The organism is Janthinobacterium sp. UMAB-56 (genome assembly GCF_900095265.1).
Taxonomy (GTDB): domain Bacteria; phylum Pseudomonadota; class Gammaproteobacteria; order Burkholderiales; family Burkholderiaceae_D; genus Janthinobacterium.
Genome location: NZ_LT607651.1, coordinates 1 through 56,662 on the forward strand (window position 1 = coordinate 1; position 56,662 = coordinate 56,662).

Consider the following 56,662-nt stretch of genomic DNA (forward strand, 5'->3'; position numbering starts at 1 on the left):
CAACCTCAAATCATGCTGGTAGGGACAGCCCTCGTAAAGACGGCCCTGCTTTGACGCTTACGGTAACCCGGCCGTGTTCCCGCAATCGCCCGTGACGGTGACAGGCTTCAAGCCCGAGATCGACGCCACCGAGTGGTTATCGGTCAAGGTCACGCACACCCTGGGCGGCAACGGCTTTACCACGCGGGTGGAATTTGAAACCAAGACGGAAGCGGTCGAGGCAGAGCGCGAAAACGAGAAAGACCCGGACGAAGGCATCACGGGCGTGGTGGCCAAGTGGAAGGACGTGGCGGCGAAGAAGAAAAAGGCGGGGCAGGAACAGGCTGGCGCCGCTGGCACGCTCAAGACGCTGGAGCATACCTACAAGAGCAAGCAGGCCGCGAAGCGGGCGGCGCTGCATGCGTGGAAGCATATTGAGGAAGTGCGGGACATCATCCAAGAGAATAGCGAGGAACTCTAGGAGCCATATCTCAAGCGTGCCTCGCACAAAATTCTTTGCATCAGGAGCGTCTTCATGAGCATGCATTTCTGGCAGCGATGCGCATGTCCTGTATAAGAGCTTGGGCTAGCGTCTTACCGCTTGTTGGTTCAATCCACATGAGCGCGTGCAACGGATGCTGAATCGGTGTGCTCCGATAGAGCGGCTGCAACGCAATAACCTCCCCGAGAGTCTGGGCGTTCATGTGCGCCGCTGCATTGCGTATCAATCGTAAATGGTCGATATTCGGAACCGTACCAAACGCTGCTAGTAGGCTCGGTGCGTTGGCTGGATTGACCGCACCGATGATCTCCAACAGCTTGTCCACGTCACCCCACGTGGGCTCCTTACGCAAGATCGAGTTAGTGCCAGGCATGGTTGGGGCGATACCAGCTTTTTGCTTCCAGGCAATATGTGAAACATGCGGTTCGGACGCATGGACGCTTGGGAATACTGCTCCGCCTGCGCCAATACAACCTAGCGACGATTCAATAACGATGCGGCGGCAAAAGCGGCACCATACCTGCCACCAGTCCGATACCCACCCTTCCAATTCGTATAGCTCAACCCCTTTCGAAGGAGGGGTCTGTGCTCGAGCTAGAAAGTCTGAATGGTGCGTTTCGAGAGCGTTTAGACGCCTGACAAACCGAGCTTCAAGCCAGTGCAATTGCATTAGCGTGCCTTGCGTAACGCTTTGCAGATGCTAGTAACGCGGATCATTCTCTGCTTGACCCGGTTTGAGCCTCCCATAGATGCATCTACATAATCACGGTACTTTCCGTCGACATCCTTGGTCTCATGCGCGGATGCTAGCTCCAAGAGGGCATTGACCGCCGCGCGCTTATTCCTGACGAAATCTCCGGTCGGTTCGAGTTTGCTCACCTCTGCAAATCCCGGTATCCCCCATTTGTTATGGGCTAGCGCTGTGATTAGCGACAAGAAAGCGTAGGACTTGGTCATATGTGTGCCCTGAATCGCCGAGAGCTCTTGCTGTATAAAAGCCATAATTTCGTCTATTCTCCCGGCCCATTCGTCCGCTTGGTCAAACTCTTCGTCATATTTTTCGTACAGGTCCCTAAGCTGCTTGTTGCTAGTGCTTATAACGCCTTCTTCAAAAGCCAGAACAATCTCAGAAACAAATTCGGCGTCCTCCATACGAACAATCGAGCGACTGGACAACACTTTCCATTCCGAAAGTAGCGGCCCCCAGTCTTCTACTAGGCGATTGACCCAATCTTTGAACAACCCGTAGAACTCACTATGTCGCTTCTCTGCATCATTAAGTGGCAGCGTGTACGCATTCATTCGCCGAAACATTTGCAGAATGTCAGATTTTTGCGCATTGCGAATTACGTCAACGGAAACCGTGTATGTAAGGAATTGTTCTTGTTCATCTTCCGCTAGCTGATCAAAACGCTTTCCCGCAAACTTGTGCGAGTTGCTACTCAAGGCGAATTTCCCGTCCTTGTAGTCAACGATAGTAAGCATTCGCTGCTGGCCGTCGACAATTTCTCGCTGAGGTCGCATCGTCGCTTTGTTCAACTTCTCTTGAAAGTAGACCTTCGGAAACGGGAATCCCGTCAGTATCGTATCGATGAAATAACTTCGAGCGGCGGGTGGCCAGAGCCGTGGGGCCCGTTGATACTCTTCATTGACAGTCAGGTCCTTTCGACGATACAGGTCGATGAGCTCAGCTATTGAGTGCTTGGATTCTTCGATTTTCATAGCATTTTTTTGGATGGTTAACTAACGATTATGGCACGATGGGAGTTAGCAAGAAATATTTCACCAATACGATAGCTGCATGCAGTTAATTCGAAAATCAGCTTATCTCGCATGAAAAACATTGACATCGAACGCGAAGCTATAAAAAGACAAGAGGATCGTAGCTAGCTCCAGTTTCCGATCACCCATGTTGGCGGGCCATCAGAAGCAGTACTGGCACACTCGCATTTGATGCCTCGTGCCGTCTCGATAACGATACCGACCGTGTAAGCTTTCCCATCGTAATAACAAGAATTTCTAATGAACTTGTGGGCAACGACAGACATCATTTCACATTTGTATTGTGTCCAGAAACAAGCAAAGAGCAATGGGGCGAGAGCCGCAACTTTCCATGTGCCTGCACTTTTTAGCAACGAGAACCTTCCCTTACGCCACGCTTTACGTCGGTGATTTTTTTTTGCGACCAACGTTAATCGTTTGGGGTGCCGTAATATCGCCATGAATTTGCTGGCCAACTTTGCCGTGGAAAACCATTTGCGTATTGCGTTCGACTGATCTGGATGCAGGACTGGCTGTAGGCTCAATACTTCCCTCAATTACACCAAGAACCCTCGCTTTCGCACGAATATCCAGTTTGCGATAGCCAGTCAACAATTCATGCTCGTCCGCAGGTAACGCAGAGAGAGCATGTTCTCCTGTTAGCAAATACAACACATCTACCCCAGCCGCAGCAACGGCCGCCAAATAGTCAGAATCTGGCGTGCGGGAGCCATTTTCATAGTTGAACTGGGCACCCTTTTTTACTCCACCAAGGGCCGCAAACTCATCCTGATTGAGGCCAAGACGTTTTCGTTCTTCCTTGAGACGATCAAAAAAATACTTCATTTGAGTACAAATACCTTTCCAAATCACTCAAATGAGTGATATATTTACGCCATTCCGTAGCGATTACAGATCATAACATTATGAATAATTTGTCAAAAGTCGGACGTACGGCGAAGGGCGTCACTTCTCGACCACTCGGCGTCCGCCTGACACCTGATGAGGTAGACGAGGTTGAGGGCTACGCAAAGGAACTTGAACGTTCCCGTGCCTGGTTTCTTCGCTTCCTGATCCTGCGCGGCCTCGCTGACTACAAGCGCGAACTCGCATCCAAATCCACCCACTAAGGACAACGTCATGTACCCCGATGCAAAACGTATCCGCAGCCACCGCGTCATGCTGCGCCTGGACGATTACGAGCACCAGCTCGTTTCCTCGATCGCCAACTACCAGGGCGAAGAGCTTGCGGTACTGGTGCGCCAGATCGTGATGCGTGAAGCCTTGGCCGTGATCGCCTTGGATGACGCCACTATCGACAGCGTACAGCGTCGCAGCGTTTAAACCGAGTCACTTTTGAGCAACTCTAAAGTTACAGAAAATGCCAGACCATCAAATTAACCTCAATGACGAAGAGCGCGCGGTGCTGGAACTCGTGCGCCAACGCCAGGGGCTGGCAAGTATCGATCAGGCGGCTGAATGGCTCGTCAAATCGCGCTTACGCAAGCAGTCGAAAAACATGACAGGTCGCGGTCGCGCCCTATATCAAGTGGAAAGAAAGCTGAAATGAGAGTCATCGGCCTGCCCTGCCCGCATTGCGAATACACCGTCCGCGCCGTCAAAAGCCGCACGATGTCCGCCATGTTCAAGGAAATCACCTACATGTGCCAAAACCCCGAATGCGGGCACTCCTTCGTGGCAGGCCTGGAAGTGCTACGCACCCTCTCGCTATCCGCCATGCCCAAGGCCGATATCCGCATCCCGATGTCCCAGCATGCGCGTACTGCGGCCACCAGCCAGCTGGCCCTGGACCTGACTGCGGGGTGCTGATGATTATCCCGATCCTCGCACCGCCGTAGCCCGGCCGCTGTAACTCCCCTCTTTTGCTGTGCCCTGCAGCGCTCCCTTTGGAGCGTGCAGGATTCGTTCAACCAAAAATAAGGAAACCGATGGAAACCACGCTGTACGCCACCAGTCATGCCGACAACTCCCCGGCGCCGGACGCCGCCCGCCCGGCCCTGCAAAAATGCGTCGTGCCGGTGGCCCCGACCTGCTTCCTGCTGCATGCCAGCGCTGGCGCCGACATCGGGACGCTGTCCGCGTATATCCGCGAGATTGCCAAGACCTACCACGCCTACGGCGCGGCCAACATCACCTTCATCGTCAGCGACCTGCATGCGCTGCAACTTGGCGGCTTCTTCTTGCCGGACAACCAGCGCGCCATGGTCGGCGAGCTGCCCATTGTGCTGTGCTACATGTTCGCCAGCGAGGCAGGCGTCGTCTACTCCAGCAACAACTCGTTGCGCACGCTGACCTACTGGGCCAAGTATTTTGCCAAGGAATGGGCGCGCTGATGCTGCGCCTGGCCAAAACCTGCGGCATCTGGCTGCTGTCGCTCCTGATCGTCATTACCCCTGACGTGCTGCGGGCCATCGGCGCCATCAAGGACTGAACCATGCCGGCGTCCCTTATCGACAATCACCTGTCCTTCCAGCCTGCCGCCGAGATTCTGGCCGCGCGCGACAAGGATATGCCGACGCCACCTGGCGCCGGGCATGCGCTGGCCGCCATCGCCGAGGCCAAGGCCCAGCTACGCAGCATCAAGCCGCGCAACCTGGCGCCCTTCATGGCCCAGGCCTGGGGATTGTCGCCACGCGGCGCGCGGCGCTCCGTGCTAATCGCCGCCGGCATGGACGCCGACCGCTGGGAATCGCCCATCCACTCCTTTACCGAGGAAGAGCGCATCGAGTTGCGCGCCGCCACCTCTGCCGCTATCCGTGTGTACGAAAGACTGTTGAATGCAATCTAAACAAATCCTGCTGCCTGCCCCGCAGCGTCACGAAGCCTTTTTGCGCTCCGCCCAGTTCGCGCCCGAGCTGGCCCGCATTCCCTACAAATGGCGCAACCGCGTCATCACGGCTGCCATGGCAAAAATGGCCTGGTCGTCCTGGTACAAAGTCTATGAGTCCGTCGCCACCAGCTTTGTGCGCGAATTTGCCGAACAGTACGTGCCGGCCGGCGTCGACCTGTCGCAAAGTGACGCCGACATCGTGGCCACCGCCGAGCGCGCTGCCTCTGGCGTCACCAGAATGCTGTGGATGGCCATATCTGAAACGCATGCCCTGCAGATCATGGAAGACGAATGCGCCTCATATGGCATCGAGCTGCCCGAGTTCGACACACTGGCCGACACCATCGCCCGCCTGGTGGACGCCCGCTGGTGGCGCCGCCAGTTGCGCAAGCGCGTCAAGCGCGCCTTTGAAGCGGGCAATATCCGCCTGGGCTACGTGAACTATCGCGGCGAACCCTACGCCAGCAACGATGCTGTGCTGTCGCGCCTGGCGCAAAACCGCCGCAACGCGGCAGCGCTGGCCGCCACCCTGGTGCAGAACGAGAACGGCCAGCAATTCAGCATCGCCGAGCTGGCCGAGAAAACGACCGCGAATAAAGCCATCCGGCGCGGCGAGTTGATGTTGCGCATCAACGGCTTTGAGCAGATCGCCCGCGAGTGCGGCGACCAGGGAATTTTCATCACCTGGACGTGTCCATCGCGCTTTCACGCCATGCAGCACAGCGGCAAGCCAAACGACAAGTTCGACGGCTCCACGCCGCGCGAGGCGAATGCCTACCTGGGCAAGATGACGTCGCTGTGCCGCTCCGCACTGGCGCGCCGTGGCATCGGCCTGTACGGCTTTCGCATCGCCGAACCGCATCACGATGGCTGCCCGCATTGGCATCTGCTGCTGTTCGTGCGCCCGACCGCGAAATACAAGACGGTCCACCTGCAGGACGTGGCCGGCCGCGCCATCCGCATCATGAAGCGCTACGCCTGGCGCGTGGACCGTGGCGAGCCGGGTGCCTTCGCGCGCCGCCTGGACGTCAAGCGCATCGACTGGGCCAAGGGCAGCGCCGCCGGCTATATCGCCAAGTACGTGGCCAAGAACATCGATGGCGTGGCCGAGCACAAGACCAAAGAAGGCTATCTCGTCACGGCCGATACCGAAGGCGATGTCGAGCTGACGCCATCGGCGCGCGTCGAGTCCTGGGCCGCGTGCTGGGGCATCCGCCAATTCCAGCAATGGGGCGGCGCACCCGTCACCGTGTGGCGCGAACTGCGCCGCATCGAGGAAAGCATGCTCAACGAAGCGCCGGCCGCCATGCGCCGCGCCTGGGACGCTGTGCAAAAGATCGACGGCGAAAAGCGCGCCTGCTGGGCCGAATACCTGCGCGCCCAGGGCGGCGCCCTGGTGCCGCGCAAGGAACTGGTCGTCACGCTGGCCAAGGACGAAAAGACCGTCATCGGCCGCTACGGCGAAACGCTGCGCACCACGCCCTACGGCGTGCGCTGCAGCGATCTGATAGGTGTGGTCTTCAAGTCCGTACGCCATACGTGGACGCCCGTACAGGCCACAGGCGGGCGCGGGGTGGCTGTTGGGGTTGCCGTTCCTCGGACTCGTGTAAATAACTGTACGCACCCCGACCGCCCTGCCCCGGCCACCCCGCCGGCGGCGCCAGCACCAAACCTGCCTGACGAGGCAAAAACAGCGGTGCTTGCCGCCTGGGCGGCCGCCAACGCCTGCCCCTATCCCCGGCTGATCGTCCCCGACAACCCACCCCATGAAGGAAATGGCACATGAGCACCTATGCCGTGATCGTTCGCACGCAAACCGAACGCTTTGAATACGCCGCGATTGCCGCTTCCAGCGGCGACGCGATCCAGGCCGCCATCGACCACTTCGGCGTATGCGGCGTTACCGCCAAACTGAAAGGAGCACCGCAATGCTGAACACCCTGACCAATTCGCCGCGGCAAATCGCCCTGGGCGACCGCGTGACATTCGATACCGACGAAGGCTACCAGGCCGGCACCGTCAACGACCTGCGCCGCGACGTGGGCAATGGAGAGCTGCATGCGTGGGTAGAGCTGGACCACCAGTGGCCGGGCATGTTCCGGGCCGTGCCGCTGGGCGCGCTGGTATCGGTCACGCCAGCTCAAACTGAACGCCAGCATCTGGCCTCCCAGACCCGCCCCGCGTCAGTGCAGATCATCAAAGGAAGCGCATGCGGCAAAAACAGCATGTCGCGCCAGTTCCACGAATGCAGCACCTGTGCGACTGCGTGAGGGCAATACGATGAATACCTACAGCACAAGATTTCTCGCAGCCTGCCCCAACAATGGCGAATACATCGTATATGACCTGGCAATCGATTCCACGGCTGTCATCATGGTCGAGCACATCGTTACCGCTACCAGAATGATCCGGGCCGGCTATCACGAAGTTATCGCCGACGCACTGCACAAACAGTTCGGCGGTCGCCAAGTCTTGATGGCCCATCACCACGGCGTGGATATCAAGACCGTTCGGGGTGGTGCATGACGCAGCACTACCATGGCACGCCCATCACGCCGCGCAAGGTTCTGGGTCAGCTCAGGGGGCGTTCGTTCTGCATATCATTCGCTCGACCGGATGACGTGGAGTGGTGCCACGAAAATGGGCAAAGCAACATGCTCGACAATTCGGCATTTTCCATCTGGACGGAAAACATGAAGCGCAAGGCCCGTGGAGAAGCGATTGTCGAGATGGACGGTGCTTTCTGGCAGGGGTTCTACGCCTGGGCCGAACGATGGCTGACCTACAAAACCACCTGGGCAGTTATCCCGGACGCGATCATGGGCGATGTAAGCGCTAACGACGCCCTCATTGCGCAGTGGCCGCATGGTCAGCGCGGTGCACCGGTTTGGCACATGCATGAGCCATTGGACCGCCTCAAGCGCTTGTGTGACGAGTGGGAGCGTGTCTGCATCGGATCGTCAGCACAGTTTCGTGTGGTCGGCGCCGCGAACTGGCATCACCGCATGACGGAAGCGATGAACGCGATATGTCAAACCGGCCGTGTGCCGAACTGGCTCCACATGCTGCGCGGAATGAATGCCGCACGTTGGGGCTACCCATTTGCCAGCGTTGACAGCACCGATATTGCCCGCAACCACAACCGGAAAAACAATCCGCGCGAGATGGCCGAGATATGGGATGGCATTCAATGTTCGCCATTCTGGGATCGCAAGTACGTGCAGGCTGACCTGCTGTGTGCCGCATAAGACGATTAAAGCGAAAGAGAAAAATGAACCAATACCAAGAATTCTGCCGACTGCGCGACTACCGCCAGCACGGCGCCGAAGTGCCGCAACACACCGAAGCCGAAGCATTCGCGTCGGCGATAGCTGGATATGCGGATCAGCGATACATGGCCTTGGCCGCGCGGCATGAGTCAGTACTCGATGGCGCAATTCTGATGGCCGAGGAATTTGCCGAAGCGCGCACCCCGAACGAGGGTGGCCATGCATTTCGGAACTATGCCGAGATCCTGCGCGGATTGAAAAATGAACACGCCCTATTCGCCAGCGTCACAAAAGAACAACACCCTGTCACAACATTGCCAAAAAACAACACCACTATCGCTGCCAGCACGGCGGCCAGGAGCATTCAATGAACATGAACGAAACGGAATTCGTCGCCAAACTGGCTGTGGCCATCGATAAACTGCAGCGCCCTGCCATTCCGCTGGCGATTGACCTGTGGGACATCGCCACCATCGCGTACTACTTGAAGCGCGAACCGGGAACCGTGCGGGAACGCATGGCGTGCCTGCCAAGCTTCCCGAAAGCCATCCGGCTGCCAACGTCGAAGGGGCATGCGCAGCCCCTGTATAATGCAAAGGACGTGATCGCCTGGGCCGAATCGTACCGAGAAAAGAATTAATTTCGTTTACGCCAAAATTACGCCAACGCCCCGGAAAGCCGCATTATTCAACAGGTTGAGTTTCCGGCTCCGGGCACTCAGAACAACAATTGCATCGTAGTACAAAACCCGCTTTTCTCTATTTTCATAGGGGAAAGCGGGTTTTTTTTCGTCTGTAGAAATCGTAAAAGCGGCATAGGATATTGGAATACTGCCCCATTTACCAAAATAGCAGCTCTGGTCAACGATGGCATGATTTGGCGACATCGCCTCATGGTCAAGGGTGTTCGGGTATCCGGCACCTTTCAGGCCACATCTTACACCGGCAGAATCTGGATCCCGTGCGTCTTGACGTTCGGCACGTGCATGAACAGATTGCCCCTTGCTGTCGGGCATCGCCTGGCGCAACTTGTCCACGTTTGCGTTTTGGCGAGGGCTTCCGTCATGTGAGTCGCTCTTGTGGGACTTGCGGCGAAACAGGGTGGCCGCCTCGTTGAGCCAAGCCGAGTGCATCAGGCGGAGGACGCCGGGGATGTCGATCACTCGAAAACTGCTCCTGAATTGAGATGGCTGCGGCGCAGGATCCACTCGATGCGGGGATGCGCAGCAGATCTGTACCGTCATCTCGATCATTTCCCGCGCCAGGACTCGCCTGCCCCACTGACGCTTTTACAACAGAGCCCATCCCCCCGCTCCCTACTCCACGACTGCCTACTGATATAATACTTACAATCAAGTAATAGTGAGAAATTTGCGCCTCTAGGCTCCCGCAACCGACTGTGTACCGCTAGCCCAGCCCATGAGCTCCCTTTTCGACCACGAGATCGTCAAACAGCTGCACAGCGGTGGCCGCTCACGGGTGTACCGCGCCAGGGCCGCCGATGGCACGGCGTTGATCGTCAAGATGCCGAATCAGCAGCTCCCTTCATTTCAGCAACTGGCACAATTCAAGCGCGAGTATGCGATCGCGCGCCGCTGCCGCCATCCTGGCGTGGCGCATCCGCTGGCACTGCAGCTGCACGGCGGACACTGGACGATGATTCAGGAAGATACCGGCGGCGTGGCCCTCGACCAGGTCTTGCGCACGCAGGTGGCGATGCGCAGGATGCCGTCTCAGCCCGCCTTGGCGCTGGACGATTTTTTCGACATTGCGCTGCAGTTGTGCGCGGCGCTGGAGGAAGTCCATCGTCAGGGTGTGATCCACAAGGACATCAATCCCTCCAATCTGGTGTGGAATGACGACCTGCGGCTGCTGCAGCTGATCGATTTCGGCATCGCCTGTGAGCTGCCCTACGAAAGCCACGGCATCGTCAATCTCCAGGCACTCGAAGGCACGCTGCGCTACATGGCGCCGGAGCAGACCGGGCGCATGAACCGGCGGGTCGATTGGCGCGCCGATTTCTATGCGCTCGGCGCCACCTTGTACGAATTGCTGGCCGGCCAGGCGCCGTTCGATGCTGGCGACGAGATGGAACTCGTGCATTGCCACATTGCGCGCAGTCCGGACTGGTCACACCCGGCGCTGGCAAGCTTGCCCGGGCAGCTGCTGCCCATCCTCCAGCGCCTGCTCGAGAAAAATGCCGATCAACGCTATCAGAGCCTGCAAGGCTTGCGCAGCGACCTTGAAGCATGCCGCGCGAAAAAGCCGGCGCAGGCGCTCAAGCTGTCCGACCACAACGGCCGCTTCCTTGTGCCACAAACACTGCACGGGCGCGAGGATGCCGTCGCCGTGCTGCTGGCGGCATTTGAACGCAGTGCTGCGGGCAGATGCGAGATGCTGCTGGTGGCCGGCCATTCAGGCATCGGCAAGTCGGCGGTCGTCAACGAGGTGCAAAAACCCATCATCGCCCGGCGTGGCTGCTTCCTGTCCGGAAAATTTGACCAGCTCCAGCGCGACGTGCCGTATGCCTCGCTGATCCAGGCCTTCCAGGGGCTGGTGCGCCAGTTGCTGGGCCAGCCCGAAGAGACACTGCGCCAGTGGTCCGCAAAACTGCACGCGGCCCTGGGCAGCGGCGTGGGCGCGATCGTCGAGCTGATTCCCCAACTGGCCTTGATTGTCGGCCCCACCGACGCAATGCCCGCGTCGGCGCCGGAACAGGCCCAGTTGCGCCTGGACCGGCTGTTCCCCCGCTTCGTCGAAGTATTCGCCTGTGCCGGGCATCCGCTGGTGCTGTTCCTCGACGACCTGCAATGGGCCGATGCGGCCACGCTGCGCATGATCGAGCTTCTCATGGTCTCCTGCGACAATAGCTGCATGCTGTTCATCGGGGCGTACCGCGATAACGAAGTGAGCGCCGCGCATCCGCTCATCGCGCTGCGCGACAAGCTGCTCGCCCGTGAGGTACGCCTGTCGACGCTGTTACTGAGCGCGCTGACGGAGCCGCAGGTTGCGCAAATGGTCTCGGCCACCGTGCGCGTGGCGGTCCCAGACTGCGCAGCACTGACCAGCATTTGCTACCGCAAGACGGCCGGAAATCCCTTTTTCCTCAACCAGTTCCTCGCCTCGCTCAATGAGACGGGCCAGCTGCGCTACCGGCCCGCCGACGATTGCTGGGACTGGGACTTGCCGGCCATAGAACAGGCCAAATATACCGACAACGTGGTCGAGGTGCTGCTGGAAAAAATCCGTCGCCTGCCCACAGTCACGCAGCACCTGCTGCAACTGGCCGCCTCCAGCGGCAACCGCTTCACGCTCGACACGCTTACCCTGGCAGTGGAGCGCGTGCCCCGGCAAACGCAGCAAGACCTGTGGCCGGCGCTCAAGGCAGGACTGATACAGCCGCTCGACGAACGCTATAAATACGTCAATGGCGACACCGCTGCGGGTAGCAGCGGCGTCAGTTACCGCTTTCTGCACGACCGGGTGCAGCAGGCAGCCTACCTGGTCGCCGATGCCGCTATGCGCGCGGCCAACCATCTTCTCATCGGCCGCTTGCTGCTGCGGCATACGGCGCTGCAACGCCAGGACGAGACACTGTTTGACATCGTCGAGCAGCTCAACGCCGGCCGCGCGCTGATTGCCGATGCGGGCGAGCGCGTGCATCTGGCGACGCTCAATCTCCAGGCCGGCGTCAAGGCACGGCGTTCCGCCGCATTCCAGTCTACCCTGGAGCACATGAGAATTGGTCTCGACCTGCTGCCGGCACAGGCGTGGATCCTCCACGCCGACCTCTGGCTCGAGCTGCAGCTCGGTGCCGCCGAAGCGGCCTACCTGTGCGGCCAATTCGAGGCTGCCGAGGCGATCTACCCAATGGTGCGCGCCCGCTCTCTGAGCCCGCTGCAGCAGGTGCGCTGCATTGCCATCCAGGCGCACCAGTATCAATTGCAGGGCCGCCTGCTCGACGCCATCGCCGTGCAACGCGACGGCCTGGCGCAGCTGGACATCGACATTCCGCATGAAGTGGCGCACATGAAGGCGCGCTTCGACGATATTCTCACCGACATCGGGCGGCAGCCTGGCGCGCATGCGCCCGCAACGTTGCTGGCGGCGGACGACATGTGCGAACCGGACGCGGTGGCCGCGATGCAGATGATGCAGGGCCTGTGGATGGCCAGCTACTACGCCGGCCAGCAGGATCTCAGCGCGCTGATGGTGGTGTCGATGACGCGCCTGTCCATGCAGCGGGGGAACAGCGATTTCAGCGCTGTCGCTTATGTCGGTTACGCGATGATGCTGGCGTTGTACAGCGGCGATGTTGCGCGCGGCTACGACTTCGGCGCGATGGCGATGGCGCTGGCAAGGCGGCGTGCCAATCTGCAGACGCGCACGCTCACGGGCCTGATGTTCGGCGCGCTCAGCAACCACTGGACGCAGCCGCTGCGCAGCTCCGACGCCCTGTACGAAGAAGCCTTTGGCTGGGCGCTGGAAATCGCCGACTTCGTGCAGGTCGGTGTGGTGGCAGCTGTACGCGCCACCGACCGGATCATTCTCGGCGACTACCTGCCGCACCTGCTGCACGATATCGAGCACGACCTGGCGCTGATGCGCGCCAACGGCCAGCAGGCGATGGCCGATTGCTGTATCGCCGCCGCGATCCAGCCAATCAAGTGCCTGATGGGCCTCCTGCCCCGTCATGATAGCTACGACGATGCCGCCTTCAGCGAGGCTCACTTCCTCGCACAGTATGGCGACTCGCAGCTGTACCGCGCCTACTATTTACAAGGAAAGATCCGCAACGCCTACCTGTTCGATGGCGTCGACGCCGAGCTGCTGGCCGGCCAGCTGGGCATCGTCACCCAGATCATGCGCGGTCAGGCCAAGGTTGCCGAGTGCAGCTTCTACGCCGCGCTGATACTGATCCGTGCCTTGCGGCGCACTCCCGCGCGCCCCGATGCGGGCGAAGTGCTGACCATGATCGGCACGCTGCAGGCGAGTCTCACCGCGTGGGCCAGGCAAGGCTCGGACAATAGCGCTGCCAAACATCTGCTGCTGATGGCCGAAATGGCACGCTACCGCGACGACCTGCAGCTGGCCACGCGCCTTTACCAGCAGGCGATCGACGCCGCCGGCATGGCAGGCTACGTCAACATGCAAGCGCTGGGCAATGAATTGTGCGGTGAGTACTGGTGCGAGCAGGGACAGTCGCGCGTGGCCGCCGTGTTTATCCGGGACGCCGTCGCGCATTACGGCCAGTGGGGCGCGGAGGGCAAGGTGGCGCAGCTGCGGGAGCGCCACGCTGCGCTGCTGTCAAGGATGGATGGCCGCAGCACACAGCGGCATTCCGTCTCCCACACGCACGGCAGTTCCGCGCTCGACCTGGTGTCGCTGCTGAAGGCGGCACAAATCCTGTCGAACGAAGTCGGCCTGCGCAACGTGCTGACACGCCTCATTTCCATCGTCTGCGAAAACGCTGGCGGACAGGTAGCGCGTCTGCTGCTGCTATCGGAAGGCTGCTATCGGCTGGAGGCCGATATCGATGGCGATGGCATCACGGTCCTGCAAGCGCGCCAGCTCGATCTGAACGCCGCCAGCGACCCTCAATTCCCGCTGTCGCTACTGCGCTACGTCATCCGCACTGGCGCCGAGGTGATCGAAGACTGCATCACGGACGTCTCGCGCTTTGCCAACGACCCCTATGTGCAGTTGCAGCGGCCGCGTGCCGTCATGTGCCTGCCGATCCGGCACGGCGGCCAGATCGACGGCATCCTGTACTTCGAGAACCGGCTCGCCGAAGCCTCGTTCACGGAAGAACGCGTCGCGTTCCTGCGCATGCTCGGCGCACAGGCGATGATCTCGATCTCCAGCGCCAGGCTGCATGACAGCCTCGAACGACACGTTGCCGAGCGCACCGAGCAACTGGAAGACGCCAACCGCAAGCTGGCGACCCTGTCCATCACCGACGGCCTGACGGGCCTTGCGAACCGGCGCCATTTTGACGATGTGCTGCGCACCGAATGCGCGCGTGCCACGCGCGTCGGCCGGCCTCTTGCCGTCATCATGCTCGATGTCGACTACTTCAAGCGCTACAACGACCGTCACGGCCATCAGGCCGGCGACGCATGCCTGATCCGTGTCGCGCATGCGCTGGCGGCCAGCATGCGGCGCGCGGGCGACCTGACGGCGCGCTATGGCGGCGAAGAGTTTTCGATGGTCCTGCCAAACACCGGCGCAGACGAAGCGCACCAGATCGGCGAAGCGCTGCGGCGCGCCATCGAAGAAATGGGCATAGCCCACGCAAGCGCGGAAGCGCAACAGGTGACGATCAGCGTCGGCATCGCAGTCCAGTCGGCACCGGGCGCCGCCGATCCGGACGCCCTGCTGCGCCTGGCCGATGCCGCGCTGTACCACGCCAAGGATGCGGGGCGCAATTGCGTGGTCCTCAAGGTGCTGCCGCCTGGCTGAGCAGCAGGCGGCGCGCGCCAATTCTCATGGCGCGAGCCGATACCTCACTCGCTGCCATGACTATTCTCACGCGCCTGTTCCCGCGCGTCTTCCCTTGATGAAAGCCCGTTGAAGAACAGGTTGAGCAGCACGGCGACGATGGCGGCCAGCAGGATGCCGCTGTGCAGCAATGGCGACAGGGCCTTGGGCATGTGCTGCGCGTATTGCTCGGCCACCAGCGGCAGCATGCCGAAGCCGATCGACAGGGCCACGATGAACAGGTTGTTGCGATTGCTCTTGTAGTCGACGCCGGCCAGGATGCGGATGCCTGTGGCGGCGACCATTCCGAACATCACCAGCCCGGCCCCGCCCAGCACGAACGCCGGCACCGCTTCGGCCGTCTGCGCGATCTTAGGAATCACCCCCATGACCAGCAGGATGAGGCCGGCCGCCACACAGACCCAGCGGCTGCGCACGCCCGTCACGCCCACCAGGCCCACGTTTTGCGAAAACGAGGTGTACGGGAAGGTATTGAAGATGCCGCCGATCAGGGTGCCCAGGCCATCGACGCGCAAGCCGCGGCTGATATCGGCCTGCGTGATGCGCTTGTCCGTCATCTCTCCCAGCGCCAGAAACATGCCCAGCGATTCGATCATGACGACGATCATCACCAGGCTCATGGTGACGATGGCGACCACGTCAAAGGTCGGCATGCCGAACTGGAACGGCGTGACGATGGCAAAGGCCTTGGCGCTTGCCACCTTGGCGAAATCGGCCTTGCCCAGCGCAAACGACAGGGCCGTGCCGGCGATGATGCCGATCAACACGGCGATATTCGACAGGAAACCGCGGCCATACTTGGCCACCAACAAGATGACGGCCAGCACGAAGAAAGCGATGCCCATATTATCCAGCGCGCCATAGCCGGGGTTGGCAATCGGGGGCACGGGACCGGCCGGCGCAGGCAAGCCAGCCGCCGTGGCGGCAGCGGCCATCTTGAGGAAGGCGGGATCGGCAATTTGCGCCATGCCAGGCGGCCCGCCCATGGCCCAGTTCACGCCAACACGCATCAGCGACACGCCGATCACGGCGATGATGCTGCCGGTGACGACGGGCGGGAACAGCGCCAGCAGCCGGCTGATAAAGGGAGCGATCAAGATGGAGACGACGCCGGCGCCGATCACGGCACCAAAGATACCGCTGATGCCCAGGGCCGGGTTGTTCGCCATGGCCAGCATGGGACTGACGGCGGCAAAGGTCACGCCCATCATCACGGGCAGGCGAATGCCAAAGTACTTGCCTATTCCCAGGGACTGGATCAGGGTCACGAGGCCGCAGCAGAACAAATCGGCACTGATCAGCGCCGCCACTTGCTCGGGCGGCAACTTGAGGGCGCGGCCAACGATCAGCGGCACGGCGATGGCCCCCGCATACATGACCAGCACGTGCTGCAAGCCCAAGGTGAACAGCTTGCCGGCCGGGAGGATTTCATCCACGGGCGATGGCGCGGCAGGCGCGTTGCCGGAAGCGCTGCGGTGGATGGATTTCAAGCGGGGAGTGGCCATTTACGCTCCATTTCCTGGGTTACCGCGGCCCGGATGGGCGCAGGTGTAAGGGAAAAGCAAGAGAGAAACGGGACAGCAGGAACACACTAGCGGTGGATGATGCATGCGAAGCTCCTTGGAATCGGGAAATACCCAAGACTAGCCATGCATGCATCGTGCCAGGTAGATTGTATACAGAAATTGTGCCGAAAATCACCAAATATCGGCCAATTTGACGGCAAATGCACCGTTTTCTCGCATGCAGCCCCGCGCATGCACCAGAAGGCGGCAAGCTGCGGCAGCGCTGGCAGGCCGCTGAGACTGGTCACGGCCGCTCAATCGCACCGCTCAAAACCTGGCGGCTTGCGATGCTCACCGCTTCGGCTGCCCCATACTGCGTACAGCTGCACTTCACGGGCCAATGGGGACGCCTAGACTTCCTTCCGCCCGCTCACGTTTTGCTAAGCATTGCTAACCTTTGTTAGTCGCGTTTACCCGCCGGAGCAGGCATCGAGCAGCGATTCCAGCTGACGTACATGGGCGGCCCGCAATTGCTCGCGCGCCAGCAAGGCTTGCACTTGCTCGAAGATGCCGTGGGATGGCACTGCCGGCAAGGCAGGCGCGACGGGGCGCGCCGCTATGCACGGCGCACTCACCGGCCAAGCTTGCACAGTCGATGCTGGCCCCCCTGCCGCACAGCCGCTCAATAAACTCGTCAGCAATAAACTGGCGAGGCTGCGTGTATGCCTTCCAGCACCTTCGCGTGGCGACCTCATCGCATCTCACTGGCGATCAGCGCCTCGGCGGCACCACAGGCATCACCTGCAGGCTGCAGCGCCAGGATGCGCGCCGCAGCCGCTTGCGCGTCTGCCTGCCCGGCCTGCGCCGTGGCCAGCGCCTGCCGGGCCCGTGCCGAGCGACGTACGCCCTCTTCCCGCAGTGTATTCAGGGCCTGGTTCTGGCGCCGCAACACGCCTTGCACCTCCAGCACTTGCGCCGCGCATGCGGCACGGCCCGCTTCGCGCCCCCAGCGCTGGGCGCAAAACACGGCTGCCCCCAGCAACAGCAGCATGGCCAGGATGCTCAACGGCGGCTTCATGCCAGCACCTTGCGCGCCGCCTGGTACAAGGCCACGCGCTCGGCCAGGCCATTCACGCCGCCGTTGATGCGGCGCGTCACCCGTTCCTGGTCGCCCGCATCGGCCAGACGGTTCAAGCCGCGCGATCGCCAGAACCAGCCGGCCGAGCGGCAAGCGGCAGTGGTTTGCTCCAGCAGTTGCGGCGCCGCCAGCAAGTCCAGGCCCAGCGCTACGCCGCACGCCGCATAATTGGCGCGCCCCGTCACCTGCAGCAAGCCGCGCCCCTTGAAGCGCACGCCATCGCCGGCGATCACATTGCCCAGGTCCGCCCGTCCTTCATAGGCCGCGCCGCTGGCCAACTCGCGTACATAGCGCAACTGTCCAGATTCGTGGCCCACCTGCGCCAGGAATGACGCCTGGCGCAGCGGCGTATCAATACCGAACTCGGCCATCGCCGCATTCAGTGGCACCAGGAACAGCGTAGCGCGGCGACCGGCCAACGGCATGATTTGCATCAATTGCGCGCCTGTCACAGCCTGCCCCGCACATCCTTGACAGCAGCGGCCGCATCTGCAGCCAATTCGCCGATATCCTTGCCGCGCCGATTGTCGAACCAGCGCACCCAAGCGCCCAGCACCCACCAGGCAGGCAAGCCGGCCGCCACCATCAGCGGTGCGGCGATGAACAAAAAACCCGTGGCCGGATCGCCGCCATACAAGCCCGCCACGGTCTTCGCGCTGTCGAACAAGCTGGGCCACCACGACAGCACGGCGGCAACCAACAAGGGACCGAGAAAGGTGGAAATGATGATACTGGAACAAAAACGAATAAATGCCTCCTTGGTGGACTGGGGCCACATGAACATGAAGCCCAGCGACGTGGCGGCCGCGCCAGCCAGCACGGGCACGCCAAACAGTTTGATCAATGCGCCGCCGGCGGCGGTGGTTTCGAGGGCCATGGTTGCCTTTCAGAGGGTGGAAATGAAAAAACCCGCCGAAGCGGGTTGGGATGTTGCAAGCACAATCTTTATGCCACCTTCACGATTACACGGGCGCGTCCGTCGTCCTCGATGGCGATGACCTTGCCAATAGCGCGCATGTATCGCTGAAGCGTCATGTCCTCCTCATTGATGGCAATGCCCGCAATGCCTTCACCATCCTGTACCGGTACGATGAGCTGGCCGGGAACCGCCCCCTGGATATTGCATGGCACCTGCCCGGCGAAAGCGATGCGGTCGACCGTCTGGCGCAGCGCTTCGAGTGCTGCATCGAAGGCAAGCCCGGGAGCCTGCCGAACCGCCCACTCTTCATCGGTATCGCCTGCAAGCGGCACCTCGCGGTATACGGCAGCCTTGGCAGGAATCTCTGGCGTGAGCAGGGTCAGGCCGTCGTAGACGGCTTCGACAGCAGCTTGCGCCTCGCTGACCAGTTGCGATTCAACTCGGTCAAAAGTACGCGTTACGGATGCCGGACGCGGGCCAAGTTGTTGCGACCACTTGTCGCCGCCCACCATGCACGGATCGGTGGATTTCACGGCAAACGAAATGGCATCAGCCCAGCGATCGGTAAGCTTGCCATCTGCGCCGATGCCGATCAACTGGCCTGGCGCGATGACGGTACACTCAGATGCCTTGAACATGTATTCGGCATAGTCGGCGCCACTGGCATTGATCGTGCCGGCGGCATTGATGCTGCGGCCTGTGGTCTGAGAACCCACATACAACACAGCGGTACTCCCCGCCCATGATGTGGTGCCAGCACCCGCCAGTACCGCCAGGGTGGCCGTGGCAGCCTCGCCCGTGCGGCCCACATACAAAATCTCGCCAGCAGGCACCGTATCTTTATAAATGGTATGAATATCGCGCGCGCCAGCAGCTACCGCGACGGGGCCGCAACGCATATTGCCGGGCCACGCGACCTGGCCCGTGCCTGTGACGCCAAGCAGCGGCGCGGAGAAATTTCCGCTGGTTTCGTCATAGGCACGCAGATTCATCTTGTAGCCTTGATAGTAAAGGCTATCAGTACCGGCCGAAGTAGACCAGAGGAAGCGGCCTGGGAACGCTGCGCCAGCAACACCGCCGACCCCAAGCGCTCCCACCTCATAATAGGTGCTAGCCAACAACGGCTTACCACCGTTCGGCACCGATAGGCTACTTTGCTGTCCGCCGCGTATACCTGCATGAATGATTTTCGGACCATTCAGCGTCGAATCAGTCTGTAATTCGACGGCACCGGGTCGCAGGGTCATGCGCGGTGCACCGCCAACGCTCAGCGCATACACCGCGATAGCCTCCCAGGAATCCTTGGGTGGTTCCGTGCCAAGAAATTCCAATTCCTGCTGCATCCACATATTTGAATCGACGTAGCAGGACAGTGTTGAAAATTGCACCGCACCCACATAAATAACACCATCGCTGCCTATCCTTACCCCCTGGATATCGGAATGCCTGCCATCACCGGTGCTATACCAGGAGCCACGAATCTTGCCGTCGTTATCACAACGCAGCAAAATCACCGTTTCGATGCCATTGGAGGAACCTTCGTAGGATGAGTAAGAGGTGGCGCCGGAAATACGGATAGTGGCTTCGCCACCCAATGCAGCCACATTAAACTTGGCAATACGCCACCAGCCATTGCTTAGACCAACATTCTGCTGCTGGCCAGGGCCACGCACCGCCATGGTAATGAAGCTCGGCGTCGTGATCGGTCCTGACATGGTGCCGCCAGTTAAAGGCAGCGCATTGTACGGCCCCGCCGCGAATGCCCGATCCATTTCATTTAATTTCTCGTTGACGTTGGGCATACCGTCATAAAATTTATCAGCCATTCAGATTCCTTCAATTTGTAGTGGTGCAGAGTAAGTGTCAAAGTACGGTGTAGCTACCGCGTCGATATTGCTGGCCTTGCCATACAACATATAGTCCTGCTCCAGCAGCGGGTCCGGATTTTCTGGAAATAAGCTGAACAGCATCGCCTTGCCCTTGCCGTTCTCGCGCAGGATGCGCATGAAGCGCGCGCGGTCCATCGATGTCAGGTGCGTCAGATTGATGCTCAGCTTGTCGCTGCTCGTGCCCAGCGCGGTTTTCAGATTGCCTGCGCCCGTTCGGTAATTTTCACTGCTATCCTGCGTCTGCAACTGGGCGCCGTACTCGGCGTTATATTGCGGTGACCAGTAGTTGCCCACCACCAGACGCGAGATTTCCAGGTAGCCTTCCGGGCTTTGTGGCGCAGACACGTTGATCACTATCTGGCGCACGCGTACAGGAGCGAACCATGTCACGCCGTCGGAGCCGCCGCCGCGCGGCCAAGTGTTCACACCGCCCCACTGATAGGCGTTCCAGCCGAGCGGCAGCACACCCCATGGATAGGATCCATGCACAGCAGCCGGACACGGGAAGATGCTGCCTGTGTCGAACACCGGCACGGTGTCGCCCGGCTGGGAATAACCGCGCACGCGCATGCGCGCACTACTGGTCATGTTGGTGGAGATCAGCGCCACGCAGGCGATGGGCTCCTGTGTCGGCCAGGTGGCGGTGATCATCTGTGCAGTGCCGTTGGCACGTAACACGGCATTCTTGCTGTCGCGCTGCAGGTTGGCCGGGCCCAGTTCGCCGGTTTGGCTTAATGCAGTCAACACCGCTCGGTCAGCGGCATTGTCGTGGATGATGCGAAGATTTCTCATGGCAGCATTGCCCCTTCCAGGATGAGGTAAGTGGTTGGTAAAATAAACCCAGTGATAACGCCGATAGGCTCGGTGGCGGTGTATCCCCGGCGCTGCCTTGACACCATCACCTCGACTATCTCGGTACTGGTGGACGAAATAAAAAACCCGCCGAAGCGGGTTTGGGGTGGACGACTGATTTGCTACACGGCCTTGACCATCACATAAGCCCTGCCGTCGGGTTCGATCGAGATCACGCGACCGACGGCATCTAGGTATTGCGAATGCGTGAGGTCTACCTTACGGACGGGAATACCCTTGATGCCGGCACCGTCCTGCACCGGCACGATGTAGTCGCCCGGCTGGGCGCCCAGCACGTTCACCGGTACACGGCCGGCGATGGCGATACGGTCGACCTTCTGGCGCTCGGTTTCCAGCGCCGCGTCGAAGGCGGCCATGGAGTCGGCGTCCTGCTGCTCGGCGGCGTTGTGGGCGGCCAGCGCGGCGGTGTAAGCGGCCTGCTTTTCCGCCCATTCTTCATCGGTGTCGCCGGGTTCGGTTACTACGTCCTCATATTCCGGTGAGTTGGTGCCGGGCACTGGCTGCTGCGTGACGACATCAGCGCGGCGCAGGGGTTGAATCGGTGCCGCTCCTGCCTGGGGCGATGGGCGCGGACCTACGTCGCTGGCCCAGGAATCGCCGCCGACAAACGAGGGCGCTGTCGATTTTATCGAGAACATGACGGCATCGGCCCACATGTCGGTGACTTTATTGTCGACGGTGATACCGACTATTTGCCCACGGGCGACGATGCCGCAGAGTGGGTTTTTGAAAATGTATTCAGCATAATCGTTACCGCCTGTATTTACAGTACCTGCAAAGTTACCACTACGGTTTGTTGGAGCATGCAGGCCAACATAAAGAACTGATTGGGCCTGCGCCCAACCTCCTGCGCCGTTAGATGCTCTTATTCCAACGCAAGGCTGACTTTGCCCTTCCTTGCCTATGTAAATTATTTCGGGGTTTACAGTGGGCGAAGCAGGGCACGATATATTGTGGATCAGTTGAGATGGATTACTACTGCCTGCTTTAAGTAAAGGCATGGATACAATACCATTTCCTCTAACATTCAACAAATCACCTGACCACGCGCTTGAACCAGCATCGTACGCTCTTATTGCCATGGCGTACCCTTGTTTATTTAGTGAGCCACTGCCAGATGAGGCAAGAAACCCGAAACACCCTGGATGAGCAAGACTATCTATTCCACCAACACCGAGTCTTAATATCTCCTTCCCTCCTCCCGGAGGCAGCTCATTTTGTAAAGCCCCTGCCGCCAGAAACGAGGTTGCAATAGTTCCATCACCAACTCCAACGATTTTGTTGAATAGTGTACCGACAGTGGGGTAAGGAAAATTACGCCATCGTGGGGCAATGTGGATTGGGTTTCCTGGCTGTGTTGCTGAATCGAAAACTATGGTTCCAACTGGCGCTGCGGTGGTTTCAACTGGCACTGAATACGTTTTTGTATTCATTCCCGTTAAATCAAATGAAATGGTTGCATACACATTGGCGTCAAAGAAAGCATACACATCATGATTTCCGTTGGCGCGCCGCACAACCATAATCCGAGATTGCGACAGTATGAAGCCTTCAATGTGCCAGTCTACAAAGAATGCGCCTCGCACGCCCATGAATATAGTAAATGGCGTAGACGAAGCGGCCAACCAGTTGCCATTGAAAACACCGCGGATAAGAAGATTTGCATGTGCGCCTTCATTTTCTGCGCCAATCGTAGCGATAAGGAGCCATCTTGTATTTGGTGAGTTTTGTGCCAGATAGCTGTAGCCATACTTGGCAGTGGGGCCAGAACAAAGCCTTGCGCTAGTTTGAATAGGCAGGCTCGGATCAATCCACGCCGGATCCATGTATCCATTCGGCCCACCAAGTGGCGACATCCCAACCTTGGGCGCATACGACGCCACCACCGCACCGCGCCCGGCCAGCTCATTCAAGCGCTGGATTGTGTCCTTCTGACCATAGTAAAAAAAATCACCCATTACAGTTCCTCGATTTCAATGTTGGTGGCATATGCCTGGAAAGATGGCGCGGTGATGGCGGCAAGATTGGCCAGACGGCCATACACCTGATGCGCCTGCTCCAGCTCGACATCGTCGCTATCCGGATACAAGCTGACAAAAAGCGGGCGCGACAGGCCGTTGCCGCGCACGATGCGCCACAGTTCTGCACGATCAAGCGGCGTCATGTGATCGAGCGCCAGAGACAGCTTGCGGTACATCACGCCCCGCTCCACCTTCTGTTCGCCGGCGCAATTGCGGTACTGGCTGCTGGTATCGACTGGCGCAATACCAGCGCCATACGACGCGTTCTGCTCGGGACTCCAGTAAGGACCAGCCACCAGGCGCGCGGCCTCGATGTAGCCAGCATGATTGTCGGGGTCGGCCAGGTCGATCACCAGCTTCCTGATGCTGCGCATCTGGAACCAGCAGCGGGCGTACGTACCGCCGCCATAACTGTAGGCATTCAAGCCCAGCGGCAATGCGCCCCAGTCCCACATGCCCAGCCGCGCATACTCGCACGCTGGCATGACGCCTGTATCGAATGCAGGCGCAGTGTGGCCAGGCTCGATGTAGCCGCGCACTCGGATGGTTGCCCCTGGGGTCAGGTTGCAAAACGGCAAGGCAACGCCACCGACAATTTCCGGTGCCGGCCACGTTGCCGTGATGGTCTGCAGCGTACCAATTGAACGCAGCAACAGGGACTTTCCCTCGCGCTGGAGATTGGAAGGTACCAGTGCACCAGCCTGGGTCGATGCCGTCAACACCGAGCGGTCGGCGGCGTTGTCATAGATGATGCGAAGATTTTTCATTAGATTTTCACCAGCTTCCAAGTGATTTCAGTTGGACTGATATAGCCGTTCCCACTGACTGGGGTCCAGGTAAATCGAATGTATATCCGATTATCGAGAGGCAAGAGGGAGGCGCCATCATTGAGGCCATCACCAACAACAATAGACGCTTCGCCATAGCCATTGCAGCCACCGCGCCAGCTTTGGCCACCTGAAATCGTAGCATTGGCCAAAAAAGTGTCAGACGGGACGGTATGCCATGTAGACTCGAATGTGTGCCCGGTATCGATGTAAACAGTAAATGGACGATATTCGTTACCAGTCCATCCCACTACCCCTGGCGAAATATGCTCCACTCCATTCTTCACAAGATTCGGTGGCGACAAAATTCCGCGGGCAAAAGTACCTTTACCATCGGCGGTAATCCGTACAGCTCCCGCGCCAGCATAGATAAACGGCATGCTCCCGGTAGCGTTAAAATCAATGAACGTCGTATTGGTCTCGTTTTGACCACGCCCGGCAATAATGGCCTTCGCCGTCAATGTCCCGGAAAAAGTTCCCTTTGCCCCCATCAGTTCACCACGAAAAGTTCCGCTATTCGCATAAAAATTCCCATTCCGGTCCAAAAGCCACCCCGTATCCCAGCCATTCCAGTTGCTGCTGTAAATGTCGCCACCGATCTGGGCGTTTAAGATGGCGGCGTTGGCGATGTAAGTCGGCGAATTGGACGGCGTGATCTGGCCATAAAGATTATCTCCAAACCTCGCTCCTGGGCCATCAGCCCAAGCCGATGGCACCGTCTGCGCAACAAGCGCCACGCCGAAGTACCACGACGAGGTAAAAAGGTAGGCATCGACGGCACCCTTGCCAACAAGCACGCCGCGTACAGACGCGTAAGCGGCCCCTGCCGGCGCCACAGCAAATACGACGGATCTTGGCCACACGCTCAAGGGGCCTGTAGTCGACACGTCGTCCACAGCGTTCCCACCCATCTCCGTTATATACGTGTCTGCGGCGTCGTAAAAGGCAACATTCGCCGCGCCCTTGCAGCGGTGGGTAGTCATGTAGATGCTGAACTCGTAGCGCACGCCGGAAATCACCGGAAATTTTCGGAATGCGCCAGTCTGCCTCGGGGTCATAATAGCCACGGCGTCTACTGGAACGGTCCCAGGACAGCGCATGTATACGCCACCGGCGCCGGTCGGCCGGTAGAGCTCAGGACTTTCAATGACAGCGGTTAGCGCCGGGGCGAAGGAATACTCCAAGCCGAAGCCCCCGACAGTGCCAGGGTATGGGCCGGAATTGCTGATCAGATTGCCCGCGCCTATCCCTGCATTCATATAGTTGGACGTCAATGGCGTACCAGCGCTGAGAATAATCTTGCCAGTTGAATCCTTGATGCTCAGGCCGCGCGCATCAATCTTTTCTGCTGTAACGGAGTCTGCAGCCAGTGCTTGGGTGGCCACCGACCCATCCACCAGCAAATTCCCGTTCAACACCGTGCCAAGCGCCAGCCATACACCGCTCTCAAAAAACTTCGTCACCGCATGCGTCGCGTCATACAAGGTCACCACGTCGCGGTTGAGCGGTGCGCCATAACCGGCACGGCCCAGCTCATATACGGCCGAAGCATCCGACCAGGCCGAGTAGCCAGGCGCCGTCACCGTCACCGTGCCGCGCTGGCCAGTGGCGCCATCGGCAGCCAGGCGCGCAGCCGCAGCCCACTCTCCCGGCTGGATATCGTCGGTCGCCGCGCGCGAAGCGGCCGTGGCGCCCGATGTGAACAGATAGGCGCCGCCTGCAGTCGGCACCTGGACCGACCAGCCATTGTTCAGGCCAGTCAGCGCACCGCTGGCAAACGTGAAGGTGCAGGCGGCCGAAGGCAGCGCCGGTGCTATATTGGTCGCGCCACGCTGGTAGATGCGCACGGGCGCCACGTTCAAGCCGTCGGTGCCGTCCTTGGCCAATTGCACCGCCGCCGACCACTCATTGGCGGCGATATTGTCCGTGGCATTGCGCGAGCTGGCCGACGCCACGCGCACATACAGCGGCGCCGTGCCAGCCGGGATATTTTTCGACCAGCCATTGGCCAGGTCATTGCCGGCAGGTGTCGTGATGGCCGCCGTGGCGAAGGTGTAGATCACGTCGCCGGGCGAGTCCGCAGGTGCCGCAGCCGCACGCTTGTAGGCGAAGGCCTGGCCCGTGTTCAATCCAGCCAGGCCCGTCTCGCCGGCAACGCCGTCGAAGACCTTGCTGACCATGTAATTGGCGAGGTAATCGACGCCAAATTCACGGATGCGTGCCTGCACCAGCGCCGTATCGGTCGTCATGCTGGCAAAATCGACCGTGGCCACGTTGCCGTTGACCCGCAACGCCGTGCCGGCGGATACGGAAAAGACGATATCGCCCACCACATTGACCGGCTTGGCGGTAATGGCTATCGAGCCGGGTGCTCCCTCGCCGGCGCTATTGACGCGAAAGACGGGCGTGCTGGCGGCCATCAGGATCGCCTTGCCATCGGCCGTCGTGCTGAAGCGCTCCGCTGTCGCCTGCAGCAGCGTATCGCGTTCCCCCACTATGGCGCTCATGCCAGCACTCCCACCGTCACTCGGCCAGTCAGCCAGAAACGCGATAACATCACCACCACGCCCGCCACGCCGTCCTGCAAACCAAAGCGTTCAGCGCGCAGGGTTACCGGCTGTCCCAGTTCCAGCATCATCATCTCGGGTTCTCCATCAAATTCATAAATGGTGCGCGGCACCTTGCTCAAGGCCAGGCGCCGCTGCGCTTCCGCGCGGGCATCGGCGCGCGTCTTCAGGCACGTATCGATCTGCACCGGGTCATCGCTCAGCCGATAGCGCGCGCGCACCGCCTCGTCCACTACGGTCTCCGTCAGCCATTCCGTGGCGTACAAATCCGCGTGCGCGGGCGGAATGCTGGTCGTCAAGGCCGCCTGCAGCGTCCAGTTCCGGTCGAAGCCGATCTTCACGGCAGCCGTCACGGGCAGGCGCTGCGCTGGACGCAGCGAGCGCTCGCGCATCTGTTCCGGACCGACCGCCACCGGCACGCCGGCGGCCGGCAGTGCGATCTGCACCAGGCGCAACTGGCCGGTGCGCGACATGATCGCCTGGGCGCCCACGCTGGCCGCCAGTTGCTGGATGGCCTGCGCCTGGTTCGTGCGGTCCGCAACATACAGCCCCACCGGCTGCGGATGGGACGTGTCGAAGGCGGCCAGGTTGTCCAGGTCCAGGTCCGCCAGGGTAAAACGGTCAGCCGCCTTGCCGTAGGCGGTGGCAATGCGCTGTACCAGCGGGGCGATGCGCGGCGCATAACCGCCACCCTGGTCGCCCTGCACGCTGGCCGTGATCGTGGTGGAAAACGGATCGGTGGTCAGGTTGAAGCGGCCCGCCTGGTCATTCAAGGCCACGGCAACAGGCTTGCCGTTGGTGCGCACCTCGAACGTCGATTCGACCGCGCCGAGAAAACCGTATTCCAGGGTGGCGGGATTGGTCAGCAAGGGCGTCACGTTGTGGCACTCGCCAAACGGTATCGGCAGAATGGCGTCCTTGTTCGGCGTCGTGCCACCAAGCTTGGCTTCGGAGATCGGCGTATTCAGGCGCTGCAGCTTGTCGCGCAGTACCAGGTTGACCGACTCGCGCCCCGCACTGGCCACGTCGGCGATGATGCCGTCGAAGACCAGCCGGAAGTCGGCACGCGGCCAGGAAGGATCGCCGGCCCAGGCCTTGATCGGCCGGTTCATCCAGACATCATTCAGCCAGCCATCGAGCGCGCCATCGGCGTTATCGAGTTCGATATCGCCGCCCGACAGCCCCGCCTCGCCGGACAGGCTGACCTGTTCCGTGAAAGCCAGGCCGCCCTTGGCCAGCGGCTGGTACGCGGTATTCGCCGGCACCTCAACCGGCCCGGTGACGTAGGGTCGCGAAGCGATATACCGCGTCACCTCGCTGCCAGCCACATTCACTTGCGCCTCGATCAGCACCATGCGGATGGCCGACGAGCTTTGCAGCCATTCCTGAAATTGCGCATCGGTCATGCGTATTCTCCTTTCACTGCATTGGCCCAGGCGGATGCCCTGGACGATTTGTCCACGCCATCGACCACCGTCCTGGCGGCGTTGGCGTTCGATTCAAAGGTAGCCTGGATGGTGGCGCCCGTTTGCGCCCGCTGGTCGGCACGCAAGCCTTCCAGTTCCACGCGCATGGCCTGGTTGTCTTCGCGCAGGCCGCGGATTTCGGCCACCAGTACGTCGGAGCCGACATTCGCCGCCGACGAGTAGCGCACGGGATCGAAGACGGCCGCTGCAACAGGGGAAGTCATCGCAGCCAGTGCTGCGACCACGGGAGGATTACTGAGTTGCACACCCAGATCCGCCGCACCGCCCATCACCGCCCGCAGGCCGGCAATGGCTTGCACCACCGTCAGCACGCTGTCGTTAATCGTGATCAAGCCCGATACTTGGGCATTGAGTGCGTCCAGGCTGGCCTGCTGCATGTCAACCTGCGCGGCCGCCCATTTCAACGCTTCCTTGTTCGCCTCCACCACGCGGGCATAGTCCGCCGCATAACGGGCATCGGAAGCGTTGACCACTTGCGATGCCGTCAAAAACGCCTGTTCGGCGGCAGACAGCCCTGATTGCGCCGTCGCGTCGCCCGCATTCGCGGCCGCCAGCGTCTTCTCGAACTGGGTGCGCGCCTCCGCATATTTCTGCTCCGGCGTCAGCGTCGACTGTGCACCCAGCGCCATGCTGGAGTTCAGGCCGTTCAAGGTCGTCACCCACGATTTCGACTTCTCCAGCGCCGATTTGGCCGACGCCGATTCCGTCTCGTAGGCTTTGGCCAGCGCATCCTTCGCGCTGGTCACCGCCTTGACTGCCTGGATCTGGTCGAACAGTCCGCGATTAGCGTCGGCAATGCCGGCGCGCTGGCTTGCCAGCAGCTCGGCCGAGCTCTTTGTCAGCTCGTTCAGTTGCTGCTGCAGATCCTTGCGTTCGCTGGCGATTTCACTGGCCGTCTTGCTCACTTCGGCCAGCTCGCCCGTGGCGGCGGCCAGGTCGGCGGCATAATCGGCAGCTGTCTTGAACGGCTCGGCAAGGGCCAACAGGGACGCGTACAGCTCGGCAGCCCCATCCCGGCCCGTTGCCACACCATCGGCGGCCGCCAGCACGGCAGCCTTGAAGCCATCCATGGTCGTCACTCCAGCCAGGCCCAGTTTTCCCATGGCATCATTGACCGACTTGGTAATCGGTGCCAGGCGTTCCGCCTCGGTGAGGAAGTTTTCCACGAAAAAACCCGTGCCACTGGTCAGCTTGTCGATGCCGCCAGCCGCTTCGATCAGATGTTCGCTCAACTTCACCGCGCCCAAGCCTGTCGTATTGAACGACTTGCCCAGCACCGCCAGCACATCCGTCACTTGCATGTAGTTATTCGCAACGCGCGCCAAGGTTTCCAGATATCCCTCGCCGACTTTCTGGTACTGTTCCAAGCCGCCCACGCCAAACTTGGCCATGTCATCGCCCAGCTTGGAGAATGCAGCTTCCAGCGCCTTCTGGATTTCGTCGCCTTTCAGGTCTTTCAGCGAGATCTTGCCCAGGTCGACCACGAAGGACTTCAGCCGCGCGTTGAAGGCGTCACCGCCCATTCCCAGCATGCCAGCGGCCGCCTTCACGGTGTCGGACAGGCCGAGAATGACTTTACTGAATTGGTCGTTCGCTTCGCGGTCAAGGCCACTCAAGGCCGTACGTTTCTTGTCACTGGAAAACCAGCCGCCCGACGTCTTGGTATCCGTGTACTGACTGGCCGATACGCCGCCCGTCTGAATGCTGTCCAACGAAGCCTTGTTCAGTATCAGACCTGTGTCGATCGTCGTCGTTTTACCGCCGAAGATGGAACCAAGGATGCCACCCGTGATTTTCCCGACCAGCCCCCCCGTCAGCTTATCGAGCGCCAGGCCAATGACGCCACCCGTGATTGCAACGGCAAGAGTAGAAGAACCAAATGCAGCCGCGCTACCCTTGCTATCGGCTGCCATTGCGCCGGTCACGCCGGAATTACGCACCAACAATCCGCCCAAGCCACCAATGCCCGCCACCACCTGGCGCAGCGAATAGGCCATCGATGCCGAATACGCCAGCCCCAGTCCGGAGTTCTTCTCCATGATTTCCAGTGACTTCGCGATCGAATTACTCTTTGCGCTGGAATCTCCCAAAACCGTACCCGTGCCGGTGGCCGCCTGCCGGTCCTTGGCAGTGGTATCGGCACCACCGCCGCCGGAAACGGCAACGCCGATTGCCAGCAGCATGCCTGCCACCATCGCGAATGCACCGATATTAGCGGGGAACGGCGCAGCCAGGGCCGATGCCAGCGCCGATACGCCATAAGCGCTGGACTTCGCCGTTTCTGCGGCAGTTACCGGTCCGACCGATGCCGCCGCGCCAGCGACTTCCGCCGTCGTCGCGGCAGTTTTTGCCGTCGTCACCAGGGTGATACTTGTCAACTTTTCAAGTAGCGACTTGGCATTCATGGCCAATTCATAGGCGCGAAAGCCCTTTTCCACCTTTTCCATGATTTCATATCCGGCCGACTTCTCTTTGAAAAAGCCCTTCGCGGCAGTCGCCATGTCGTGATACTGCTTGACCGTGGCCTTTTTTTTGTTTTCCTGCGCCTTTTCTTGTCCTTTTTCCGATGGATCGTCCTTCAGTTCCTTGGCAAAGTTGAAGTCGATATCCTCTTGCGCCTTGCCGAAACCGACCATGGCAACAGTCATTTTCCCGATGACTCCGCCAACATTGCCAAAGGCTTTCTCCAGTTTTGTCGCCAGTTCACCGGCAAATTCACCTGCCTCCTTCCACTCCGCCTCGCTATATTTGCGCGTGGGTGCCGCCGGCGCCGCCTTTGCCTTGGCATCAGCCGCCTCTTTGCCGGCGTTGTCGAGTTTGTCCTGGCGCTGCTCTTCAAACGCAAAAGCGCCATATTTGGCGCCTGCGCCGGCTGTGGCAGCGCTACCTGCGGCTCGGAAATCCACCAGCCGGGTATAGGCATTGCCCAGGCCATTGACCACCTTGATGGCATCGGCCAGCGACTTCGCCTCGCCGGCATTCCATGTCCCCAGGGCCTTCGAGGCGGCGGTAACATCGCGTGCCTGCTCGGCCTGAGCGCGCAGCAACAGCGCCGACGCTTCCGCCTCAGTATTGGCTGACCTCAAGCCCTCGGCCGCAGCCAGGCTGGCTTCGCTGATTGCTTTCAGTACTTGCACCGTATCCGTTGCCTTCGTCGAATCGATGACAAGTTTTAATTCCGTTATCTCTGGCATGGTTGGCCCATAAAAAAGGCCGCGCATGGCGGCCGGGTTGGAAAATGCGGGTCAGCCCGCCGCATGCTGGTGCGACAGGAACAGCGCGTCGAGCTGGTCCAGCAGCTGGTGCTCGAACGGCTCGATGGCGATGGCGTGGCGCGCTTGCCAGGCGAGGATTTCCGTGCTGGCGATGGGGTTGACGGCCATGCCGTTCTGCCGCTTGCGGTTCAATTGCGCGAACCACTCCCACACGTGGGCCAGCTCGAACGGCATGGGGGGGGCCGCCTCTTCTGGCGGCGCGCGGTACAGGGGATGGCGCCGGGCCGCATCGATATGCTCGCCCTTGGCATGACCATCGGCCGCGCGCGCGCCGCGCTCGAACTGGTGCCCGGCGTAGCGCAGCAGGCTGGCCGTCAGAGTTTCAAAAAATTCGACTCGTTTTCCAGCGCCGTGGTGACCTTTTCCTGCCAGGTCGGGTATTTTTCAAAGGCCGCTTCCAGCAGCGCCGGATCGAGCGGCACGGGTGCACCGTTGCTGGTGAAGCCATACCAACCCATGACCACGGCCAGCGCCAGGCGCTTCTGGTTACCGTCGATGGCTTGCACCAGCAATTCGGCGCCTTCATCGGTGGAAGCGTCGATGGCCGTCTTGCGGCGAGCCGATTTCTTGTAGCCTTCTGCGCGCACGGCGTTGTTGGCCAAGCGATACTGCTCGCTGTTCTTGCCGACGATGGTCAAACCGGCTACCGCTTCGCCGTCCGCGTCGAAGATGACGGGCACGTCGAACGTGACGGGAGCGGCCACCGCGTTGATGTTGCCGATGTCGAAACCTGCCTGGATTTTTTGTGCGTTGTTCATGTGTGCTGCTTTCTGGATGAGTTCAAATGGGGTAAAAGGTAAAAAGGCCGCCATCACGGCGGCCCCAGTGCAAATGTCAGCCGCTTACAGCGCGCTGTCCTGGATGCTCAAGGTTGTCGCCTCGTGCTGGGCGTCGGTGCCCTTGTAACGCAGGACGTCGAAGGCGCAGGTGACGATCTTGTTTTTCTCGCCGTCGTCGATCTTGGCCGACGTGATCTTGATGCGGCCCATGGCCAGCGCCAGCACGTCGGCGGTCGGCGCCGTGCCCGACGCCATGGCGTAAGCCAGCGGGATTTCCGTCTCGGACTTGAAGTAGTCAAGATAGGTGGCGTCCTGCAGCAGCACCGTGAACTGGCCCGAGCCCATCACCTTGCCGCGCGAGGCTGCCGTGGCGTACTTCGAGCCGATCACCGGATCGACCTTGACCTGGCCGTCCAGCGAGACCGACATGCCGGTGCAGATCTGCGAAGGGATGCCGTTCACCGACAGCATGGCCGTGGCGCCCGAAAACTTGCCGGAGCCAGGCGCGGACAGCGGCGCGGGGAAGTACGGCACGGCGGTGGTCGGGCCTTCCGCCTTGCCCATCAGGGTGAAGTCCAGGCTGGTGATGCCGTTCGGCTGCACGGCAATATCCATCTTGCTGACCAGTTGGTCGACGAAGCTGCGGTGCATGCCAATCTTCGGGTCCTGCACTTCGGCCGTGAACCAGTCGGTGGTATGTCCCGTCAACGGGGTAAAACTGCGCTTGCCCACTGCCGCCACGCCGACCGAGTCGCCGGCCGCCTTGACGATCATGGCCGAACCATCCATGAACTGGCCATTCAGATTGGTCGCCGTCACCGAGGTGACGAAAAAGTTCTTCGCGTTGTTGGCGGCGGCCGGTGCCGTCATGCCGGTGATGCGCACCACGCTGCCGGCGCGGAAGCCTTCACTCAGCCAGGAGCCGGCGCTGCGCGTCAGGCCGGAGGCTGCCGCCGCGATGGTGGTTTGCGCAGCAGCCACGCCGCCCGCCGTGAAGTCGCGGCGCAGCAGCGCAGCCATCAGCGGCGCATACGTGCCGCACGCCGCTTCGGCCTTGATGGCTCCCGTGGTGCGGAAGTTGCCCAGGCGGGTATCGCCCTGCTGCTGGCTGGCGTCGATTTCGGCGCTCGCGTATTTGTCCGCTTCCGTGTCGAAGGTGGCCGTGACGCGGGGATAAATCTGGCCGCCGCCGGCGGCGGCCTTGCTGCCTTCCGCGCTTTGTTTGCTGATAACGATCAAGCTGTCGATGCCGTTTGCTGTCGATGCCATAGTTGTAAAACCTTTCGTGGGATAAAAAAAGACCGCCAGAGGCGGTCTTGGGGAAGAAACTGCGAATAATCAGGAACACAAATGAAAAACCCGCGCGCGGTGAGGCGGCGGGCTGGCGTCCGGATGGCTCGGGGCCATGCCGGACGAAAGATGGGCGAAGGGGCCATGTGGGCCGTTCGCTGCGCTGATTTCTCCTATCGGTGTCGCGCCTTGAGCGCGTCTATTACGAGTGGAGAAGCATGTGGTGTACTGCGGTGTGACGTGTGTTGCCGGTGTTGCTGTTGCTGCGTGATCGATACTCTATTCTAGGGGCGTTTTTTTCAGCATCGGGCATATTGCAAAAAAAAATTTAGTGACCGAGGCGGCGCATGGCACGTGCGCCGTGCGAATGGAAAATGCCTTCCAGTTCACTGACCATGTCCTTGATGCGTTCGAGCTCGAAGCCGCCCGAGCAGCTGATGGCCGCTTCGCCGGCGCCACGACAAGCCTGGCAGACGACAGGCGCACCGGCCTGCATGGCAGCGACGACGCCCGTGCCGTGGCAGACCTTGCATTTGCTGTCGAGCCAATGCGCGAGCGACGCTTCAGCCACGCGGCGGTACAAGGTATTGGCGGCCTGCGCATCCCAGGCCGTCTGCGTCTTGACCCAGCGACGCGCACGGCCCTTTTGCGTCACGGCCGCCGTCCAGGCGCGCAGCAGCTGCGCCAGATTGCCCGCATTGCCTTCGAACAGGCGGGTGACGGTGCCGTCCGCATACTTGACGCGACACAGCAAGGCGCCCATGTCGCCGGCCAGCGCGGCTGCCGCAATGACATCCAGATCGTGGTGGACGGCATCGTCGCGCAGGTTCTGCGATGACAGCGATGCGATGAATTTTTCTGCAAACCCCATGATTTCTCCTCGTTGAAACTAATCTTTATTCTGTACCGGGCCAAACAGGGCCGCCACCAGCGGATCGCGGCTGGCCGTGCCGCGTGGCCAGCTGGCCGTGCGGCGCACCTGGGGCGGCAGTTCGGCCCAGCCATCGACATCGTCATCCTGTTCGCCCAGCGCGTACAGGGCGGGCCGCTGCCGTCCTGGCTCCGTGCAATGGCGCTGCGCCAGGTGGATCTGTCCCATACCGCACATGTGGCGCAGATAGCGGCTCATGGTGCCCGCATCGAGTCCCAGCAAGGCGGACAATTGCGCCGCGCTGGCCTGGCCCTGCTCGCGTACGTACTGCGCGATGCGGGCGATATGCAGCTGCGATTTCTTGCTGCGCCCCTGTAACTGGCGTCCCTGCCTTGGCACCGCCCTGCTTTCAACCAACTGACTGCTGTTCAACATCTGCCTGACCTCCCGTGGTGTCGCCAACCGCCAAACGCTGTAGTACGTTTGCGACAGGCAACGAGTGGACTTTATCAATCGCTAATGTTAAAGTCAAGCATTTGGTAATTTATCAAACGATAAATTTCAGGTTTAATGTGGAGATGAATATGTATCAATACAGACGCGACCGCCTGCTGGCCCTGATCCGCGAGCATTACGACAACACGCGCAAGAAAATTTCCGACGTCAGCGGCTGGAGCGAGGCACGCATCTCGCAAATCCTCTCGCCCACCTACCGCGAGGGACGCGCCTTCAGCGAGAAAATCGCGCGCAAGCTGGAAGCGGACCTGCAGCTCGACAGCATGTACTTCGACCAGGGCGCGGCGCCAGACCAGGCGACGCTGGCAGCCCGTGCGCTGGGCGAAGTGCAGCCAGTGGTGGTGGTCGATGGCGAGGATGAACGTTTCTACCCGATCCGCAAGGTGAAACTGCGCCTGTCGGCAGGCATCACGGGCTTTGCCATCGAACCGGAAACGCACGATGGCAGCACCATCAGCGTGCCGCGTAGCTGGGTCGATCGCAATGGCTTCCACCCTGAAAAACTGGTGGCTATCAAGGTCAAGGGCGAGAGCATGGAGCCGGCCCTATACGAGGACGACGTGGTGATCATCAATACGGCCGACAACCGGCCGGCCGACGGCATTGTGTTTGCCATCAATTACGAAGGCGAACCGGTGGTCAAGCGCATGGCGCGCGATATCGGCGAATGGTGGCTGACGTCGGACAACCCGGACCAGCGCAAATACCATCGCAAGTTATGCCGTGGCAATGAATGCCTGATCGTGGGCAGGGTCGTGCGCAAGGAAAGCGACCGCATTTGAAGGCGAAGTTTACCGATTGATAAACTTGCCCCACCTCATGGTGCTTACGCCAGTGCTGCCTGGATCTGCTGCAGCGCGGCCGGGTCGTCCATCGACGTCAGGTCGCCCGGGCTGCGTCCTTCGCAAATGGCCTGGATCGAACGGCGCAACAGTTTGCCCGAACGCGTCTTCGGCAGCTGTGTCACGAACAGCACGCGCGCGGGCCGCGCCACGGCGCCCAACTGGCGGTCGACCACGGCCATCACTTCGCGTTCCAGCAGTGCTTTAGCGTCAACGCTGTCGAACCCCTGAGGGTTCTTCAGGATCACGAAAGCCATCGCCACCTGGCCTTTGAGCTTGTCTTCCACACCCACCACGGCCACTTCCGACACGTTGGGATGGCTGGTGATGCTTTCCTCGATTTCGCGCGTGCCCAGGCGGTGGCCGGCCACGTTGATCACATCGTCCGTGCGGCCCAGAATGAAGTAATAGCCGTCCGCATCGCGCAGGCCCCAATCGAAGGTGGAATACACTTGCCGGCCGCTGAAGGTGGACCAATAGGTGTCGACAAAGCGCTCGTCGTCGCCGTACACGGTCTGCATGCAGCCCGGCGGCAGCGGGCCTTCCAGCACCAGCACGCCCTTCTCGTTGGCGCCGCATTCTTCGCCGGTCGCCTCATTGAGCAGCTTGACCTGGTAGCCGTACATGGCCAGGCCCGGGCTGCCCAGGCGCGTCGGCGTATCGGCCAAGCCTTTTGCCACCGACAAGATCGGCCAACCCGTCTCCGTCTGCCAGTAGTTGTCGATGATGTCCACTTTGAGTTCATCGGCGATCCATTGCGAAGTGGTTTCATCGAGCGGCTCGCCCGCCAGATACAGCGCCTTCAGGGAAGACAGGTCGTGCTTGCGCATCAGTTCCACCGGGTGCTTGCGTAGCACGCGGATCGCCGTTGGCGCCGAAAACATGCGCGTGACCTTGTATTTTTCAACGATGCTCCACCAGATGCCCGCATCGGGACAAATCGGCAAGCCCTCGTACAGGATGGTGGCCATGCCGGCGATCAGCGGGCCATACACGATGTAGGAATGGCCCACCACCCAGCCGATATCCGAGGTGGCGAAAAAGGTTTCGCCGGGCTTGCCGCAGAAGTTGTACTGCATCGACGACGCCAGCGCCACCGCGTAACCGCCCACGTCGCGCTGCACGCCTTTCGGTTTGCCCGTCGTGCCTGAGGTGTACAGCACATACGACGGCTCGTTCGATTCGAGCCAGGTGACGGGCACCTGGGCATCCAGGTGCTGCTCGCGCAGGGTCGCGTAATCGACGTCGCGGCCGGGCGTCAATGCCATCGGCACGAGATGGCGATCGACCAGCAGCACCTGCTGCGGCTTGTGCGCGGCAATGCAAATGGCTTCATCGAGCAGCGGCTTGTAGGCAATCGCCTTGCCATTGCGCGACCCGGCATCGGCGGAGAACACCAGTTTGGGCTGCGCATCGTCGATACGGCTGGCCAGACTGTTGGCGGCAAAGCCGCCGAACACCACCGAATGCACGGCGCCGATGCGCGCGCAAGCGAGCATGGCGAACGCCGCTTCGGCGATCATCGGCATGTAGATCAATACGCGATCTCCCTTGACGACGCCCAGTGATAGCAGAATGGCGGCGCAGCGTTCCACTTCGCGCTGCAGCTCGCGAAAGCTGTAGGTGCGCTCGGTGTTGGTTTCGGTGGAAATGGCGATCAGCGCGGCCGCATCGCCCTGGCTGCCGACCCAGCGGTCAACGGCGTTGTGGCACAAATTGGTGGTGCCGCCGACGAACCATTTGGCGAACGGCGGTCGGGAGTAATCGAGCACTTGCGAGAACGGGGTGTGCCACTCGATCTTGTCCGCTTCTGCGCGCCAAAAAGCGTCAGGCGTGTCGATCGAGCGTTGATGAAATGCTGCGAAATTCATGTCTCCTCCGGTATGCGAGCAATCTGTATCGGGCCTGGGCGAACTGCCCTGGCTACCACTTTATGTGTGCCACCTGCGTGCCATCTGCCTACCGTCTGCCTGCGTATTTCTTCCTAAAACGCGTCGCCGGGAATGCGTACGGCGCCTTCCATCAGCACGCGCGCGCTGCGGCTCATGATGGCCTTGGTGACGCTCCATGCGCCATCGGCCAGCACTGCTTCCGCACCCACCATCAGGGTGCCGGACGGGTGACCGAAGCGCACCGACGTACGGGGACCGCCGCCGGCCGCCAGATTGACCAGAGTGCCCGGAATGGCTGCTGCCGTACCGATGGCGACAGCCGCCGTGCCCATCATGGCGTGGTGCAGCTTGCCCATGGACATGGCGCGCACCAGCAAGTCGATATCGGCCGCTGCCACCTTTTTCCCGCTGGACGAGACATAGCCGGCTGGCTTGGCGACAAAGGCCACCTTCGGCGTGTGCTGGCGCTTCGCCGCTTCATCCAGGTGGGAAATCAAGCCCATGCGCAGCGCGCCATGCGCGCGGATGCTTTCGAAACGGGCCAGCGCGGCAGGGTCGCCATTGATCGCGTCCTGCAATTCCGTGCCCGTGTAGCCGATCGCGTCCGCGTCGACAAAAATCGTCGGGATGCCGGCATTGATCATCGTGACCTTCAACATTCCGATGCCGGGCACGTCGAGGTCATCGACCAGGTTTCCAGTAGGGAACATCGCAGAGTTTGTAGCGTCGCTGCCCTCTTCCTCCGCAGCCGGATCGAGGAATTCCAGTTTCACTTCGGCTGCGGGAATGGTCACGCCATCGAGCTCGAAGTCGCCCGTTTCCTGCACGTCGCCATGTGCCATGGGCACGTGGGCGATGATGGTTTTGCCGATATTGGCTTGCCAGATGCGTACCGTGGCGATGCCGTTTGCAGGCACGCGGGCGGCGTCCACCATCCCGCTGGCAATGGCGAACGAGCCGACGGCGGCCGACAGGTTGCCGCAATTGCCGCTCCAGTCGACAAAAGGCTTGTCGATGGAGACCTGGCCGAACAGATAGTCGACGTCGTGCTCCGGCCTGGCGCTTTTCGCCAGGATCACCGTCTTGCTGGTGCTGGACGTGGCGCCGCCCATGCCGTCGATCTGCTTGCCATACGGGTCGGGGCTGCCGATCACGCGCAGCAGGAGCGCATCGCGCGCCGCGCCAGGCACTTGCGCGCTGGCGGGCAAATCCTGCAGGCGGAAGAACACGCCCTTGCTGGTGCCGCCACGCATATAGGTGGCGGGGATTTTAATTTGGGGTACGTGGGTCATGTGGTTTCCTGAAAAACCGGGCAGCGCGCGCCTGCGCGCACCCGGTGAATGACGAACGGCTTACGCCGCCTTGGACGACTCGAGGAAATCTTGAGCGAAGCGTTGCAGAACGCCGCCCGCCTCGTAAATAGACACCTCTTCCGCCGTGTCGAGGCGACAGGTGACAGGCACTTCGAGCGTTTCGCCGTTCTTGCGGTGGATGAGCAAAGTCAGGGTGGAGCGCGGGGTGCGCTCGCCGACGACGTCGTAGGTTTCGCTGCCGTCCAGGCCCAGGGTCTTGCGGTTCACGCCTGGTAAAAACTCCAGCGGCAAGACGCCCATGCCCACCAGGTTGGTGCGGTGGATGCGCTCGAAGCCTTCGGCCACGATGGCTTCCACGCCGGCCAGACGCACGCCCTTGGCGGCCCAGTCGCGCGAGGAACCCTGTCCATAGTCGGCGCCGGCGATGATGATCAGGGGCTGCTTGCGCTCCATGTACACCTCGATGGCTTCCCACATGCGCGAAATCGTGCCTTCCGGCTCGATGCGCGTGAGCGAACCTGCCTTCACCTTGCCATCTTCGATCACCATCTCGTTTTTCAGGGTCGGGTTGGCAAACGTGGCGCGCTGCGCCGTCAAATGGTCGCCCCTATGCGTGGCGTAGGAATTGAAGTCTTCCTCGGGCAAGCCCATCTTCGCCAGATATTCGCCGGCCGCGCTATCGAGCATGATGGCGTTCGATGGCGACAAATGGTCGGTGGTGATGTTGTCGCCCAGGACGGCCAGCGGACGCATGCCTTTCAAGGGGCGTGCGCCGGCCAGCGCGCCTTCCCAGTACGGTGGCCGGCGGATGTACGTCGTCTGCGGGCGCCAGTCGTACAGGGGACTGACCTTGATGCCGTCGTCCGCCTGCGCGGCGAACATCGGAATGTACACCTTGCGGAACTGCTCCGGCTTGACGCTGGAGGCAACGATGGCGTCGATTTCCTCGTCGGACGGCCAGATATCCTTGAGCAGGATTGGCTTGCCGTCCGGGGCGATGCCCAGCACATCCTTTTCGATGTCGAAGCGGATGGTGCCGGCGATCGCGTACGCCACCACCAGCGGCGGCGAGGCAAGGAAAGCCTGTTTCGCGTATGGGTGGATGCGGCCGTCGAAGTTGCGGTTGCCTGACAAAACGGCCGTGGCGTACAGGTCGCGCGACACCACTTCGTCCTGGATCACCGGGTCGAGCGCGCCCGACATGCCATTGCACGAGGTGCAGGCAAACGCCACCACGCCAAAGCCCAACTGTTCCAGTTCAGGCAGCAGGCCCGCTTCCTGCAGATACAGTTCCACGGTTTTCGAGCCGGGCGCCAGCGAGGACTTGACCCACGGCTTGCGCGCCAAGCCGAGGCGATTCGCATTGCGCGCGATCAGGCCGGCGGCGATCATATTGCGCGGATTGTTGGTGTTGGTGCAGCTGGTGATGGCGGCGATGATGACGGCGCCGTCCGGCATCTTGCCCGGCTCGTTTTCCACCACGCCAGAGATCCCGCGCGCGGCCAATTCGGAGGTCGGCACACGGTTGTGCGGATTCGATGGCCCGGCGATATTGCGCACGACGGACGACAGGTCGAAGCTCAAGACGCGCTCGTATTGCGCGTCGACCAGGCTGTCTGCCCACAAGCCAGTCTCTTTTGCGTACAGCTCCACCAGTTTCACCAATTCGTCGTCGCGGCCCGTCAGTTTCAAATACTTGATGGTTTGCGCGTCGATGTAGAACATGGCGGCCGTGGCACCGAATTCCGGCGCCATATTGGAAATCGTGGCGCGGTCGCCCAGCGTCAGGTGCGATGCACCCTCGCCAAAGAATTCCAGGTAGGACGAGACCACCTTCTGCTTGCGCAGAAATTCCGTCAGCGCCAGCACGGTATCGGTGGCCGTGATGCCCGGCTGCGGCTTGCCCGTCAGCTTGACGCCGATGATGTCGGGCAGGCGCATCCACGAGGCGCGGCCCAGCATCACGCTTTCCGCTTCCAGGCCGCCCACGCCGATGGCGATCACGCCCAGCGCGTCGACCATGGGCGTATGCGAATCCGTGCCCACCAGGGTGTCGGGATAGGCCACGCCATCCTGCACCTGGATCACGGGCGACATGCGCTCGAGGTTGATCTGGTGCAGGATGCCGTTGCCCGGCGGGATCACGTCGACGTTTTTAAACGCCTTTTTGGTCCAGTCGATGAAGTCGAAACGGTCTTCGTTACGGCGATCTTCGATGGCGCGGTTCTTGGCGAAGGCATCGGGATCGAAACCACCGCATTCGACGGCCAGCGAATGGTCGACCACCAACTGCGTGGGCACCACCGGGTTGACCAGCGCGGGGTCGCCACCCTGTGCCGCGATGGCGTCGCGCAAGCCGGCCAGGTCGACCAGGGCCGTCTGGCCCAGGATGTCATGGCAGACGACGCGGGCGGGAAACCACGGGAAATCGAGGTCGCGGCGGCGTTCGATGAACTGGCTCAGCGAAGCGTTCAGAGTGGCAGGGTCGCAGCGGCGCACGAGGTTTTCGGCCAGCACGCGCGAGGTGTAGGGCAAGGTGGCGTAGGCGCCTGGCTCGATTGCATCGACGGCGGCACGCGTGTCGAAATAGTCTAGCTGGGTGCCCGGCAAGGGCTTGCGGTGCAAGGTGTTCATCGGGGTAGTCATCGCTGCGCTCATTATTTGCGGTCCTTGATCGGCACGAATTCCAGGTCTTCCGGGCCCACGTAATTGGCGCTCGGGCGGATGATCTTGTTGTCGATGCGCTGCTCGATGATGTGGGCGGCCCAGCCCGAGGTGCGCGAAATGACGAACAGCGGCGTAAACATCGCCGTCGGCACGCCCATCATGTGGTACGACACAGCCGAAAACCAGTCCAGGTTAGGGAACATGTTCTTGATTTCCCACATCACCGATTCCAGGCGCTCGGCAATGTCGAACATCTTGGTGGAACCGGCTTCCTGCGACAGCGAACGCGCCACTTCCTTGATGACTTTATTGCGCGGGTCCGAAATCGTGTAGACGGGATGACCGAAGCCGATCACCACTTCCTTGTTGGCCACGCGCTCGCGGATATCGGCTTCCGCTTCGTCGGCATTGTCGTAGCGCTTCTGGATGTCCAGCGCCACTTCGTTGGCGCCGCCGTGTTTCGGGCCGCGCAGCGCGCCGATGGCGCCCGTGATGGCCGAATGGATGTCCGATCCCGTGCCGGCGATGACGCGGCTGGTGAAGGTCGACGCGTTGAATTCGTGTTCCGCATACAGGATCAGCGAGGTGTGCATGGCTTTTTCCCACGACGCCGACGGTTTTTCACCGTGCAGCAGGTGCAGGAAGTGGCCGCCGATCGAGTCGTCGTCCGTTTCCACTTCGATGCGCTTGCCGTTATGGCTGTAGTGGTACCAGTACAGCAGCATGGAGCCGAACGACGCCATCAGGCGGTCGGCGATGTCGCGCGCGCCCGGCGCGTTATGGTCGTCTTTTTCCGGCAAGGTGCAGCCCAGCACGGACACGCCGGTACGCATCACGTCCATCGGGTGGGCGGCGGCCGGCAGCGCTTCCAGCGCCAGCTTGACGGCCGACGGCAAGCCGCGCAGGGATTTCAACTTGGCCTTGTAGCCTTTCAATTCAGCGGACGTCGGCAGCTTGCCGTGCACCAGCAGGTAAGCGATTTCCTCGAATTCGCAGCTGTCGGCCACGTCCAGGATGTCATAGCCGCGGTAGTGCAAATCGTTGCCGGTCTTGCCGACCGAGCACAGCGCGGTATTACCGGCAGTGACGCCGGACAGGGCGACGGATTTTTTAGGCTTGAAAGTGGCGGCTTGCGGTGCGGTCATTGTATTCTCCAGAAGATGATTGTCAGTCCAGTGCGGCGGGCCTGGGCCTCCCACGGCCCGCTCTTGTATAGGTGATTATTTTTTCTGCGCGGCGAACAGCGCGTCGAGCTTTTGTTCGAAGTCGTGGTAGTTGATCGATTCATACAACTCCATACGCGTCTGCATGGTGTCGACGACGTTCTTTTGCGTGCCGTCGCGGCGCAGGGCGCGGTAGACGTTTTCCGCCGCCTTGTTCATGGCGCGGAAAGCCGACAGCGGATACAGGGCCAGGCCCACGTGGGCGCTGCGCAGTTCGTCCAAGGTAAACAGGGGCGTGGAACCGAATTCCGTGATATTGGCCAAAATCGGCACGTTGACGGCCTTGGCGAAGGTGGCGTACATGTCCAGGTCCGTGATCGCTTCCGGGAAGATCATGTCGGCGCCCGCCTCGACGCAGGCGACGGCGCGTTCCAATGCCGCTTCCAGGCCATCGACGGCCAGCGCATCGGTGCGCGCCATGATGACGAAGTTCGGGTCCGTGCGCGCATCGACGGCGGCCTTGATGCGGTCGACCATTTCTTCCTTGCTGACGATTTCCTTGCCTGGACGGTGGCCGCAGCGCTTGGCGCCCACCTGGTCTTCGATATGCAGGCCGGCCGCGCCAAACTTGATCATCGATTTCACCGTACGCGCCACGTTGAAGGCGGACGAGCCGAAGCCCGTGTCGGCGTCGACCAGCAGCGGCAGGTCGCACACGTCGGTGATGCGGCGGATATCGGTCAGCACGTCGTCCAGGCTGGAAATACCCAGGTCGGGCAAACCCAGGGAGCCGGCCGCGACGCCGCCGCCGGACAGGTAGATGGCTTTATAGCCGGCGCGCTTGGCCAGCAAGGCGTGGTTGGCGTTGATGGCGCCGACGACTTGCAACGGGGATTCTTCCTGGACGGCCTTGCGGAATGCGGCACCTGCGGAGTATTGAGTCATGTGTTCACCTTATGGGTTTCGGACGGTCCCGAATGTTTCACGGAGTGGCTATGAGCATCACTATTGCAAATGCCGTGCCAGGCCAGGGTGGCACGGCGAAAAACACGTGATGGCAGAGTGAAAGCCGGGGGCAATACGCCAGCGAGCGCTGCTGCAGGGCTGTCCCGCTAGGGAACAGCGATGTAACGTTTGACTTGTGCAGCGTTTCAATATTGTTTCATTATTCCATTTTGAAACAACTCATTGAAACATGCAACAGTGCTGACCGGCAAGGAGGGAAGCAGGCTGACGTGGCGCCAGCAACGCGCAAAACAAAAACAGCCGGCGAATGCCGGCTGCGGGAACACCAAGACTACGGGAATAGAAACTCAGGCCAGGCGCACCAGAGGATTGGCGATGATGTTGTCGATCTGGCGCACGGCCTCTTCGCAGGCGGCGGCAATGGCGCCCTCCTCATCGTCGCGCACGAATTGCATGGTCGAGCCTTCGAACACTTCCAGGCCTTCCGCGGTGGCGCGCTCGATGTCGCAACTGGCCGACCATTTTCCATCGGTGGTGGGCACGGCCAGGGGGACGATTTCCCAACCTTTATAGTGAATTTTAGAACTGCCTTCCATGGGGTGCCTCCTTCGTGACTGACTCAATAGTGGAAATCGTAGCATGAAGCGCAGCCGGCCGCGACGAGTTTCACGCGCCGGCCGTCGCCAGACTCATTTTCAGGCTAAACGATTTACCCTGGCTCAAGGACGCAGCAGATTATCCACTTCCGTCCTGGCCACTTCCACCCCAGCCGTGCAAGCCGTTTCGGGTGCCGCATAACCGCCCAGGGTGCGGCTGCGCGTAATCGCCTGCGCCTCGGATTCGCCTTCGCGCTGCAGGCGGTAGGTAAAATCCCATAAATCGTCATTGTCTTTCTGCGGTGTCACCGAAATCGTAAAACCGCGGTACTGTTCGCTGCGTACAGTGAGATCGTTCATGAATTCCTCCTTGAGAGAATGAGGTTACCATGCTGCAAGCGTCAGGGTGCGCACGGTAGTGGCGCGCATGGCCTGGTCACTTATCTGTTTTTCGCATGTCAAATCTCAATTTGCAGCATTTTCTGGCGGACTCTGGCGATATAATGCCCATCCCTGTCCGCTCCTTGCCCGTTCCTTGCCGCCGTGATGACTCCACAAATCCAAGCCTTCTTCGACCCTGCCACCGCCACCGTCACCTATGTTGTGTACGCAGCGGAGGGCCGGGACTGCGCCATCATCGATTCCGTGCTCGACTACGATCCCAAGGCGGGCCGCACGTCGACCACCTCGGCCGACAAGGTGATCGCCTTCGTGCGCGAACACGGCTTGCAGTGCCGCTGGCTGCTGGAAACCCACGCGCACGCCGATCATCTTTCCGCCGCGCCCTACCTGCAGCAGCAGCTGGGCGGCGATGTGGCCATCGGCGCCGCCATCCAGACGGTGCAGCAGGCGTTCGCCGCCGTCTACCACCAGGCTGACGCCAAGGCCGACGGCTCGCAGTTCGACCAGCTGTTCGCGCCCGACCAGGTGTTCCATATCGGCAAGCTGGAAGTGCGCGCGCTGCACGTGCCCGGCCATACGCCGGCCGACCTGGCTTACCAGATCGGCGATGCCGTCTTCGTGGGCGACACCCTGTTCATGCCGGACGTGGGTTCGGCCCGTTGCGACTTTCCCGGCGGCTCCGCTGCCCTGCTGTACCGCTCCGTGCGGCGCCTGCTGGCGCTGCCGCCGCAAACGCGGCTGTTCATGTGTCACGACTATCCGCCCAACGGCCGCGCGCCGCGCTGGGAAGTGACGGTGGCCGAACAGCGCGCCAGCAACATCCACTTGCGCGATGGCATCACGGAAGAACAATTCGTGGCCATGCGCACGGGCCGCGACGCCACCCTGGACATGCCGACATTGATCCTGCCCGCCATCCAGGTCAATATCAACGCGGGCAAGCTGCCCGAGCCGGAAGAAAACGGCGTGCGCTACCTGAAAATACCGCTGAACGCGATCTGATTTCCCCGGCGCTTCGGCCCGCCGCACCGCTTTTCTTGACACCACGCAAGTTCTCCCCCGGGCAATCCGCTTACAGTGCAGATTGCCTGAGTTCACTTGGGCGCCGCTTTTTCCTGATTAACACCGAAGGAACGCACGCATGGTTTCCGACGACACGCCAGGCGCCGACTGCATACTGCTGGCCGAAGCCGAAGGCACAACCTTGTTCAGCCACGCGCTGCTCAAGGCCGTCACGCGATTGCCGCGTCCCGGCATCGTCATCTTCGTGCACGGCGTCAATTCCGACGGCGAATGGTATGAGCAGGCCGAACAAGGCCTGTGCGCAGGCCTGAATGCGCGCCTGAAGCGCCGCGATGAGGACCTGGTAATCCCCGGCCCGGCCTCCGGGCAGATGAAGGCCGCCACTTACGCACGCGAATTGACGGATGACGGTTTCCTCAATCCCAAGCGCAACGCCACCACCTTCTTGCTGGCAGACGATGCCAATTCACCCGTAATCCGCTTTCGCTGGGGCTACAAGGCCAACGGCGAAGAGTTGCAGGCATTTGGCGACGGCATCTACCTCAACGAAAAGAATTACTGGGGCGGCGGGCCGTTCGCCAACGGCTGCAGCGCCCTGCCTGACCTGTGGAGCCAGGGCTTGTCGGAAGAACTGTTCCTGTGGATGCATATCCAGCACATGAACCCGACGAATGACCGGCAAGTGTATGCCTGCCCGCCGCGCCCGTATTTCGTGTTTGCCGCCTGGCGCCTGGCGCGGCTCGTCCAATCGATCAGGGCGTGCCAGCACGACGCACCCGTCACCATCGTCTGCCATAGCCAGGGCAATATGGTGGCCATGGCGGCCGCCTTTCTCGGCGAAACGCTGGGGCCGTCCGCCGTGGCCGACAGTTATGTGCTGTGCAATCCACCCTACAGCCTGCTCGATAGCAATTTCACGGAAAACTGGGTCAGCGGCCATTTGGAGGATGAGCATGGCAATACGGGCCGGCAAAAGTATGAAGCCCGCACGCAAACCTTGAAAGCGTTTTTCAACATCTTGCGCAACCGTTCGGCAATGCAGCAGGATGCCGCCTTTGTCGACGAGTGCAGCGCCAATCACAAGCCTGAACGCAAGCACAGCTATACGGCCGCGTTCGACCGCGCAGACTACGGTTTGCATGGCTCCACCTATGGCCGGGTCACCCTGTATTTCAATCCGCATGACCAGGTGATTTCCGCCACGCCCGTGCAGGGCATAGGCTGGCGCGGCATGTCGGCGCAGGAAATTGCCGAGTCGGGCGGAGACGGCGTCTTCACCCAGCGCGTGTTTGCGCAAAATCACCTTGTCGGCCTGGAAAATGAAAAGGACTACGATATCTGGCAGCGCAATGGCCAGCCCTTGACGCCGGACAGCCTCGATTTCTGGCACCCGCGTTCGCTGGTCGCCGAGTACTCTATCGAAAAGGGCATGCGGGCCAGCAAAGGCGTCGGGCGCAAGATACTGACCTTTTTGTTCGCGCCCATCGTCATCATTCTTGCCAAGGCTGCTGGCACGCGCATCAATGCCCTGCCGCCCAAGTCCTGGCTGCTGCCGATGAAGGCGCCCAAGCTGCCCGAGGCATTCCTGCCACACTCGAAGCGCTTTGCCGATACCAGCGAACGATTTGACGAAGACTGCGATGCCCCGGCCGACTCCCTGCACAAGGACCGCGCCGCCGAAGCCGATGACGCGTACGCGCCTTACCGTTCCCAAGGCAAGGGCGATGCGCAAGCCGAGGCGGCGCTGCGCTACGAACAAAATGGCATGCTGCGCATGCAGGCCAGGCGTGACGGCTGGGTCGAAAAAGGCAAGCCTGTGACGGCGGTGGACAAGCCGGAGGAGGCTTCCAAGGAATTCAATGCCTGGCGCAAAAACGAAATCCAGACCTACCTGGCCGCCAATATCGACACCCACGCCACCGATCACTCGACCATCATGACCAATCCCGCGCATGCGCAGAAGGCGCTGGCGTATGACGTGGCGGTGGGCGTGTGCACGATCAGGCAGGAGGCGTTGCGCGAATTAAGGGTCGCGGCGGATTGGAGCCTGTTGAAAGGCTCATCTTTCGAGTCTGGAGAGTTCTTTGAATACTACGACAATGGGACATTTAAAAATGTATCTTTATTTACATGGGCAAATGACAAAGACAGCCCTGCCAGAAAACCAAAAAGCATCGTTGACGAGCGCCAGAATGCCAGGCCTGCCGACCCTTCCACCAACTTTGCACTGAGGACTGACGGTGCGTAAGTTCATTGTCACGCCACGCCAGCGACTGGCCTGTGCGCTCGCCACATCTTTCATTGTCATTTGCCTTGCGCTCTGGATCAACTGGCAAAGCTATGCAGGTCACCAGACTATCCATTCACCTGGAGAACTCATGAAACAGTTCCTGGCGTTACCCATGCTCGCCGCTTTCTCCCTGTTTGCGCTATTGACGGCCTGCGCCGTGCAACCTGTGCAGAAGGAAGACGATCTCCCAAAAAACACGACCCATGCTCCCTTCCGGGCACAAGTGGTGGGCCTGCAATGGCTCAATCCACTGCAACGGCTCGACTATCCGACCGAGTGGCAGCTGCTATGGACGTTGGGATTGGCCAAGCCCAACAAGAATGACGATATGGTCAGGACGGATCCCAGGGGCTTCAGCACCTTGCAGGCCGTCGCCCCCATTGCTCACGATATCAATGGCAGGGAAACGTTCAAGGGTTATCACCATAAGTATCTGCGCGAGCTGATGACCAATTTCCACGACATTTATTATTCCAGCCCCACCTACTTCTACCACGTCTATCCCAAGGATAAAAAACAGAACTGGCGCGAACTGGCAGGCATCCGCGTCGAATATGCCCTGCCTGAAGGGAAATTCGATCTGGCAGAAGTACACCAATTCACGCAGCAAACCATCACCAACACCTTCAGCATCGGCAATGTCAATTTCCCCACCCTCTGGACCCGCGCCACGCCACCCGACGTGCGCATCACCCTGGGCGGCAACAATGCAGGCTTCGTCTCCCTGCAAGCGGCGCTGGCCTACCTGGAAGCGCATCCACAGCAAACCGTGTGGGTCATGAACTGGGATGCGCCGAGCCGGCCGAAAACCATGCAGATCAATGAAAACCTGGTGCTGCTCGTGCTGGCCGGCCCCGATTACAAGACGGAGCGGGCGGCGCTGGCGTGGATAGGCTATCCGGCCACGAAGAATGTGGCCGATTTTGAACTGAGCATGGACAAGCCCCCGCGCGCCGTGCAAGCCTGGCAGGCCGTATTTTCCGAAGCGGCGCGCCTTGGCGGCAAGACCGAGGCCGACATCGGCTACGTCATCCACGACGCCAACAATATCCGGCCCACCTCCTCCGACCGCCTGGGACAGCTGGCGCACGCGCTGATGCTGGAAGTGCCCGGCTTCGACTTCCTGCGGCAGACCTTCAATACGCCGGCACTGCTGGGTGAAATGGGCGCCGGCACGGCGCTAACCAATGTCGCCCTGGGTATCTCCCATGCGAACCACGTCGGCAAGCCGGTGCTGGTGGCGGGCACCAGCGATCCTGCCAGCGTCACGGGCGTGCTGGTCGCGCCACCGGACAAAATCCGGCCCATAGCCCTCGACAAGCCATGGTTCCGCGCGCGCGGCGAAAACCATGCGTATCTGCCATGGTGGGGCATCCGCCACGATGCGGCGCACGATATGCAGGGCTACTCAGATTAAAATCCGAAGTCTACACTCGTCACATGGCGTCGGACGCAATAACACAATGCAAATGATGCGTCTTCCGCCATGCCGGATCCCTCAGTACCATGTGGTGACCCTATTCGAGGATCAGCCACGCCATGCATTCACCGTCAAAACCCGTCCCGCCCGACCAGCAAGCCACCCAGGCCGGTAGCGTCACAATGCCCGTGCGCGGCGCGCTTGCCAGCCTGTCAATGGCGATGCTGCTGCCCGCGCTGGGCACCAGCATCGCCAACGTGGGCTTGCCCGACATGGCCAGGGCCCTGCACGCGCCGTTCCAGGATGTGCAGTGGATCGTGCTGGCCTATCTGCTGGCCATCACTGCCCTGATCGTCAGCGTGGGCCGCCTCGGCGACCTGGTCGGCCGGCGCCGCCTGCTGCTGACCGGCATCGCGCTGTTTGCGCTCGCCTCCATCCTGTGCGCCCTGGCGCCCAGCCTGTGGCTGCTGGTCGCCGCGCGGGCCCTGCAAGGCCTGGGCGCTTCCGTCATGATGGCGCTGACCATGGCCTTTGTCGGCAGCACCGTGCCCAAGGCGCAGACCGGCAGCGCCATGGGCCTGCTCGGCACCATGTCGGCCGTCGGCACCACGCTCGGCCCCGCGCTGGGTGGCTTGCTGATCGCCCGCTTCGGCTGGCAGGCCATTTTCCTCGTCAACGTGCCGCTGGCGGGCGTGGCCCTGCTGATGGCCTGGCGCTTCCTGCCGGCGGACCAGCGCGGCGCGCACGCCAAACGGCCCGTGTTCGACCACTGCGGCACCCTGCTACTGGCGCTGACTCTGGCCGCCTATGCGCTGGCCATGACCCTGGGACGCGGCCAGTTCGGCATGCGCAACGTGGCCCTGCTGCTGGCCGCCTGCGTGGGCGGCGCCCTGTTCGCCTACGTGGAACTGAAAGCGCCGGCGCCGCTGATACGCCTGGCGATGCTGCGTGCGCCCGTGCTCAGCGCCGGCCTGGCGACCAGCATGCTGGTGTCGACGGTCATGATGTCGACGCTGGTGGTCGGTCCCTTCTACCTCGCGCGCGGCCTGGGCCTGAGCACGGCCATCACCGGCATGGTGCTGGCGGCCGGGCCGCTGGTGGCGGCATTCTGCGGCGTGCCCTCCGGCTGGCTGGTGGACCGCTATGGCGCGCAGCGCATGGGCGGCGCGGGCCTGTGCGGCGCGGCCGGCGCCTGCCTGGCACTGACCCTGCTGCCGGCCAGCCTGGGCATCCCCGGCTACGTCGCGCCCATCATGCTGCTCACGTCCAGCTACGCGCTGTTCCAGGCAGCCAATAATACCGCCGTAATGGGCGACATCGCTGCCGATCAGCGCGGCCTCATCTCCGGCATGCTCAATCTGTCGCGCAATCTCGGCCTCGTCACGGGCGCCTCCGTGATGGGCGCCATCTTCGCGGCCAGCGCCAGCGATATCGTCAGCGCCCAGCCAGCCGCCATGATCCGTGGCATGCACGCCAGCTTTGCCGTGGCCAGCGCGCTGATACTCGCCGCGCTGGCCATTTTCGCGCTCGGCCGCACCCTGAGCAGGGCAGGAGAACGCGAATGATGCGCGCCGCGCGATCCCGTTCCTGCGTGTCCCGCTACTGCTACTGGCCCTGGCCTGCCGCACCGGCAAGCTGCTGCCGGCGGTATCAGCCTGAGTTGATCCGGCCGGCGCAGGCATCGACCACGCAGCCGCGCAGCCAGCGGTGGGCCGGGTCGGCGTCCATGCGCGGATGCCACATCAGCGATACGGTCAGGTCGGGCATGCACAGTGGCAGCGCAAAGCTGAACATACCGGCGCGCAGGTTGCCGGTATGCCGTTCCGGCACGGTGGCGATCAGGTCCGAGCCGGCGGCCAGCGCCAGCGCCGCCGAAAAGCCGCCGACGATGCTGGCGATCGTGCGCTGCAGTCCCAGGGCGGCCAGCGCGTCGTCCATCGGTCCCGTATCCTGGTCGCGCCGCGCCACCAGCACATGCCCGCCTTCCGCGTAGCGCTCGGCGCTGATCTCGCCTTGCGCCAGCGCATGGCCGCTGCGCACCACGCCCACGAACCGGTCGCTGAACAACCTGCGCGTGCGCACTTCCGGGCTGGTGAAACTGCCGATCACGCCCGTCTCCAGGTCAATGCTGCCCTCGCGCAGCAGCACGCTTTCGCGGTCGACCTTTTGCACGAAGCGCAGACGCACGCCGGGCGCCTGCGCGCCGATATGCGCGAGCAGCGCCGGACCGAAATTTTCCACGAAACCGTCGCTCGAACGCAGCGTGAATGTATGCGCCAACTGGCGCGGATCGAGCCGTTGCGCCGGCCCCAGCACAGCCAGCGCCTCGCCCACCAGGTGGCCCACCCGCTCACGCAATTCCAGCGCGCGCGGCGTGGGCACCAGTTCACGCCCGGCACGCACCAGCAGCGGATCGCCGGTCGTCTCGCGCAGGCGCGCCAGGGCGCGACTCATGGCCGATGGACTCAGGCGCAAGCGCCGCGCGGCGCGCGTGACGCTGCCTTCGGCAAGCAGCACATCGAGGGTGATTAACAGGTTCAGATCGGGTAGCGACATGGTTTTACCTTGGCTTGAATTGCAGACGCCGAGTTGCTGGCGCCACCACCAGCGCCTACTCGCCCTGCTCCGGCGCGCGACCGATCTCGCCATCGATATTGGCCAGGAACCAGGCCAGCGACGACATCAGCGCCACGTTGCGCTTCAGGTTTTCCGGGTCGACCTTGTCCAGCGTGTCGGCCGGCGTGTGGTGGTAGTGGAAGTAGCTGTGGCTGTCGACCAGCGGCTCGAAACTGGGCACGCCACCCGTTTCCAGGCGGTGCAAATCGCCCGTGCCCAGTGCGTCGCGGCGCGTAAACGCGTGCGCGCCCATCGGCTGCAGGACGGCGCGCAGGGGTGCAAACAGCTTTTCAGACTTCGGCCCCACGCTGGCCAGGATGCCGAACGGGCGGCCGGCGCCGCTGTCCATCTCGATGGCCGCATACTGTTTGCCCAGCGCCTGCTTGTGCGCCTCGAAATAGGCCTGGCCGCCACGACCACCGTTTTCTTCGTTCATCCAGGCGATCACGCGGATGGTGCGGCGCGGACGGTAGTCGAGCTTTTTCAGCGTTTCCACCACGCCCATGGCCGCCACCACGCCGGCGCCATCGTCGTGCGCGCCCGTGGCCAGGTCCCAGGAGTCGAGGTGACCCGATACCACCACCACTTCATCTGCCTTGTCCGTGCCCGGCCAGTCGGCGATCACGTTGTAGCTGTCCGCCTCGGGCAGGTTTTGCGGCGTCAGTGTCAGATGCATTTGCATCGGGCCGCGCGCGGCAAGGCGGCCGATCAGCAAGGCGTCTTCCACCGTGACGGCGGCGGCGGGTATGCGTTTGTTCTCATCGAGGCCCGTGGCGCCCGCATGCGGGATGCGGAAGTTCGCGCCGCCGATCGAGCGCACCAGCGCGGCGGCCGCGCCCAGGTCGGCCGCCGCCTTCGGTCCATTGAAACGCAAGCGCGAACCCTGACCGTAAGTCACGCCGGCCAGGCCCCGCTCGGCCATCTCCTGGTCGAACGGCGTGTCGATCAGCACGATCGCGCCCTTCACTTGCGCCGCGCGCGCCTTGAGTTCTTCCAGGCTCTTGACGATGATGAGCGGCGCCGTCAGGCCGGCGGCCGGCGTGGCGCCCGAGCCGCCCAGGGCGGTCAGCACCACGCGCTGCGACACGCCCTGCGGACGGCCCGCGTAGTCGACGATTTCCGCCGTTTCCACGCCGCGCACCCAGTGCGGCACTTTCACGGGCTGCAAGGTGACACTGGCGCCCAGCTGGCGCATGGCGTCTGCCACCTGCTGCACGGCGGCAGCTGCGCCGGCGGAGCCGGAAAGGCGCGGGCCGATCAAATCGGTCATATCTGCCAGGCGCGCATACGCCCAGTCGCTTTGCAGCGCGGTGTCGCGCACCTGCGCCAGCGCTTGCGGCGTATTGCCCGGCGCGGCGGCAAAGGCGCCGGCGCTGACGATACAGCCAAGGGCAAGGGATAATGCGGAAAGGCGCAGCGGCGCGCCTGTCAGGATGCTATGCATGTGATTTCAGTTCCAGTCTACAAGGTCGAAGCGGGTACGCCGTGGCCATGGGCAAGGCGCGACTTTTTCTACGATAGCGTATTTATTCTGTCATTGCAGCAACTTTTACGCGATCAATTGCCTCTTTCCACCAGAGTCGATTACCATGCAGATCGTGATCGCTACCGGATACCGCCATGCTCAAGGGAACCCTCTGTACCGTCCGGCATTTGCAGGCCGCCGACCTGAACACCTATATTTCCCTCGTCAACGACCTGCCCTCGCGCGGCGAGTTTTTTTCCATGCAATTCAAGTCGCCCGAGGCCATGCGGCGCGACTTCTTGCAATCGGGCTTTGTCACCGAAGACAGCGAATTGTTCCTCATCGAGGACAAGGCCCAGCACATCATCGGCACGATCACCCATTTCAAGAGCCGCACGCCAGCCTCGCGCGAGATCGGTTACCGCCTGTTCGACCGGCAGCGGGACGGACAGGGCTACATCAGCGAAGCGACGCGCCTGCTGGTCGACTACCTGTTCAAGGCCTATGCGTATCACCGGCTGGAGCTGCTGATGGACCCATTGAACATCGGTTCCGAGCGCATTGCGCAAAAGAACGGCTTTACCGTGGAAGGCTTGATGCGCCAGGCCTTCTTTATCAACGGCGTGATGCGCGATGTCAAAATGTACAGCCTGCTACGCCCCGAATGGCAGGCGCGCATGCGCTGACTTGTTACCATCGGGGCAGGAATGTAAGAAGTTGTATTAGCCATGGAACAAGCTGGCGACAGCAGATATAGTCCAGTTCATGCAGATCATTGTGATCTCGCCGGAATGGAAGGAAATGCCATGTTGAACAAGAAACTCCTGGGTGCGGTAATGGTAGCGGCAGTGGCTGTGTCTTCGGCCGCAGTCGCCGGTGACCGCGACTTCAATACCGTTGCAGGCGCCGTCGTCGGAGCGGCCATTGGCAACAGCACCGGTGGCCGCAATGGCGCGATCGTCGGTGGCGTGCTAGGCGCCGCCGTCGGCAACAGCATCAGCACGAATGACCGCTATTATGACCGTGGCGGCTATCGCGGCGGCTACCGCGAAACCTATTATGCGCCTGCGCCGCAGCCCGTGTACTACGCCCCTGCCCCGCAACCGGTGTATTACGCGCCGCCACCGCGCTACTACGGCCCGCCGGCTGTCGTCTACGTGCAACCGGGGCGCGGCTATTACCGCGACCATGGCCGCCGCGACTACTATGACCATGGCCGTGGCCACGGCTGGGGGCATCGCCGTTAAGCACCGTCCTGCACCTGCACCATGAAAAACCTGCGCCAGCCTGCTGCCGCAGGTTTTTTGCAAGATAGGCAAGGTATCGCCCGTGCACAATATCGGCTAAGCTGAGTCCTATGATCAATATTACTGGCCGCCTGGACCGCACCACCCGATGCATTTAACTAAAGATGAGCTCGACTTCGGCCCCTGGCTCGATGCCGCCGCCGGCACCAGCGTGGGCGCCGGCCCCATGCAGCGGCGCGAAAACCAGGATAACTACCTGCTGATCGATGCCAGCGGCCACGCCGTCTGCCTGTCGCAGCAGGCGCCGTTCCACTGCCAGGTGCCGGGCTGGCCGCGCGGCCATGTGCGCGCCGCCGTGCTCGACGGCATGGGCGGCCACGGCCAGGGGCGCGAAGCGGCGGAAGCGGCCGTGCAAGGCTTGCTGGCCATGCCTGCCTGCCTCGATACGGCCAGCCTGGCAGCCAGGCTCGACGCGCTGCATACGCGCTTGCAGGACGGTTTCGCCAGGAGCACGCCCGCCCAGGCGCGGCCGCCCGGCACCACCCTGACCTTGCTGGAAGTACCGCCCGGCGAGGCGCCGCTGCTGTATCACGTGGGCGATTCGCGCCTGTATGAAATTGCCGACGGGACGGCAAGCGTGCTCACCGTGGACCACGTGCCGGCCACCGTATATGCCATGCGCGGCGCACTCGACGAGACGCGCTGGCATGCCTCCGTGCACGGCGAGCACCACCCGCAAATCTCGCAGGCTTTTATTTTAGGCAACGCCATCAGCGACAGCTTGCAACTCGACAAGCCCCTGCGCGGCCTCGATGCGGCCAACTTGCCGCCCTTCCTCGCCCACCTGGGCGACCGTCGCGTGCTGCGCGTGCGCCCTGGCGCCCACTACTTGCTGGCCAGCGACGGTTTCTGGGCTTGCGAGGACCCGCTGGCCCTCACGGCCCGCTGGCCCGCCCTGTGTACCGGCAAGACGGCGGCACAGGCCATCAAAGCCCTGTTCGACGATTTCCTCGCCGATCCGCCACAAGGCTTGCATAGCGACAACATTACCATGCTGGCGCTGCGCTTCGATGCAGAATTTACCGTCCCAGGCGGCTAGCCGCCAGATAACCGGCCGTCGCCGACAGGGCTGACAAGGCGGCTCCCCAGGCCATGTCGATCACTGTCAAGGTCAGCGGCCAATCGCGCAACGTCGCATAGTTGCTCAAGTCGTAGGTGCCGTAGGCGAGCAGTCCGAGCAATGCGCCCAGCGCTGCCGCCGTGCGCCCGCGACGCGCGCGCAGGCCGGGCAAGATGGCGAAGACCAGCAGTCCCGTCACGTACAGCAGATAAAACAGGATAGCCGGTGCCCAGCGGGGCGTGTCCGCCAGCAGCGGCCCCAGCGCTGCAGAGTACACGGGCTGCATCAGCACCGCCAGCCACAGGGCATCGATAGCAAGAAATACGCACAAGGTGGCGCCATAGGCGATGGCAATCTGAAGTGGGCGTTGGGCTGGCATGGTCATCTTTCGGCGTCAATCGGCGTGTGTGAGAAGGGGGTGGCTGCGTCAGCATAATCCAAAAGCCTGTCAGGCTCACATCGCGGGCGTAAAAATACGCGCCTTGAAGTGTATGCACCTATTACGTATCAAAATAACATATCAAGAAAGATATACAGTGTTCTTTTGAGAAACAGTTTCCACGGCATGCATCAGGAAGTGTGACCAGGCGCATGAATTTGGACAAAAAGAGCGCGTTGCGCCGCCGCGGAAGTTGCCAAGCAGGCGCAAAAGCGCGTAAGCTCTCATGTATAACAGAGGGAAAAAGTTCCCCGCTCGATTCGAGTCAGAATGTCATGAAAAAATGCAGTAACCCGGAGCACCCGCACTGTACGTTCTGGGTCTTGCCTGGGGAAACAGTCTGCGCGGGCAACCACCCGCAAACGACGACCGCCCCCAGCAG

The 56,662-nt window shown here is 61.5% G+C and carries 55 protein-coding genes (1 of these 55 cut by a window edge); 24 read left to right on the forward strand and 31 right to left on the reverse strand.

Going from position 1 to position 56,662, the window contains the following annotated elements; genetic code table 11:
* Positions 1 to 73: 73 nt before the first annotated feature.
* On the forward strand, positions 74 to 460 hold the full coding sequence (locus tag K0F85_RS00005) for a hypothetical protein (RefSeq protein WP_219113996.1): 387 nt from the start codon (positions 74 to 76) through the stop codon (positions 458 to 460).
* A gap of 52 nt (positions 461 to 512) precedes the next feature.
* Here the strand turns inward: K0F85_RS00005 and K0F85_RS00010 are convergent, their stop codons facing one another.
* The 3 genes from K0F85_RS00010 to K0F85_RS00020 form a co-directional block, all read right to left on the reverse strand.
* A complete protein-coding gene (locus tag K0F85_RS00010) occupies positions 513 to 1,151 on the reverse strand; it encodes a hypothetical protein (RefSeq protein ID WP_219113997.1) in 639 nt (212 codons plus the stop codon).
* Positions 1,151 to 2,203 (reverse strand): DUF262 domain-containing protein, encoded by a 1,053-nt coding sequence (locus K0F85_RS00015; protein WP_219113998.1) that lies wholly within the window; start codon positions 2,201 to 2,203, stop codon positions 1,151 to 1,153. The genes K0F85_RS00010 and K0F85_RS00015 overlap by 1 nt, the downstream gene beginning before the upstream one ends.
* 438 nt (positions 2,204 to 2,641) lie before the next feature.
* Complete coding sequence (locus K0F85_RS00020; protein ID WP_219113999.1) at positions 2,642 to 3,088, reverse strand: helix-turn-helix domain-containing protein; 447 nt, start codon at positions 3,086 to 3,088, stop codon at positions 2,642 to 2,644.
* Between the two features lie 80 nt (positions 3,089 to 3,168).
* Between K0F85_RS00020 and K0F85_RS00025 the strand changes: the two genes are divergently transcribed.
* From K0F85_RS00025 to K0F85_RS00085, 13 genes are all read left to right on the forward strand, one after another.
* Positions 3,169 to 3,372, forward strand: a complete 204-nt coding sequence (locus tag K0F85_RS00025) for a hypothetical protein (protein ID WP_219114000.1) — start codon at positions 3,169 to 3,171, stop codon at positions 3,370 to 3,372.
* Between the two features lie 10 nt (positions 3,373 to 3,382).
* Positions 3,383 to 3,586: a hypothetical protein gene (locus K0F85_RS00030; protein ID WP_035820909.1), complete on the forward strand. Its 204-nt coding sequence runs from the start codon at positions 3,383 to 3,385 to the stop codon at positions 3,584 to 3,586.
* Positions 3,587 to 3,623: 37 nt separating this feature from the next.
* Entirely contained in the window at positions 3,624 to 3,812 is a 189-nt protein-coding gene (locus K0F85_RS00035; protein WP_035820911.1) for a hypothetical protein, read from the forward strand.
* Entirely contained in the window at positions 3,809 to 4,072 is a 264-nt protein-coding gene (locus tag K0F85_RS00040; protein ID WP_100429087.1) for an ogr/Delta-like zinc finger family protein, read from the forward strand. Before K0F85_RS00035 ends, K0F85_RS00040 begins: the two co-directional genes overlap by 4 nt.
* Before the next feature lie 119 nt (positions 4,073 to 4,191).
* Positions 4,192 to 4,596: a hypothetical protein gene (locus K0F85_RS00045; protein ID WP_219114001.1), complete on the forward strand. Its 405-nt coding sequence runs from the start codon at positions 4,192 to 4,194 to the stop codon at positions 4,594 to 4,596.
* A gap of 101 nt (positions 4,597 to 4,697) precedes the next feature.
* Complete coding sequence (locus K0F85_RS28445) at positions 4,698 to 5,051, forward strand: hypothetical protein (protein ID WP_034745810.1); 354 nt, start codon at positions 4,698 to 4,700, stop codon at positions 5,049 to 5,051.
* Positions 5,041 to 6,879, forward strand: coding sequence for a replication endonuclease (locus tag K0F85_RS00055; RefSeq protein WP_219114002.1), 1,839 nt, complete (start codon positions 5,041 to 5,043; stop codon positions 6,877 to 6,879). The genes K0F85_RS28445 and K0F85_RS00055 overlap by 11 nt, the downstream gene beginning before the upstream one ends.
* Positions 6,876 to 7,028, forward strand: coding sequence for a hypothetical protein (locus K0F85_RS00060; RefSeq protein WP_172404661.1), 153 nt, complete (start codon positions 6,876 to 6,878; stop codon positions 7,026 to 7,028). Before K0F85_RS00055 ends, K0F85_RS00060 begins: the two co-directional genes overlap by 4 nt.
* Positions 7,022 to 7,363, forward strand: coding sequence for a hypothetical protein (locus K0F85_RS00065; protein WP_219114003.1), 342 nt, complete (start codon positions 7,022 to 7,024; stop codon positions 7,361 to 7,363). The genes K0F85_RS00060 and K0F85_RS00065 overlap by 7 nt, the downstream gene beginning before the upstream one ends.
* 10 nt (positions 7,364 to 7,373) lie before the next feature.
* A complete protein-coding gene (locus tag K0F85_RS00070) occupies positions 7,374 to 7,619 on the forward strand; it encodes a hypothetical protein (protein ID WP_219114004.1) in 246 nt (81 codons plus the stop codon).
* Entirely contained in the window at positions 7,616 to 8,341 is a 726-nt protein-coding gene (locus K0F85_RS00075; protein ID WP_219114005.1) for a hypothetical protein, read from the forward strand. The genes K0F85_RS00070 and K0F85_RS00075 overlap by 4 nt, the downstream gene beginning before the upstream one ends.
* Positions 8,342 to 8,364: 23 nt before the next feature.
* Positions 8,365 to 8,733: a hypothetical protein gene (locus K0F85_RS00080; protein WP_219114006.1), complete on the forward strand. Its 369-nt coding sequence runs from the start codon at positions 8,365 to 8,367 to the stop codon at positions 8,731 to 8,733.
* A complete protein-coding gene (locus tag K0F85_RS00085) occupies positions 8,730 to 9,002 on the forward strand; it encodes a hypothetical protein (RefSeq protein ID WP_254671760.1) in 273 nt (90 codons plus the stop codon). Before K0F85_RS00080 ends, K0F85_RS00085 begins: the two co-directional genes overlap by 4 nt.
* A 6-nt stretch (positions 9,003 to 9,008) precedes the next feature.
* On the opposite strand, the gene K0F85_RS00090 is transcribed toward K0F85_RS00085, so the two are convergent.
* Positions 9,009 to 9,614, reverse strand: coding sequence for a hypothetical protein (locus tag K0F85_RS00090; protein WP_219114007.1), 606 nt, complete (start codon positions 9,612 to 9,614; stop codon positions 9,009 to 9,011).
* A 166-nt stretch (positions 9,615 to 9,780) separates the two neighbouring features.
* Between K0F85_RS00090 and K0F85_RS00095 the strand changes: the two genes are divergently transcribed.
* Positions 9,781 to 14,823 carry a diguanylate cyclase domain-containing protein gene (locus K0F85_RS00095; protein ID WP_219114008.1) on the forward strand — a complete coding sequence of 1,681 codons (5,043 nt, stop codon included), beginning with the start codon at positions 9,781 to 9,783 and terminating at the stop codon, positions 14,821 to 14,823.
* Between the two features lie 44 nt (positions 14,824 to 14,867).
* Here the strand turns inward: K0F85_RS00095 and K0F85_RS00100 are convergent, their stop codons facing one another.
* From K0F85_RS00100 to K0F85_RS00180, 17 genes are all read right to left on the reverse strand, one after another.
* The gene (locus K0F85_RS00100) at positions 14,868 to 16,367 is read right to left on the reverse strand and encodes a nucleobase:cation symporter-2 family protein (RefSeq protein WP_257572422.1); all 1,500 of its coding nucleotides are present in this window, start codon (positions 16,365 to 16,367) and stop codon (positions 14,868 to 14,870) included.
* 470 nt (positions 16,368 to 16,837) lie between these two features.
* On the reverse strand, positions 16,838 to 17,017 hold the full coding sequence (locus tag K0F85_RS00105) for a hypothetical protein (protein WP_219114009.1): 180 nt from the start codon (positions 17,015 to 17,017) through the stop codon (positions 16,838 to 16,840).
* A gap of 101 nt (positions 17,018 to 17,118) precedes the next feature.
* On the reverse strand, positions 17,119 to 17,445 hold the full coding sequence (locus tag K0F85_RS00110) for a hypothetical protein (RefSeq protein ID WP_219114010.1): 327 nt from the start codon (positions 17,443 to 17,445) through the stop codon (positions 17,119 to 17,121).
* Complete coding sequence (locus K0F85_RS00115; protein ID WP_219114471.1) at positions 17,442 to 17,939, reverse strand: glycoside hydrolase family 19 protein; 498 nt, start codon at positions 17,937 to 17,939, stop codon at positions 17,442 to 17,444. The genes K0F85_RS00110 and K0F85_RS00115 overlap by 4 nt, the downstream gene beginning before the upstream one ends.
* A 14-nt stretch (positions 17,940 to 17,953) precedes the next feature.
* Positions 17,954 to 18,382: a hypothetical protein gene (locus K0F85_RS00120; RefSeq protein ID WP_219114011.1), complete on the reverse strand. Its 429-nt coding sequence runs from the start codon at positions 18,380 to 18,382 to the stop codon at positions 17,954 to 17,956.
* Between the two features lie 68 nt (positions 18,383 to 18,450).
* The gene (locus K0F85_RS00125; protein WP_219114012.1) at positions 18,451 to 20,250 is read right to left on the reverse strand and encodes a hypothetical protein; all 1,800 of its coding nucleotides are present in this window, start codon (positions 20,248 to 20,250) and stop codon (positions 18,451 to 18,453) included.
* Positions 20,251 to 21,105, reverse strand: coding sequence for a hypothetical protein (locus K0F85_RS00130; protein ID WP_219114013.1), 855 nt, complete (start codon positions 21,103 to 21,105; stop codon positions 20,251 to 20,253).
* Positions 21,106 to 21,287: 182 nt separating this feature from the next.
* Positions 21,288 to 23,144, reverse strand: coding sequence for a hypothetical protein (locus tag K0F85_RS00135; protein WP_219114014.1), 1,857 nt, complete (start codon positions 23,142 to 23,144; stop codon positions 21,288 to 21,290).
* On the reverse strand, positions 23,144 to 23,974 hold the full coding sequence (locus K0F85_RS00140; RefSeq protein ID WP_219114015.1) for a hypothetical protein: 831 nt from the start codon (positions 23,972 to 23,974) through the stop codon (positions 23,144 to 23,146). The genes K0F85_RS00135 and K0F85_RS00140 overlap by 1 nt, the downstream gene beginning before the upstream one ends.
* Positions 23,974 to 26,541 (reverse strand): hypothetical protein, encoded by a 2,568-nt coding sequence (locus tag K0F85_RS00145; protein ID WP_219114016.1) that lies wholly within the window; start codon positions 26,539 to 26,541, stop codon positions 23,974 to 23,976. The genes K0F85_RS00140 and K0F85_RS00145 overlap by 1 nt, the downstream gene beginning before the upstream one ends.
* Positions 26,538 to 28,007 (reverse strand): hypothetical protein, encoded by a 1,470-nt coding sequence (locus K0F85_RS00150; RefSeq protein WP_219114017.1) that lies wholly within the window; start codon positions 28,005 to 28,007, stop codon positions 26,538 to 26,540. Before K0F85_RS00150 ends, K0F85_RS00145 begins: the two co-directional genes overlap by 4 nt.
* Positions 28,004 to 31,282 carry a hypothetical protein gene (locus K0F85_RS00155; protein ID WP_219114018.1) on the reverse strand — a complete coding sequence of 1,093 codons (3,279 nt, stop codon included), beginning with the start codon at positions 31,280 to 31,282 and terminating at the stop codon, positions 28,004 to 28,006. The genes K0F85_RS00150 and K0F85_RS00155 overlap by 4 nt, the downstream gene beginning before the upstream one ends.
* Positions 31,283 to 31,333: 51 nt before the next feature.
* Positions 31,334 to 31,537: a hypothetical protein gene (locus tag K0F85_RS00160; RefSeq protein ID WP_051991236.1), complete on the reverse strand. Its 204-nt coding sequence runs from the start codon at positions 31,535 to 31,537 to the stop codon at positions 31,334 to 31,336.
* 140 nt (positions 31,538 to 31,677) lie between these two features.
* A complete protein-coding gene (locus K0F85_RS00165) occupies positions 31,678 to 32,121 on the reverse strand; it encodes a hypothetical protein (RefSeq protein WP_219114019.1) in 444 nt (147 codons plus the stop codon).
* A gap of 84 nt (positions 32,122 to 32,205) precedes the next feature.
* A complete protein-coding gene (locus tag K0F85_RS00170; RefSeq protein WP_219114020.1) occupies positions 32,206 to 33,411 on the reverse strand; it encodes a phage tail tube protein in 1,206 nt (401 codons plus the stop codon).
* A gap of 349 nt (positions 33,412 to 33,760) precedes the next feature.
* Complete coding sequence (locus tag K0F85_RS00175; protein WP_219114021.1) at positions 33,761 to 34,303, reverse strand: hypothetical protein; 543 nt, start codon at positions 34,301 to 34,303, stop codon at positions 33,761 to 33,763.
* An 18-nt stretch (positions 34,304 to 34,321) separates the two neighbouring features.
* The gene (locus K0F85_RS00180) at positions 34,322 to 34,738 is read right to left on the reverse strand and encodes a FeoC-like transcriptional regulator (RefSeq protein ID WP_219114022.1); all 417 of its coding nucleotides are present in this window, start codon (positions 34,736 to 34,738) and stop codon (positions 34,322 to 34,324) included.
* 149 nt (positions 34,739 to 34,887) lie between these two features.
* On the opposite strand from K0F85_RS00180, the gene K0F85_RS00185 reads away from it, so the two are divergent.
* Positions 34,888 to 35,601 (forward strand): S24 family peptidase, encoded by a 714-nt coding sequence (locus K0F85_RS00185; RefSeq protein WP_219114023.1) that lies wholly within the window; start codon positions 34,888 to 34,890, stop codon positions 35,599 to 35,601.
* Between the two features lie 44 nt (positions 35,602 to 35,645).
* On the opposite strand, the gene K0F85_RS00190 is transcribed toward K0F85_RS00185, so the two are convergent.
* The 7 genes from K0F85_RS00190 to K0F85_RS00220 all read right to left on the reverse strand — a co-directional run bounded on the left by K0F85_RS00190 (position 35,646) and on the right by K0F85_RS00220 (position 44,618).
* The gene (locus K0F85_RS00190; protein WP_219114024.1) at positions 35,646 to 37,532 is read right to left on the reverse strand and encodes a propionate--CoA ligase; all 1,887 of its coding nucleotides are present in this window, start codon (positions 37,530 to 37,532) and stop codon (positions 35,646 to 35,648) included.
* Between the two features lie 113 nt (positions 37,533 to 37,645).
* Positions 37,646 to 38,845 carry a 2-methylaconitate cis-trans isomerase PrpF gene (gene prpF, locus K0F85_RS00195; protein WP_219114025.1) on the reverse strand — a complete coding sequence of 400 codons (1,200 nt, stop codon included), beginning with the start codon at positions 38,843 to 38,845 and terminating at the stop codon, positions 37,646 to 37,648.
* 60 nt (positions 38,846 to 38,905) lie between these two features.
* Positions 38,906 to 41,500, reverse strand: a complete 2,595-nt coding sequence (gene acnD, locus K0F85_RS00200) for a Fe/S-dependent 2-methylisocitrate dehydratase AcnD (protein ID WP_219114472.1) — start codon at positions 41,498 to 41,500, stop codon at positions 38,906 to 38,908.
* 23 nt (positions 41,501 to 41,523) lie between these two features.
* On the reverse strand, positions 41,524 to 42,678 hold the full coding sequence (gene prpC / locus K0F85_RS00205) for a 2-methylcitrate synthase (RefSeq protein ID WP_219114026.1): 1,155 nt from the start codon (positions 42,676 to 42,678) through the stop codon (positions 41,524 to 41,526).
* A gap of 75 nt (positions 42,679 to 42,753) precedes the next feature.
* Positions 42,754 to 43,641, reverse strand: coding sequence for a methylisocitrate lyase (gene prpB, locus K0F85_RS00210; RefSeq protein ID WP_010399154.1), 888 nt, complete (start codon positions 43,639 to 43,641; stop codon positions 42,754 to 42,756).
* Positions 43,642 to 44,009: 368 nt separating this feature from the next.
* Positions 44,010 to 44,258, reverse strand: a complete 249-nt coding sequence (locus K0F85_RS00215; RefSeq protein WP_219114027.1) for a hypothetical protein — start codon at positions 44,256 to 44,258, stop codon at positions 44,010 to 44,012.
* A 123-nt stretch (positions 44,259 to 44,381) separates the two neighbouring features.
* On the reverse strand, positions 44,382 to 44,618 hold the full coding sequence (locus K0F85_RS00220; protein ID WP_219114028.1) for a hypothetical protein: 237 nt from the start codon (positions 44,616 to 44,618) through the stop codon (positions 44,382 to 44,384).
* A 186-nt stretch (positions 44,619 to 44,804) separates the two neighbouring features.
* Here K0F85_RS00220 and K0F85_RS00225 point away from each other — a divergent pair, with 186 nt between their 5' ends.
* The 4 genes from K0F85_RS00225 to K0F85_RS00240 all read left to right on the forward strand — a co-directional run bounded on the left by K0F85_RS00225 (position 44,805) and on the right by K0F85_RS00240 (position 50,958).
* Positions 44,805 to 45,662, forward strand: coding sequence for an MBL fold metallo-hydrolase (locus tag K0F85_RS00225; RefSeq protein WP_219114029.1), 858 nt, complete (start codon positions 44,805 to 44,807; stop codon positions 45,660 to 45,662).
* 139 nt (positions 45,663 to 45,801) lie between these two features.
* A complete protein-coding gene (locus tag K0F85_RS00230) occupies positions 45,802 to 47,931 on the forward strand; it encodes a hypothetical protein (protein WP_219114030.1) in 2,130 nt (709 codons plus the stop codon).
* A gap of 130 nt (positions 47,932 to 48,061) precedes the next feature.
* On the forward strand, positions 48,062 to 49,390 hold the full coding sequence (locus tag K0F85_RS00235; RefSeq protein ID WP_219114031.1) for a hypothetical protein: 1,329 nt from the start codon (positions 48,062 to 48,064) through the stop codon (positions 49,388 to 49,390).
* Between the two features lie 122 nt (positions 49,391 to 49,512).
* Positions 49,513 to 50,958, forward strand: a complete 1,446-nt coding sequence (locus K0F85_RS00240; RefSeq protein WP_219114032.1) for an MFS transporter — start codon at positions 49,513 to 49,515, stop codon at positions 50,956 to 50,958.
* 85 nt (positions 50,959 to 51,043) lie between these two features.
* Here K0F85_RS00240 and K0F85_RS00245 read toward each other — a convergent pair whose 3' ends face one another.
* Positions 51,044 to 51,949, reverse strand: a complete 906-nt coding sequence (locus K0F85_RS00245; RefSeq protein WP_219114033.1) for a LysR family transcriptional regulator — start codon at positions 51,947 to 51,949, stop codon at positions 51,044 to 51,046.
* A 55-nt stretch (positions 51,950 to 52,004) separates the two neighbouring features.
* Entirely contained in the window at positions 52,005 to 53,453 is a 1,449-nt protein-coding gene (locus K0F85_RS00250) for a M20/M25/M40 family metallo-hydrolase (RefSeq protein ID WP_219114034.1), read from the reverse strand.
* A 176-nt stretch (positions 53,454 to 53,629) separates the two neighbouring features.
* Between K0F85_RS00250 and K0F85_RS00255 the strand changes: the two genes are divergently transcribed.
* The 3 genes from K0F85_RS00255 to K0F85_RS00265 all read left to right on the forward strand — a co-directional run bounded on the left by K0F85_RS00255 (position 53,630) and on the right by K0F85_RS00265 (position 55,820).
* Entirely contained in the window at positions 53,630 to 54,160 is a 531-nt protein-coding gene (locus tag K0F85_RS00255; protein WP_219114035.1) for a GNAT family N-acetyltransferase, read from the forward strand.
* A 120-nt stretch (positions 54,161 to 54,280) separates the two neighbouring features.
* Positions 54,281 to 54,721, forward strand: a complete 441-nt coding sequence (locus K0F85_RS00260; RefSeq protein WP_077406162.1) for a glycine zipper 2TM domain-containing protein — start codon at positions 54,281 to 54,283, stop codon at positions 54,719 to 54,721.
* A gap of 148 nt (positions 54,722 to 54,869) precedes the next feature.
* A complete protein-coding gene (locus K0F85_RS00265) occupies positions 54,870 to 55,820 on the forward strand; it encodes a PP2C family serine/threonine-protein phosphatase (RefSeq protein ID WP_219114036.1) in 951 nt (316 codons plus the stop codon).
* On the opposite strand, the gene K0F85_RS00270 is transcribed toward K0F85_RS00265, so the two are convergent.
* Positions 55,801 to 56,220 (reverse strand): DUF2177 family protein, encoded by a 420-nt coding sequence (locus tag K0F85_RS00270; RefSeq protein ID WP_219114037.1) that lies wholly within the window; start codon positions 56,218 to 56,220, stop codon positions 55,801 to 55,803. The two genes, K0F85_RS00265 and K0F85_RS00270, sit on opposite strands and share 20 nt — an antisense overlap.
* 335 nt (positions 56,221 to 56,555) lie before the next feature.
* Here K0F85_RS00270 and K0F85_RS00275 point away from each other — a divergent pair, with 335 nt between their 5' ends.
* Positions 56,556 to 56,662 carry the beginning of an FHA domain-containing protein gene (locus tag K0F85_RS00275; protein WP_257572423.1) on the forward strand. Its footprint extends 1,459 nt past the window's final position, so 107 of the gene's 1,566 nt are visible here — the first part of the coding sequence; its start codon is at positions 56,556 to 56,558; the stop codon falls past the right edge of the window.

Bases quoted from the DNA above. Each gene is read 5' to 3' on its own strand.
- K0F85_RS00010 (WP_219113997.1), bottom strand. From the start codon at position 1,151: ATGCAATTGCACTGGCTTGAAGCTCGGTTTGTCAGGCGTCTAAACGCT.
- K0F85_RS00015 (WP_219113998.1), bottom strand. From the start codon at position 2,203: ATGAAAATCGAAGAATCCAAGCACTCAATAGCTGAGCTCATCGACCTG.
- K0F85_RS00020 (WP_219113999.1), bottom strand. From the start codon at position 3,088: ATGAAGTATTTTTTTGATCGTCTCAAGGAAGAACGAAAACGTCTTGGC.
- K0F85_RS00025 (WP_219114000.1), top strand. From the start codon at position 3,169: ATGAATAATTTGTCAAAAGTCGGACGTACGGCGAAGGGCGTCACTTCT.
- K0F85_RS00030 (WP_035820909.1), top strand. From the start codon at position 3,383: ATGTACCCCGATGCAAAACGTATCCGCAGCCACCGCGTCATGCTGCGC.
- K0F85_RS00035 (WP_035820911.1), top strand. From the start codon at position 3,624: ATGCCAGACCATCAAATTAACCTCAATGACGAAGAGCGCGCGGTGCTG.
- K0F85_RS00040 (WP_100429087.1), top strand. From the start codon at position 3,809: ATGAGAGTCATCGGCCTGCCCTGCCCGCATTGCGAATACACCGTCCGC.
- K0F85_RS00045 (WP_219114001.1), top strand. From the start codon at position 4,192: ATGGAAACCACGCTGTACGCCACCAGTCATGCCGACAACTCCCCGGCG.
- K0F85_RS28445 (WP_034745810.1), top strand. From the start codon at position 4,698: ATGCCGGCGTCCCTTATCGACAATCACCTGTCCTTCCAGCCTGCCGCC.
- K0F85_RS00055 (WP_219114002.1), top strand. From the start codon at position 5,041: ATGCAATCTAAACAAATCCTGCTGCCTGCCCCGCAGCGTCACGAAGCC.
- K0F85_RS00060 (WP_172404661.1), top strand. From the start codon at position 6,876: ATGAGCACCTATGCCGTGATCGTTCGCACGCAAACCGAACGCTTTGAA.
- K0F85_RS00065 (WP_219114003.1), top strand. From the start codon at position 7,022: ATGCTGAACACCCTGACCAATTCGCCGCGGCAAATCGCCCTGGGCGAC.
- K0F85_RS00070 (WP_219114004.1), top strand. From the start codon at position 7,374: ATGAATACCTACAGCACAAGATTTCTCGCAGCCTGCCCCAACAATGGC.
- K0F85_RS00075 (WP_219114005.1), top strand. From the start codon at position 7,616: ATGACGCAGCACTACCATGGCACGCCCATCACGCCGCGCAAGGTTCTG.
- K0F85_RS00080 (WP_219114006.1), top strand. From the start codon at position 8,365: ATGAACCAATACCAAGAATTCTGCCGACTGCGCGACTACCGCCAGCAC.
- K0F85_RS00085 (WP_254671760.1), top strand. From the start codon at position 8,730: ATGAACATGAACGAAACGGAATTCGTCGCCAAACTGGCTGTGGCCATC.
- K0F85_RS00090 (WP_219114007.1), bottom strand. From the start codon at position 9,614: ATGATCGAGATGACGGTACAGATCTGCTGCGCATCCCCGCATCGAGTG.
- K0F85_RS00095 (WP_219114008.1), top strand. From the start codon at position 9,781: ATGAGCTCCCTTTTCGACCACGAGATCGTCAAACAGCTGCACAGCGGT.
- K0F85_RS00100 (WP_257572422.1), bottom strand. From the start codon at position 16,367: ATGGCCACTCCCCGCTTGAAATCCATCCACCGCAGCGCTTCCGGCAAC.
- K0F85_RS00110 (WP_219114010.1), bottom strand. From the start codon at position 17,445: ATGAAGCCGCCGTTGAGCATCCTGGCCATGCTGCTGTTGCTGGGGGCA.
- K0F85_RS00115 (WP_219114471.1), bottom strand. From the start codon at position 17,939: ATGCAAATCATGCCGTTGGCCGGTCGCCGCGCTACGCTGTTCCTGGTG.
- K0F85_RS00120 (WP_219114011.1), bottom strand. From the start codon at position 18,382: ATGGCCCTCGAAACCACCGCCGCCGGCGGCGCATTGATCAAACTGTTT.
- K0F85_RS00125 (WP_219114012.1), bottom strand. From the start codon at position 20,250: ATGGCTGATAAATTTTATGACGGTATGCCCAACGTCAACGAGAAATTA.
- K0F85_RS00130 (WP_219114013.1), bottom strand. From the start codon at position 21,105: ATGAGAAATCTTCGCATCATCCACGACAATGCCGCTGACCGAGCGGTG.
- K0F85_RS00135 (WP_219114014.1), bottom strand. From the start codon at position 23,144: ATGGGTGATTTTTTTTACTATGGTCAGAAGGACACAATCCAGCGCTTG.
- K0F85_RS00140 (WP_219114015.1), bottom strand. From the start codon at position 23,974: ATGAAAAATCTTCGCATCATCTATGACAACGCCGCCGACCGCTCGGTG.
- K0F85_RS00145 (WP_219114016.1), bottom strand. From the start codon at position 26,541: ATGAGCGCCATAGTGGGGGAACGCGATACGCTGCTGCAGGCGACAGCG.
- K0F85_RS00150 (WP_219114017.1), bottom strand. From the start codon at position 28,007: ATGACCGATGCGCAATTTCAGGAATGGCTGCAAAGCTCGTCGGCCATC.
- K0F85_RS00155 (WP_219114018.1), bottom strand. From the start codon at position 31,282: ATGCCAGAGATAACGGAATTAAAACTTGTCATCGATTCGACGAAGGCA.
- K0F85_RS00160 (WP_051991236.1), bottom strand. From the start codon at position 31,537: ATGCCGTTCGAGCTGGCCCACGTGTGGGAGTGGTTCGCGCAATTGAAC.
- K0F85_RS00165 (WP_219114019.1), bottom strand. From the start codon at position 32,121: ATGAACAACGCACAAAAAATCCAGGCAGGTTTCGACATCGGCAACATC.
- K0F85_RS00170 (WP_219114020.1), bottom strand. From the start codon at position 33,411: ATGGCATCGACAGCAAACGGCATCGACAGCTTGATCGTTATCAGCAAA.
- K0F85_RS00175 (WP_219114021.1), bottom strand. From the start codon at position 34,303: ATGGGGTTTGCAGAAAAATTCATCGCATCGCTGTCATCGCAGAACCTG.
- K0F85_RS00180 (WP_219114022.1), bottom strand. From the start codon at position 34,738: ATGTTGAACAGCAGTCAGTTGGTTGAAAGCAGGGCGGTGCCAAGGCAG.
- K0F85_RS00185 (WP_219114023.1), top strand. From the start codon at position 34,888: ATGTATCAATACAGACGCGACCGCCTGCTGGCCCTGATCCGCGAGCAT.
- K0F85_RS00190 (WP_219114024.1), bottom strand. From the start codon at position 37,532: ATGAATTTCGCAGCATTTCATCAACGCTCGATCGACACGCCTGACGCT.
- prpF (WP_219114025.1), bottom strand. From the start codon at position 38,845: ATGACCCACGTACCCCAAATTAAAATCCCCGCCACCTATATGCGTGGC.
- acnD (WP_219114472.1), bottom strand. From the start codon at position 41,500: ATGAACACCTTGCACCGCAAGCCCTTGCCGGGCACCCAGCTAGACTAT.
- prpC (WP_219114026.1), bottom strand. From the start codon at position 42,678: ATGACCGCACCGCAAGCCGCCACTTTCAAGCCTAAAAAATCCGTCGCC.
- prpB (WP_010399154.1), bottom strand. From the start codon at position 43,641: ATGACTCAATACTCCGCAGGTGCCGCATTCCGCAAGGCCGTCCAGGAA.
- K0F85_RS00215 (WP_219114027.1), bottom strand. From the start codon at position 44,258: ATGGAAGGCAGTTCTAAAATTCACTATAAAGGTTGGGAAATCGTCCCC.
- K0F85_RS00220 (WP_219114028.1), bottom strand. From the start codon at position 44,618: ATGAACGATCTCACTGTACGCAGCGAACAGTACCGCGGTTTTACGATT.
- K0F85_RS00225 (WP_219114029.1), top strand. From the start codon at position 44,805: ATGACTCCACAAATCCAAGCCTTCTTCGACCCTGCCACCGCCACCGTC.
- K0F85_RS00230 (WP_219114030.1), top strand. From the start codon at position 45,802: ATGGTTTCCGACGACACGCCAGGCGCCGACTGCATACTGCTGGCCGAA.
- K0F85_RS00235 (WP_219114031.1), top strand. From the start codon at position 48,062: ATGAAACAGTTCCTGGCGTTACCCATGCTCGCCGCTTTCTCCCTGTTT.
- K0F85_RS00240 (WP_219114032.1), top strand. From the start codon at position 49,513: ATGCATTCACCGTCAAAACCCGTCCCGCCCGACCAGCAAGCCACCCAG.
- K0F85_RS00245 (WP_219114033.1), bottom strand. From the start codon at position 51,949: ATGTCGCTACCCGATCTGAACCTGTTAATCACCCTCGATGTGCTGCTT.
- K0F85_RS00250 (WP_219114034.1), bottom strand. From the start codon at position 53,453: ATGCATAGCATCCTGACAGGCGCGCCGCTGCGCCTTTCCGCATTATCC.
- K0F85_RS00255 (WP_219114035.1), top strand. From the start codon at position 53,630: ATGCTCAAGGGAACCCTCTGTACCGTCCGGCATTTGCAGGCCGCCGAC.
- K0F85_RS00260 (WP_077406162.1), top strand. From the start codon at position 54,281: ATGTTGAACAAGAAACTCCTGGGTGCGGTAATGGTAGCGGCAGTGGCT.
- K0F85_RS00265 (WP_219114036.1), top strand. From the start codon at position 54,870: ATGCATTTAACTAAAGATGAGCTCGACTTCGGCCCCTGGCTCGATGCC.
- K0F85_RS00270 (WP_219114037.1), bottom strand. From the start codon at position 56,220: ATGCCAGCCCAACGCCCACTTCAGATTGCCATCGCCTATGGCGCCACC.